Source organism: Micromonospora sp. NPDC007271 (assembly GCF_040634005.1).
Classification (GTDB): domain Bacteria; phylum Actinomycetota; class Actinomycetes; order Mycobacteriales; family Micromonosporaceae; genus Micromonospora.
The window spans coordinates 1-55,588 of the sequence record NZ_JBEYER010000031.1 but is presented as its reverse complement, the minus strand read 5'-3'; the positions used below and the strand labels follow the sequence as shown (position 1 = coordinate 55,588).

The following is a 55,588-nucleotide window of genomic DNA, read 5'->3' as shown; positions in this document are numbered from 1 at the left end:
GCACGAGAGCCGGCGCGGCCCCGCCGTCGGGTGGCACGGCCGGTCGCAGGGGCCGAACCGTCGATCGCTCCTCGCCGTCCACCACCCGTCGAGTATCACCCATGACTGTCGTCGCGTCCGGCCCGGCCGTACCCTGGTGGCATGCCCCGGTACGAGTTCCGCTGCCGCGCCTGCGGCGACACCTTCGAGGTCAACCGGCCGATGGCCGAGGCCGGCCAGCCGGCGTCCTGCCCGCAGGGACACACCGACACGGTGAAGCTGCTGTCGACCGTCGCGGTCACCGGCCGCGGTGGCGCCGGCCCGGCCGGCGGGGCGCCCGCCCCGGCCGGCGGTGGCTGCTGCGGCGGCGCCTGCGGCTGCTGACTCCGCTCGCCGGTCCTGGCGGCCTTGCCGCAGGTGATCACCAGGTGTCGATCGCCATCGATTGATACGCGGTGGCGATCAAGCTCCGGTTTGATGACGTGCCGCCGAACAGTCGGATGCCCCCGGCCGCCGGAGCGGTCGGGGGCATCCCGAGGTGCGTCAGTACACGAAGCGCGCCGGGCTGGCCGGGCTCTCGTTCCAGACCCGGTCGAGGGCGGTCACGTGGTAGGTGTACGCCTTCCCGGCTTCCGCGCCGGTGTCCACCCAGGACTGGACGTCGCCGTCCGTGCCGCGCACGGTGCCGACCAGGTGGGACGCGTCGGCGAAACCGCACGCGTCGACGTGGCCGTCGCCGTCGAACCGGTAGATCGCGTACGAGGTGGCGGTGCCGAACGGACCCTTGCCGTTCGCCGGCTGCCGCCAGGTCAGCCGCACGCCGTCGTCCTGCCGCTCCACGCCGGTCACCACGGGGGCGAGCAGTCGCCGCGACGGGAGCTGGGACATCGCCGGCACCAGTGCCGGGCGGGAGTAGTGCTCGGCGGCGTAGATGTCGGTGGCGCCCATCCGGTTCGCCCGCACCTGCACCGCGGAGAAGTGCACGTTGCCGAGCACCTCGGGGTACGAGCGGTTCAGCGTCAGGTGGTCCGACAGCTCGCGCGGGTTCATCCAGTACGACCCGTACGCCGGGTCACCGCTCTTGTAGTCGGCCTGCCCGATGTAGAGGTGGACGTTGGTGCCGCGCACCTGCTCGGCCCACCACGGCACCAGGCGGGCGTAGTCGGCCGCCGGGTACTGGCCGATGTACCAGTACAGCTGCGGCACCACGTAGTCGATCCACTCCTCCTTGATCCACTTACGGGTGTCGGCGGAGATGATGTCGTACGACTGCGAGCCGGTGGTGTCCGAGCCGGCCGGGTCGGCCGACTTGTTGCGCCAGATGCCGAACGGGCTGACCCCGAACTTCACCCACGGCTTGGCCGCCTTGATCTTGGCGTTCATCTCCTGGACCAGCAGGTTGATGTTGTCCCGCCGCCAGTCGGCCCGATCGGTGAAGCCCCGGTTGTACTGGGCGAAGGTGGCGTCGTCCGGCACCTGGTAGGTGCCGCTCGGGTACGGGTAGAAGTAGTCGTCGAAGTGCACGCCGTCGATGTCGTACCGGTTGACCGCGTCCATCATCGCGGTCTCGACGAACTCGCGGACCTCCGGAATGCCGGGGTTGTAGTAGAGCCGGCTGCCGGCGACGCCGGCCGGCGGGTACGCGAACACCCAGTCCGGGTGCTGCCGGGCCGGGTGGTTGGGCGCGAGCTTCGACAGGTCCGCGCCGGCGCCCGGGGCGGGCATCGAGACCCGGTACGGGTTCATCCAGGCGTGGAACTCCAGGTTCCGCTTGTGTGACTCCTCGACGAGGAAGGCCAGCGGGTCCCAGCCCGGGTCCTTGCCGCGTACCCCGGTCAGGTACTCCGACCACGGCTCGTACGGCGACGGCCAGAACGCGTCGGCGGTGGGGCGGACCTGCACCACGACGGCGTTGTGGTTGAGCTGCTGGGCCAGGTCCAGCCAGCCCAGGTACTCCGCCTTCTGCTTGGCGACCTGGTCCGGCGCGGTCTGGGACGCCTTGCTGGGCCAGTCGATGTTGGTCACCGACGCGATCCACAAGGCCCGGAACTGCCGCTTCGGGGTGGCCGGGTCGGTGGCGCAGGTGGTCGAGGGTGTGGTGGTGGCGTCGGTGTCCGCGGCGCGCGCGGGGGTGCCGGCGGCGAGTGCGCCGAGCAGCGCCACGGCCAGCCCGGCGGCGCTGAGCCGAGTTGCCTTCATGCGGTGCGGTCCCTTCGTTGGGCTCCCGGAGGTGTCGGGTGGCGGCGGACACCCCGGCGTATCCGGAAAGATTCGCCGTCGAACATCCGCCGTAGGTAGGAAACTTTCATCAATCCCCGAGGTATGCAAGACCTCTGGGCGGATCGATGCCCAGGCGGGACCGAATGTCCGAGGGCGGGCCGGTGCCCCCGGCGCTGTGTGATCTCGCCCACACGCCGGGTGAGCGATTAGTGGGGCCGGTGCCTGGGTAGCTTGCCCGGTCACCGACCGCCGCCGTGGTGGTCGTACGGCGGGAGGTGATTGGCGTGTCCGTCCTGCGAACCAAACCGATCCGGGACGTGCTGGCCCAGGGTGGCGACGACGGCGGCGGGCCAGGGAGCCGCCTGCGCCGCCGGCTCGGCGCGCTCGACCTCATGGGCTTCGGCATCGGCATCGTGATCGGCACCGGCATCTTCACGCTGACCGGCATCGAGGCGAAGAACCACGCGGGCCCCGGCGTGGTCCTCTCGTTCGCCATCGGCGGCGTGGTCGCCCTGCTCGCCGCCCTCTGCTACGCCGAGCTGGCGTCCAGCGTGCCGACCGCCGGCAGCGCCTACACCTACGCGTACGCGACGATGGGCGAGATCGTCGCCTGGATCATCGGCTGGGACCTGCTGCTGGAGTTCGCGCTCGGCTCGGCGGTGGTGGCCCGCGGCTGGTCCGGCTACCTCGCCGACCTCTTCGGCCTGCCCAGCGCCTGGTTCGCCGAGGAGGGCAGCGTGGTCAACCTCGGCGCGATCGCCGTCGTGCTGATCCTCGGCCTCGTGGCCACCGTCGGCATCCGCGAGTCCGCCCGGGTCACCAACCTGCTGGTCCTGGTCAAGGTCGCCATCTGCGTCTTCATCGTGGTCGCCGGGCTGTTCCTCGTGAAGGCCGCCAACCTCAGCCCGTTCATCCCGGCGGCCGAGCCGGCGGGCGCTGGCGAGGACGGCGTGCGGCAGCCGGTCACCCAGGCCATCTTCGGGCTGGAGCCCTCCGTCTTCGGGTTCGCCGGGGTGCTCACCGCCGCCGCGGTGGTGTTCTTCGCGTACACCGGGTTCGAGGCGGTGGCGAACCTCGGCGAGGAGACCCGGAAGCCGCGCCGGGACCTGCCGCTCGGCCTGCTCGGCACGCTGTTGATCTCCACCGTGTTGTACATCGGCGTCTCGCTGGTCGTGGTCGGCATGGTCCGCTACACCGACATCGACGAGGGCGCACCGATCGCCTCGGCCTTCAAGGCCGCCGGCGCCGGGTGGGCCGCCGTGCTGGTCTCCATCGCCGCCATCGCCGGCCTGACCAGCGTGATCCTGGTCGAGCTGGTGGCCATGGGCCGGATCGGCTTCGCCATCGCCCGGGACGGGCTGATTCCGCCGGCGATCGCCCGGGTGCACCCGCGCTGGGGCACCCCGTACCGGATCTCGGCGATCGTGACGGTCGGCGTCGCGCTGCTCGCCGGCTTCCTGCCGCTCACCGCGCTCGCCGACCTGGTCAGCATCGGCGCGCTCGGCGCGTTCCTGCTGGTCTCGGTCGCGGTGCCGATTCTGCGCCGGCGACGGCCGGGGCTGGAGCGGCCGTTCACCGTGCCGTTCTCCCCGGTGCTGCCGATCGGGTCGGCGCTGGCCTGCTTCTACCTGATGCTCAACCTGTCGGTGGAGACCTGGATCCGGTTCCTCGCCTGGATGCTGCTCGGGGCCGCCATCTACTTCGGCTACGGCCACCGGCGCAACCGGCTCGCCCGCCGCGAGGCCGGCGCGCCGGCCGCCGTCCCCGGCGGCCGGGATCCGGTCGACCAGTTCGGGCGAGGGTGAGCACCACGGACGGCCGATCAGCCCTTGAGGCCGCTGCGGGAGACACCCTGGATGACGTGGCGCTGGGCGAGCACGAAGAGGACCAGCACCGGCACGCTGGCCAGCACGGCACCCGCCATGATCACCGGGTAGTCGGTGTTGTACGCCCCCTGCAACAGCCCCAGGCCGGCCGGCAGGGTCAGCCGCTCCGGGCTGAACAGCACGTAGATCGGCCAGAGGAAGTCGTTCCAGTTGGTGAGGAAGGACAGCACCGCGAGCGTGGCCAGCGCCGGCCTCGACAGCGGCAGCAGCACCCGGGTGAAGACCTGCCAGTGGTTCGCCCCGTCCAGCACCGCGGCCTCCTCCAGCTCCCGGGGGATGGAGAGGAAGAACTGCCGCAGGAAGAACACCCCGAAGGCACTCGCCGCCCCCGGCACCACCACCACGGTGAGGGTGTCGATCCAGCCCAGCCGGTCGGCGATGACGAAGTTCGGGATGATCAGGGAGGTGGGCGGGATGAACAGCGTGCCCACGATCAGCGCGAAGCTCAGCGACCGGCCGCGGAAGCGCAGTCGGGCCAGCGCGTACGCGGCCATCGAGGCGGTCGCCAGCACCAGCAGCGCGTGCAGGGCGGCGGCCAGCATGCTGTTGAGGAACCAGCGCAGCACCGGGTTGGCGTCGTTGTGCAGGATCCCCTCGAAGCCGTACGTGGCGAACGGGCGCGGCAGCCAGCTGGGCGGGATGCGTTGCGCGTCGCCGTAGGTCTTGAGCGAGGTGAGCAGCATCCAGACCAGTGGGGTGACGAACACCAGGGCGAGCAGCACCAGGACGGCGTAGCGCCCGGCGCGACGGAGCGTCGGCATGGCTGTCTCCTCAGTCTTCCCGGTACCGGAAGAACCGGAAGTTGACGATGCTGATCACCGCGAGCGCCAGCGCGAAGAGGATGCTCATCGCCGCCGCCTTCCCGGCGTCGTTGTCCCGCAGACCCTCGTCCACGATCCGCCAGACCACGGTCCGGGTCTGCTGCCCCGGCGCGCCCTGGGTGATCAGGTACGCCTGGCCGAAGACGTTCGCCGAGGCCAGGATCGTGGTGGTGAGCACGAACAGCAGCACCGGCCGCAGCCCGGGCAGGGTGACGTTGCGGAACCGGTCCCAGCTGCCGGCGCCGTCGACCTTCGCCGCCTCGTACAGCTCCGCCGGGATGTCCTGCAAGCCGGCCAGGTAGATCACCGCGTTGAACCCGGAGGTCCACCAGACCGTCACCCCGACCAGCGACACCCAGGCCCACGGCACGTCGGTCACCCACGGGGTGTCCGACGGTAGCCCCACCGCGGCGAGCAGGTGGTTGACCAGGCCCAGGTTGGCGTCGAGCAGGAAGCGCCAGAGCAGGCCGATCACGGCCACCCCGAGGACGTACGGGGCGAAGTAGACGGCCCGGAAGAACGTCCGCCCGGGGAACGAGCGGTTGAGCAGCAGGGCCAGCCCGAGGGGGACCACCACCAGCAGCGGCACCGAGAGCACGGTGAAGGTGGCGGTGGCGCGGACGCTGGCCCACCAGTCCGCGTAGTCGGCCGACTCGCGGTCGAAGAGGTCCCGGTAGTTGTCCAGTCCGACGAAGGGGCGGTGCGGCAGTTGCAGATCCCACTGGTGCACGCTGAGCCAGAGTCCGAAGAAGATCGGCAGCAGGCCGAAGCCGAGGAAGAGCACCAGGTACGGCGCGAGGAAGAGGTACGGGGTGGCCCGGTTGCCCCGGCGCGAGGCTCCCCGCCGGGCCGTCCGCCCCGCCGGGGGCGGCGCGTCCCGGCGCGCCGCCCCGGCCTCGATGACGTCGGCCACCGGCCTCAGCTCCCGTACTTCTTGCGGTTGTCCTCGAGCTGCTTGTCGGCCTTGGCCACGCCGTCGTCCAGGGCCTGCTTCGGCGACTTCTTGCCGAGCGCCGCCTCGTTGAACGCGGTGTAGAAGGTGGTGATCACCTCGCCGAGCCCGGGAGCGGCCGGCGGGAACGCGGCGTACTCCAGCTCGGGCGCGAGGGAGCTGATCTCCGGCAGGGCCTTGAACTCGGCGCTCTCCCGGACGGCCTTGCGGGCCGGCACCTGGCCGCCCGTGGCCCAGTCCAGTGAGTGCTGGCTCAGCCAGTTGATGAAGACCTTGGCCCCGGCGATCTTGTTGTTGTCGGCGCTGCGCTGCTTGACGATGGTGAAGTTGTGCGAGTTGGCCCAGGCCGCCTGCTGGCTGCCGATCTGCGGCAACGGCGCGACGCCCCACTGCACGTCCGCGCTCTTCTTCAGGTCGTTGACCTGCCAGATGCCGTTCCAGTTGAAGGCGTTCTTCCCGCTCTTGAGCGCCAGGTAGTCGGCGTCCTGCCCGACGTTGGCCGGCGAGTGGCCCTGCTTGATCAGGTCGACCAGCCAGGTGCACGCCTCGACCGCCTGGTCGGAGTTGAAGGTCGCCTTCGCCACGTCGGCGTCGAAGAGGGTGCCACCCCACTGGTGCAGCAGGCTGTAGAAGGTCATCCCGCCGGTGAACTGGAACGGGCTCACCCAGAAGCCCTGCACGCCGGACTTCTTCAGCTCGGTCAGCGCCGCCTCGTACTCCGCGCGGTTGGTCGGCGGCTTCTCCGGGTCCAGGCCGGCCTTCTGCATGACCGCCTTGTTGTAGTAGAAGCCGAGCGGGTGCATGTCCAGCGGGATGCCGTACCGCTTGTCGTGGTAGAGGCCGCCCTTCCAGACCGTCGGCGCGAAGTCCGCCTCGCTGAGTTCCAGCGCCTTCGCCACGTCGTCCAGCTCGGTGATCACCCCGCGGGCGGCGAAGGTGGCGAGCTGGTCCATGTGCATGACCGCGATGTCCGGCCCGACCCCGCTGGAGGCCGCGCTCGGCAGCTTGGCGTAGTAGTCCTCCCAGCGGTACGTGTTGACCGCGATGGCGATGTTCTGGTGCTCGGCGTTGAACTGCTCGACGAGCTTCTTGAAGATGTCGCCGTCGCCGCCGGTGAAGCCGTTCCACAGCTTCAGGTCGACCTTGGGGCCGGTGTAGTCCTTGCCGCCGTTGCCGGCGGCGCCGGACCGGTCGGAGCTGCTGCCACCGCCGCAGCCGGTCAGGGTCAGCGTGGCCGCGGCGCCGAGTCCGACGCCGAGGCCGAGCAGGCGTCGCCGGCTCATCTCGTTCTGGATCATGGCTTCTCCTTGGGGGACGGGATCAGGATTCCTGGTTACGGCTGGGCGCCCTTCATTCGGTCCGGAGTGCCGCCTCGCGGCGCGGAGGCCGAATCATGGGTGGAGAAGCGCAGCAGGTTCCAGGAGCAGGCGGGCAGCGCCACGGAGCACCGGCCGCCGTCGAGGGTGGGGGTGGGGAGCCGGCGGGGCGTCACCCGCTCCGGCTCGGCCTCGGTGTTCGTGGCCGCCGGATCGGCGCCGGCGGCGAGGGTGTGGTGTTCCCGGGCGCGCAGGCCGGGCAGCCCGCGCAGGTCCAGGTCGAGGGGAAGGTCGGCCGAGCCGCGGTTGACCGCGAACACCGACAGCTCACCGGTCTCCTCGTCGCGTACGGCGACGGTGTCCAGCACCGGCACGTCGCCGTACTTCCTCGTGGGGTACGTGGGGGAGACCGGCTCGGTGCGCAGCACGGTGCCGCGGGCGTACCGGGCGGTGAGGGCGAACGGGTGGAAGATGCTCTGCCGCCAGGCCGGCCCGCCGGTGCGGGTACGGATCGGGGCGATCACGTTGGCGAGTTGCGCCTGACAGGCCACCCCGACCCGGTCGGCGTGCCGGAGCAGGGTGATCAGCAGATCGCCGACCACCACCGCGTCGACCGCGGTGAAGTCGTCCTCGATCAGCGCCGGCGCCTCGACCCAGCCGCGGCGGTCCAGGTCGGCCTGGAGGCGCGACTGGTACCAGACGTTCCACTCGTCGAAGGAGATCTTCAGCTTCCGCCGCTGCCGCAGCTTGGCGGCCACGTGGTCGGCGGTGGCCACCACCTCGCGGATGAAGTTGTCCATGTCCACCGCCGAGGCGAGGAGGCTGGCCCGGTCGCCGTCGGACGGGTCGTAGTAGGTGTGGGCGGAGATGTAGTCGACGTGTTCGTAGGTGTGCGTCAGGACGGTCGCCTCCCAGGAGGCGAAGGTGGGCATCCCCCGGTTGGAGCTGCCGCAGGCGACCAGGCTGATCGACGGGTCGATCAGCTTCATCGCCCGGGCGGTCTCGGCGGCGAGCCGGCCGTACTCGTCGGCGGTCTTGTGGCCCACCTGCCAGGGCCCGTCCAGCTCGTTGCCGAGGCACCAGAGCCGCACCCCGTACGGCTCCTCGGCACCGTGCTCGCGGCGCAGGTCGGACAGTCGGGTGCCGCCCGGGTGGTTGGCGTACTCCAGCAGGTCGCAGGCCTCCTGCACGCCCCGGGTGCCCAGGTTGACCGCCATCATCGGCTCGACGCCGGCCGCGGTCGCCCAGGCCATGAACTCGCCCAGCCCGAACGCGTTGGTCTCGATGGTCTTCCAGGCCAGGTCGAGCCGGCGCGGGCGGTCGCCGACCGGGCCGACACCGTCCTCCCAGCGGTAGCCGGAGACGAAGTTGCCGCCGGGGTAGCGGACCACGGAGACGCCCAGCTCCCGGGTCAGCTCGAGCACGTCCCGGCGGAAGCCGCGGGCGTCCGCGGCGGGGTGGCCGGGTTCGTGGATCCCGCCGTAGACGCAGCGCCCCATGTGTTCGACGAAGGAACCGAAGAGGCGGCGGTCGGCCGCTCCGATGGTGAACGCCGGGTCGATCGTCAGCTGGGCGTTGCGCACGGATCACCTTCCCTCGTACGGGTGCCGGGTGACTTCGGTCACCCCGTATGACTGGTTTCTACAACGTTGTAACCAACGTTGTAAAGGGATCAACCCGCCGGGGTACAGTGCCGGCAGCACCGACAGGGGAGGACGGGCCAGTGCGACACAGGCTCAAGGACGTCGCGGAACGGGCCGGCGTGTCGGTGAAGACCGTGTCCAACGTGGTGAACGGCTACCAGCACGTCCGCCCGGACACCCGGGCCCGGGTCGAGCGGGCCATCGCCGAGCTCAACTACCGGCCCAACCTGTCGGCACGCAGCCTGCGCAAGGGGCGGACGGGAATCATCGCGCTGGCCGTGCCGGAGCTGGACATCCCGTACTTCGCCGAGCTGGCCCGGCACGTGGTCACCGCCGCCGCCGAGCACGGCTGGACGGTGCTGATCGACCAGACCGGCGGCGGCCACGAGCAGGAACGGAGGGCCGCCAGCGGGATCGGCGACCACCTGATCGACGGGCTGATCCTCAGCCCGCTCGCGCTCACCGCCGACGACCTCGCCAGCCTCGACGGCCTGCCGATGGTGCTGCTCGGCGAGCGGGTCGACCACGGGCCGGCCGACCACGTGGTGGTCGACAACGTGGCCGCCGCGCGGGAGATCACCGCCCACCTGGTCGGGCTCGGCCGCCGGCGGATCGCCGCGATCGGCTTCCAGCGCACCCCCGAGGGCGCCAGCGCCCGGCTCCGCCTGGCCGGCTACGCCGCCGCGCTGGCCGACGCCGGCCTCGGGTACGACGAGCGCCTCGTGGCGTCCGCGACGGCCTGGCACCGGGCGGACGGCGCGGCCGCCATGCGGGCCCTGCTCGACTCGGGCGTACGCCCCGACGCGGTCTTCTGCTTCAACGACACGCTCGCCCTGGGCGCCCTGCGCGCGCTGCACGAGGCCGGGCTGCGGGTGCCCGAGGACGTGGCGGTGGCCGGGTTCGACGACATCGAGGACGGCCGCTTCTCCATCCCCACCCTGACCACGGTCGCCCCCGACAAGGAACGGATCGGCCGCCTCGCCGTCGAACTGCTCGCCGGCCGCCTCACCGCCGACCGGGACGCCCCGCCCCGCGAGCTGGTGGCACCCCACCGCCTCGCCCTCCGCGAGAGCGCCCCCGACCACCCCTGACCGGGCCGGTCGGCGTCAGTCGAAGAAGCGGGCCAGGTGGGACGGGGGCGGGGGCGGTGCGTCGGGGGCGACCGGGGTGAGGTCGGCGAAGATCGAGGCGCCGTCGCAGCCGACGTGCAGCGGGTACCAGCGCGGGGTGCCGGGCGGGCGCTGACCGCAGATGCCCTTGACGGTCTGCACGTCCAGCAGCCGTACGTGGGTCGGGTCGGCCACCGCGTTCACGTGCCGCCACCAGGGGCTCATCACGTGCAGCACGCCATCCGGCCGGAGCACCCGGTGGCATTCGTCGAGCAGCGGCAGGAAGTCGATCAGGTGCTCCAGGATGTGCACCGCGAAGAACACGTCCACCGAGTCGTCGGCGAGCGGCAGCGAGCCGGACAGGTCGGCGACCGCGTCCACCCCGGGCGCCGGGTAGAGGTCCAGCCCCAGGTTGCCCGGCCACTGCTTGGTCGCCCCGCAGCCCAGGTCCACCACCACCGGCGTCCGGCCGGCGACGGCCACCCCGCACCAGACGCCGAGCACCCCGGCGAGGCGGCCCACCAGGTCCCGGACCAGCCGCAGCTCGGCCGGGTCGGCCACCTCGCCGCTCAGGTGGGCCACGCCCCGGTCGAAGCGGACCTCGACGGCCAGCGGGCGCAGCCGCTCGTCGTTCCGGGCCAGGTCGGCCCATGCCTCGGCGAGGAACCCGTCGACCGTCCGGAGCCGCTCCGCCGAGGGTGGGGACTGCGCCATCGTGACCATGCGCCACCTCCGGGCGGCCCGATACCCACATCGCCGCCCGGTATGCCTCGAGCCCCTCCGTCCGCCCGCCGTGAGGCGCCGGTGCTGCTGCGCCACCGACGTGCGGGAGCCCGCTCGGGGGACGTGACGTCAGCCGGCGATCGTGCGGCGGGTGGCCCGGCCGGCACGCATCCGCTGGCGCGGCGGGGCGGGTGCCTTGGGCCGCTTGAGGTGGTACCGGTGCAGCTCGTTGTTGCCCGGCAGCGAGGGGTCCTCGCTCATCGCGACCAGTTCCCAGCCCTGGTCACCGGCCCGGTTCAGGTGGGCCAGCGCGGTGTCACCGTACGGGGTGACGTCGACCATCGAGCCGTCCGGGCCGTACCAGATGAAGACGATCTCCCACCCGACGTCGGTGGTGGCGGCCTGGCGGCGGCGGACCAGCAGCGCGTACTCCCACTTGAGCATGGGGTCATTGTCACCCGGTGCGACCGGGTCGGCACGGATCAGTCTTCGACGATCCGGCCGGCGTCCACCCGCAGCCGCCGGTTGACGCTCACCGCTGCCAGCATCCGCCGGTCGTGGGTGACCAGCAGCAGGGTGCCCGGGTAGTTGGCCAGGGCGGACTCCAGCTGCTCGATCGCCGGCAGGTCCAGGTGGTTGGTCGGCTCGTCCAGCACCAGCAGGTTCACCCCGCGCCCCTGCAGCAGGGCCAACGCGGCCCGGGTCCGCTCGCCGGGGGAGAGGGTCGCCGCCGGCCGCAGCACGTGCTCCGCGCGCAGGCCGAACTTGGCCAGCAGCGTCCGCACGTCCGCCGGGCTCAGCTCCGGTACGGCGGCGCCGAAGGCGTCCACCAGAGGCTCGTCGCCGAGGAAGAGCCCCCGGGCCTGGTCGACCTCGCCCACCACCACGCCCGGCCCGAGCGCGGCGTGGCCCTCGTCCAGCGGAAGCCGGCCCAGCAGCGTGCGGAGCAGGGTGCTCTTGCCGGAGCCGTTCGCCCCGGTGATGGCCACCCGGTCCGCCCAGTCGATCTGGAGATCCACCGGGCCGAGGGTGAAGTCGCCCCGGCGTACGACGGCGCCCCGGAGCGAGGCCACCACGGCGCCGGCGCGGGGCGCGACCGCGATCTCCATCCGCAGTTCCCACTCCTTGCGGGGCTCCTCCACCGCCTCCAGCCGCTCGATCAGCCGCGCCGTCTGTTTGGCCTTCGCCGCCTGCTTCTCGGTGGACTCGGTGCGGAACTTGCGGCCGATCTTGTCGTTGTCGGTGGCCTTGCGCCGGGCGTTCTTCACGCCCTTCTCCATCCAGGCCCGTTGCATCCGGGCCCGGGCCTCCAACTCGGCCCGGGTGCCGGCGTACTCCTCGTACTCCTCCTGGGCGTGTCGGCGGGCCACCTCCCGCTCCTCCAGGTAGGCCGTGTAGCCGCCGCCGTAGTGCCGGACCTGCCGCTGGTGCAGGTCCAGCTCCAGCACCCGGGTCACCGTCCGGGTGAGGAACTCCCGGTCGTGGCTGACCAGCAGCGTCCCGGCCCGCAGCCCGGTGACGAACCGCTCCAGCCGGTCCAGCCCGGCCAGGTCCAGGTCGTTGGTGGGCTCGTCGAGCAGGAAGACGTCGTACCGGCTGAGCAGCAGCGAGGCCAGCCCGGCCCGGGCCGCCTGGCCGCCGGAGAGGCCGGTCATCGGGTGCTCCAGGTCGACGCCCAGGCCCAGTTCGGCGGCCACCTGCTCGGCGCGCTCGTCCAGGTCCGCGCCGCCGAGGTCGAGCCAGCGCTCCAAGGCGACGGCGTACGCGTCGTCGGCGCCCTCGGCCCCGGCGGTGAGCGCCTCGGTGGCCGCGTCCAGCGCGTCCTGCGCCACCGCCACCCCGGTACGCCGGGCCAGGAAGTCCCGGACCGTCTCGCCCGGCCGGCGCTCCGGCTCCTGCGGCAGGTAGCCGACGGTGGCGGTGGGCGGGTTCAACGCCACCGAGCCCTGCTCCCGCGGCTGCAGCCCGGCGAGCGTACGCAGCAGCGTCGACTTGCCGGCGCCGTTGACCCCGACCAGCCCGATCACGTCGCCGGGGGCGACGACCAGGTCGAGGTCGGCGAAGAGCAGCCGGTCGGCGTGGCCGGCGGTGAGGTCCTTGGCGATCAACGTGGCGCTCATGAGGTGATCGAGCCTACCGCCGAGCCGGTCGGGCACCGATCGGATCACCGGTGCGTGGGCGGGCCGATGCTGAGGGAGACTCACTGCCGTGGTGACCACTCTGGCGATCGACTGTGGCGGCGGCGGGATCAAGGCCTCGGTGCTGGACGCCGCGGGGACCATGCGGGCCCGGCCGCTGCGCGTCCCCACGCCGTACCCGCTGCCCCCCGGCCTCTTCGTGAAGACGCTGCTGGGCCTGGCCGGCCGGCTGCCGGCGGCGGACCGGCTCACGGTCGGGATGCCGGGCATGATCCGGCACGGGGTCGTGGTGGCCACCCCGCACTACGTGACCCGGTCGGGGCCGCGCAGCCGGATCGACCCGAACCTGGTCGCCGAGTGGTCCGGGTACGACGCGCGCACTGCCCTGGCCGAGGCGTTCGGCATCCCCGCGCTGGTGCTCAACGACGCCGAGGTGCACGGTGCCGGCGTGGTCGCCGGGACCGGCTGCGAGCTGGTGCTGACCCTCGGCACCGGGCTGGGCAACGCGCTCTTCGACGGCGGGGTGCTCGCCCCGCACCTGGAGTTGTCGCACGCGCCGGTGCGCTGGAACACCACCTACGACACCTACGTCGGGGAGCCGGAGCGCCGCCGCCTCGGCGACGCGTTCTGGTCCCGGCGGGTCCGCCAGGTGGTGGAGGGGCTGCGGCCGGTCTTCCGCTGGGACCGGCTCTACCTGGGCGGGGGCAACTCCCGGCTGATCCGGCCGGAACAACTGGTCCGGATGGGCGACGACGTGGTGGTGGTCCCCAACACGGCCGGGATCGTGGGCGGGGTCCGGGCCTGGGATCTGGTGGGCGACCGGTACGACCCGACCTCCTGAGGCACAACTTCCACACCGGGAACACTCGCGGTCCGGCCGGTGTTGTGCCAGCGTCGAACAAAGGGCGGCGCGGCATGGGGAGGTGGGTCGAGTGGATCTTCTGGCGGAGTACCGGCGGGCGACCATGTTCTTCGAAGCGGGTGACCCGACCGGAGCGGCCCGGCTGCTCGAGCCGATCGTCGAGGCGGAGCCCGGCAACTCCTCGGTGCGGCAGCTGCTGGCCCGGGCGTACTTCCAGTCGGCCCAGCTGAACCGGGCCGAGGAGCAGCTGCGGGAGCTGGTCGACCGGGACCCGAGCGACCACTACGCGCACCACGTGCTGGGCCGGACGCTGGAGCGGCTGAACCGGCCCGTGGACGCGCTGCGGCACCTGCGCATCGCCGCGGCCATGTACTCGACCAACGCCGACTACACGGCGGCGTTGCGCCGGGTGGAGGCCAAGGTCAACGGACGCTGACCGGCCCGGACGGCGACGGGGCGGCCCCGATGGGCTGCCCCTCGCCGTCTCCGGGTCCGGCCGCCCGATGTGCCTACCATGGGCTGGTGAAGCTCAAGCTCGATCTCCACGACATCTACAACAAGGGCCACGAGATCGACCGCGCCCTGCGCGACATCATGGACGAGGCGGTGGCGAAGAAGGCCACCGTGGTGGAGATCATCCCTGGGAAGGGCTCCGGCCAGCTCAAGAAGAAGGTCCTCCGCTTCCTCGACCAGAAAGACGTCAAACAGCTCTACCACCGCGTCGAGAAGGACTCGAAGAACTTCGGCCGCCTCTTCATCCACTTCCGCTGGAAGTAAGAGCCCTAGTCTCCCGACCTCCCACCCGGTCCCTGACACGGCTTCTGACCTGCTGAAACGCCTTCCATCCGTTTTCGGCGTCTTCCGTGGTTACTCGCGCTCGGTTGTGCCGGATCTGTGCTCGCACCCTGAACGTTGGCCACTCGGCGTACCGTGACGCCATGGCCGTCGCCGCATTGATCACGTCGATCGTTGCTGTGCTAGTTGCTGGCACCAGCGCCGCGTTCACCTTCTGGAATGCTCGCGTCAATGCTGCTCGGTGGCGCAAAGATCGAACGCCCCGCTTCGACGCAGACATCGAGGACCGCCGCAGCTGGTACCGGCTACGGCTGAAGCTGACAAGCGCGGAATCGGTCTCCAGCGTCACTGTGACCCTCATGGAGGGCCACGGAGTCTCCTTCACTACCTCGCAGAAGGGGGTCGATCCCATGTCCACGCTGCCGGTCCGGACCGCTACACACGGCGCTTTGCAAACCGGAGAGGTTGCGACGTGGCGTGTCGACCTAGACGAAGACAGGGCCAACAAGGTGACCGTAAGGATTGCTAGCCAGGGGACGAACAGACGCGACAGGTGGACCCAGCTGGTCGAGCTGGATGTGCCCGTAAACGTGCTTAAGACGGTCTTGTAGGCCTCGCAAGGGCTGCAGGCTGCAGTTCACCAACTACAGGTAAGGGGACCTTGGGCGGCCTGGTCATCGGGCCGACCACGCATTGTCAGCTGGGCAGACGTCGTCACCAGTGGTCGTCGTTGGTCGCTCACGATCGGCCTCCGACGGCCTGGTGGCGGCCTGGGCGTCCTGCTTACGGCCGAACTCCGGCTAAGGTGTGGGCCTCGATGGGTAGCCGGCATGAACTACGGTGCGGCCCGTGAAGGCATTCGAGATCATCGCAACTCTTGTGGCGGCGCTCGCGTGGCCAATCGTCGTCCTTGTCGTGATCTTCGTCTTCCGGCAGCCCATCCGACAGCTCGCCGCCCACGATCCTCGACGTCGCCCGCTCAGGAGAGCCAAGGTCGGCCCCGTGGAGATGGAGTGGGACTCTCTGGATGAGGCCAGAACTGAGGCCGCAGCAGACCAGGACAGCCGTCTCGGCAACGGATCACGGGTCAGCGAGGCGTTTGAGGACCTGCTGCCTCTTGCCGGATCTCACCCCACCGCAGCCGTCATGCTGGCTGCGCAGCGGGTAGAAGCAGCGCTCGCGAAGGCGTTGAAGGTCAACGGCATAGATCCCCTCAAGTACTCTTTCGGACACATGGTCAACGCAGCCATGAGGCATGGGCTGATCACTGTTGGGACCGAGAGAGTCCTTCACAACCTGCGTGTTCTTCGTAATCAGGTTGCCCACTCGCACGAGCCAGAGGCGGCCGGCGTAACGCCTGCGCGAGCAACCGACTACGTCACGACCGCCGCCTCAATGGCAGACGTTCTAGCCTCAACCATCCTGCCCCCGGACTTACCCCGCAGTCGTCAAGACCCGCTTGACCCCCGGAGCGGCGCACTTGACCCTGATCCGACCTAGTGATCTTCACCAGCGGGCTACGCCTCCATGGCCACGGCTCGATGGCTGTCGCCTCGCGAGTGCCGTCACTCCTCGCGCCACAAAACTCGGGTCATCGACGACAAGCTTGTCGTACCCTCATGGGATCCTCTGTGCTGTTAGTGCTGTCCTAGCGACAACAATTGAGGTTGGGCATGACTGATCGAGAACACCAGAGAGCCACGGCCTTAGATCTCGCAGGAGCGGCACCCAAATATGCTGACCTTAGCCCGGAAAAGGCACTAACAGATGCCGAAGAGCTATTCACTCTTTGGAACTGGGTTATCCAGCGAGATACACCAAGAGTAGGCGAATTTCTGCCGCACCTTGACACCGAATCTGGCGCGGAGGAATGGCGCAAAGCGAGCCTCCGGATCGGAGTCAGGTTCGTCCTGGCCTTGGACCGCGCTGAATCGTTGATTGAGTCGCCAGGCTACAGAGGCTGGACACCCTATCTGAGCAGCAATTTCCATGACACTTCCCATGCTGCGGGTAACGTAGATTCGGCCGTGGAGCGTCGACTCCTCAGCGAATATCTCAATGGGCGATGGAACTGTCGGATGATAGAGGTATTGGGATCGGCAGGTGCCGGCATCGCTGAAGATAGTTACGACCTCTTCATATACTGGTCGATACAACACATCGCAGAAGTGTCTACCGCCACGAACCAGATAGAACACCTAAGGCTGGGGGCGGTGATGAATGCCCATCTCGGACGTCGCGCTCGTCACTCTTCGGACAAGCGTGATAAAAAGAACTTTGAATTGCGGGACGCCTTCTTCGGCTCGGTGGTGCATACTCGCGACCTGCACCGACTCGCCTCTCGATCCGATGCTGTCGTTGCTCGGTATGGCGAGAAGCAAGTGGAAGTCCGTCTAGAGCAGCAACTAAGCCTTCTTTTTCAATCTTTGGGCTTCTATGTCGCTGGCACCAGTCGAGCCGAGAGACGGGTTGATCTTATCTGTATCGCACCAGCTCACGGCGGCGCACCCTTCTCGATGCTAGTCGAGGCCAAAAGCTCTAAGGGGAAGTACGCTCTCCCAACCAAGGATTCTAGGGCGCTTGCGGAGTACGTTGATCACGCATCTGCTTTGACCACCGTCCCGCCCCTGAAAGTCGTTCTCATAGTGGGGCCAGAACCATCCGGGACGATCGAAGAGAAGCTTAGGATGCTTGAAGGCGGCATCTCTATTCCTGTTCGCTACTGCGAAGCAGGCTTGCTTGGAAGCCTCCGAGACGCGCTTACTGGACCTGTCCAGCCAAGCCTTTTCCTAAAACATATCCTTGGATCAAGTCCCGTTGTGGACCGTAGTGCAATTCTGCAAATTTGCAGTGCGGACAGTAACCAACGTAAGCTACATACAGATTTCGTTCGAGGACTCCTCGGTGTAATCACGCAGGCTCCTCCATCACCACGATCGCCAGGAGCAGCCTCCAGTTAAGCCAAAAGCCATCCCGATACTCCTATGGATGTCAAGCTCCGTCGACTGCCGTCTCACTGGCGGAGTTTGACTCCTTCGTCCCGAACGAATGATCGGCCGTCGATGAACTGGGCGAGTAGTCCGGGCGAGATGCCGGAGCAGTCCAGCACCGTCCGAGGGCGTCCGGCGTCGGCCGCCCCGGTCGTCACCCAGTTGGTCACCCAGTCTGAGGTTCGTGGTCTACTGACCTGGCATGGATCTGGCGTGCTGCTCCCTCGTGAGCGTGGCTGGCCGGCCACGCCGATGCCGGCAGGAGTCACCAGCAGATCGGGGCCGTTAGCCGGGCCGACTATCAGATGTGCGGTTGCTGGTGAGAGTCCCATCAAGATCTGAAGCCCTCAGCGCTGCTTGCGCGGATTCCCTCATTGCCTCGTCCGCTGAATCTCTGGGGGCTGGCAGTCGCTCGACAATATCTGCCATCGTGCGTAGGTCAGAAATTGAGAGGCGCGCGATATCAACCACACCTTCCTCTTGTGTAACTATCCGCCTTGCCATTTCTTTCCAAACGGTAAGCGCAAGCGTTACGCGTTCTTGCAACTTCTCTTCATCAGTGCGAGAGTCTTCATCCGCCTGTTTCTGCTTGTAAGTCTCGTAGTAAATCTCGCTAATGAGGCTCTGGGCCACTTCAACGAAATCGGCGCTCGGATTGTAGCTGCTTAGCACCCGACGCAAATCATCCTCGTCGTAGAAACCCCACTCGTCGCGACGTACGACAACGTCCGAGAGATGCTTAGAAATCGCAAGACGAACGGATGACTTGTCGTCCATCGGGACATCGGAATGGACTTGCATGATTCCATACGTGCCCTCCGACTGGAGCAATCCCTTCCAGCGTTCAAGGCGTCTGATCCACCTCGGGCGTTGCAGGTTCTCGGTCAGGAGGATGCCCTCAACAAGGACGGGATCAGCTCCCGCCCGAGTGGCTTCATCTCGGGCGAACTTGATTAGGTCTTCGCCTAACTCTTGCCTTGATCTTTTGACTAGAGTATCCGCCGAGCTCGTGTCCCGAGAAATCCGGAGGGCCGCCACAGCCAGCAACGCCACAAATATGGTGGTCCAAAGGGATTTAAAGAATTCATCGATGGGTGGCACAACGGCAGTGAAGGGGCCGGGCCCCAATCCCCCCAGGGCAGCCGATCCAAGCGTTCCAAGCATCGCCGCGATAACCACTAGCGTAGATGGGAGCCGCGTGTGATTCTCAATCCGCACGACGGTCTTGAAGTAGTGAACGACTTGAGTCCGCGCAAGATGAAGCGCCGCACCACCGAGGGCGCAGGCCATCGCCGTCCCGCCAAACGAGCTTACCGTCGTTGAAACCAGCAATGTGACGACGTATGTGGGAACGAACATGAAGGCTAGATATCGGCAGATGTTCCGATTGACGATTAGCCCAACGTCTGCGGAAGCTGAAACGTAGCTTGTTGGCCATTCCGTCCGAACGGCCGCATAAAAGATGAAGAGCAAAGCGGAAATAGCAAGCACACCCGCAGCCGTAACCAACGGATCCCTCACGTTGTCCCCGTCCACCGAGAGCCGACCTAGAACAGCCCTCACATTCTTCCACGCGGATGCAAGTGCCATCCCGTCTGCCATCGACCCGCCCTGCTGGGGAGCGGGCCGCCGCCCGGCCCGCCATGTCAAGCGGACCTTGACGACCGTACGGACGCTGGCGGGTCGGGCGGTGGTCTGCTCGGCTCGCCCCGGGTCGATGGCAGACGGGATGGCCTGCCGCAACCACCCACGGACCGTGACCCGCCGACGGTGCCCCGGCCATCCTGGAGCCGGAGCGCCCCCGCCGGAGGCGCACTAGCCGCAATCCCGCGACCGCCGCCAGCTCGCCGACGCGGCCGGCGTCCGCTCCCCTACGCCGCGCGGGCTCGTGGCCGCGCGGCCTGGCCGGCTGCCGGCCCACCACCACCCGGTCAACGATCCTGTCGTTCTGCGGCGGCCCTCCGGGCTTCCCGCTTTCCGCGCCAGCCGCCGGGCATCAGGCGTGACGGCCGCAGAGCGACAGCGGCAGCGGCCGGCGCGCGCCCAGGCGGCGGCGCGTGCGGCCCGTTCAGGGCCGCCTTGAAGACGTACAGAAACTTTGAACCACTTCGCCGGCAGCCGGCCGCAGTGCCGTCCGGTTGTGCAGTTCTGAGGGGCGAGTGGCGGCGTTATGGTCTAAGCATGTCGCTGGTCTCGTGGGCCTATGAGGTCTCCCGCCAAAACCTGTCGGGCACCTTGCCTCGTCGCTGGGCTCACGTGCAGGGCGTTGCTGCGAAAGCGCGCACCCTCGCCGCGGCTGTTGGTGATGATGCTCCTCTGCTAGAAGCCGCCGCGATCCTTCATGACGTCGGCTACGCGCCTCACCTGGTCAAGACAGGATTCCATCCGCTTGATGGCGCTCTCTATCTGAAGGGTGTAGAAGCGCCCGATCGCCTCGTCCATCTCGTCGCGCATCACTCATGCGCGGTCAGGGAGGCCCGTCTTCGCGGTCTAGAGAGGCAGCTGGCCGACTTTCGGGACGAAGAGGGACCGGTGAGAGATGCCTTGTGGATGTGTGACCTCACCACGACGCCGGACGGAGAGCCCACGGATTTTGCGAGTAGGGTTGCCGAGATCAAGGAACGGTACGGCCCGGATGACCTGGTTACCGTCTTCATTGACAGCGCCCAGCAGGATCTGGCGGATGCCATAGCCAGGACCACAAGCCGACTTCGTGAGTTCGCCGGCTAACCCAGGTAAGGCGTGTCGTTCTCGAAACCGTGCTTGATTCGCAGACGCATGGAGGGGTGGATCGGAAGGGCCTGGATGCTCTCTGGTTCGGCCCATTTCACCTCTGATGATTCGCTGCTAGTTCGCATCACGCCGCCGACCACGCGGGCGCGCAAACAGATCGAGAACTCCTGTCGTACCTCGCCGTTGTCGTAGGCGATCACGTGAGCAGGATCCGAGTAGATGCCAGAGATCCCGGTTATCTCGACGTGAAGCCCGGTCTCCTCCTCGACCTCTCGCACGGCCGCTTGGGCGGTGGACTCCCCAACGTCCTGGGCACCTCCGGGCAAGGCCCATAGGCTGTTATCGGATCGCTTGATGAGCAGGACGCGCCCCCTCTCGTCCTGGACGAAGGCCGTGACAGCTACAACGAGAGAGTTGGCCTGAGGTGCGCGCGGATCGTTCAGATAGTCAGTCTTGGGCACCTATTACCTCCTGCTTTCATCTGGCTTTGTCGATCCCCAGACTGCCTCAAAGCTGTCCGAGTACGTGTCGAAGAGGCCGTAAGTCGAGGTTTTGCGAAGATGCATGGCGGGCGCCATGGGTGCTGTCTTGCCATAGACGTGCGGGTTCACGATCATGTCGTTGTCGAAGCGATAGATCGAGTTGTAAAGCACCGTCGAATGGCTGCGCACCTCAATGCTCGGCACATCGCTTAGTGAGGCGAAGAAGGCATTGGCCTGATCGATTTTCGCCGAGATCGTCTCCCGTCCGATCCCCTCATCGACACTCCGCTGCTTGACCGCACTGCTCTCACGGTCACCCAGCAGTATGCGAATCCTCGCGCCAGATTCGGCCTTCTCGCGCAAGCGGTCCAGGAGGTCCGGCTTCTCTGTCAAGAACATCCCGACGTACACGAGGATGCCGACTTCTGCTATCGCTCCGTCGAGTAGCCGATCCCAAAGGTTCGGTGGTACCGCTCCTCGCCTCGGATAGAAGTGCACCATCCCGGCGGAGTCTGATGCCTCGGCTACAGCTCGTCGGGCTCCGGGCCACAGGTAGTCTTCGTCTTCCTTCAGCCGCTTCGCGATCTTAAAGCGAGTCCGGGGATGCGGGACCCTGCCGGCCAGCCAACGGCTCACGGTTTTGACGTCGCACTCCGTAAGAAGCGCAAGTTCGGCCGGCGATACCCGGGACCGCTCAAGCGCATCTCGCAAGCGATCGTTAGCCATCGTCGCTCCTCCCGAGGGACGTTTTCATCACTATAAACGTCCCAAGCGTCCGTGCAAAGCCGTTCCGACGTCACCTGAGTCGATGTCTCCTTGAAGTGCGAGCGACAAGCCGCACAAGAGCAGTCGTCCACAGGGGACGCGCTCAGAAACAGGAGGTCTGTTGTGAAGCTGTACGTGGACACCAAGGCGAAGCAGGTGACGGTGTCGAAGGACCCGGAGCCGAAGAACGACCAGAACGGCAACCAGCGGTCGGAGAAGGGAACGGGCCGGCTCATGTGGTCGACCCAGGTCTTCGTTCTCGACGAGACGGGCGGTGAGGTCATCACCATCACCACGGCGGGTGAGAAGCCGGGCGTGATGGTGGGGCAGCTCATCGAGGTCGAGCAGTTGGAGGCCATTCCGTGGGCGACCAACGGGCGCAACGGCGTCGCGTTCCGTGCGATCTCGCTGAAGCCGAAGGCTGGTTCGGCGGCCAAGTAGTCCTTCGCACAGTGTGCTGTGTGAAGCCTCGTGGTGTCTCGCCTGAAGCGGCCTACGGTCCGCTGACTGATCAACCTGAGTCCGGGGATGGCTCTGGCTCCCAACGTTCCCGGCCTCGCGGTCACGTCCGGTGACCGCAACCCCGTAGCTGGCGCGGGGTCGGTACTGGCTCCCAAACCTGCCGACCCCGTGCCCTCCAACTCATCCACCCTCACAAGGGAGGACTCATCGTGTCCAAGTCTAGCCCTCGCCGCCCCTTCGGCGGGAAGTCCAGCGGAACGGTGACGGTCATCGAGGCCCAAGTCCACCGTTCCTCCGCACGGAACGCCCGACTGGCGTTCATCCTCACGGCGGTCATCATCGGCCTGCTCTCGGCCGTGGTGGCCGCTTCCTACATGCACCCGATCCTCGCCCTGTTCGTGGGCGCTCTCATCGGCGTTCCCCTCGGTGGGCTCGTCTGGGTGCTGGTCCGAATCTGGCCGGTCCTGCGGCTGCTGTGGTGGTGGACCCCCGAAATCGGGATCACCACCTTCCTCGGCGCTGGCTGGGTCCAGCTGGCCAACCACACCGCCGCCCCGGTGACCGCCGTGGTGGTCGCCCTGGTCGTCGGCGTCCCGGCCGCTGTGCCGGCCCTCCGCCGCACGGTGTTCGGCTGGGCGTTGTGCCTGTTCGTGCGGCACCGGCTGCGTGTGTGTTTCGCGCAGTTCATCATCGCCAACCGCTCCGGCTCGCTGCCGCTGATCCTGTGGGCCAAGCCCACCCCTGTCGGCGAGCGGGTCTGGGTCTACCTGCGCCCCGGCCTGTCCCTGGCCGACCTGGAAACCCGGCTCGACCGCATCGCGGTCGCCTGCAACGCCTCCTCGGCCCTGATCGAGCGGGCCTCGGACGGCAACGCCGCATACCTGCGGTTCGACATCAAACGCCGCGAGGTACTCACCGCCACCGTGGGTTCCCCGCTCGTCGACGTCATCGACCCCGACAGCACTCCGGCAACCGAGCGGACCACCGGCACCGTGCCGACCGCCCTGGACCTGCCCGACGTCGACGTCCCCACCGTCACCATCCCGGCCCAGCCCAAGAAGCCGGCCACCACCGCCAACGGCACCAAGCCCGCGGCCTCCTCCTCAGCTCCCGAGGACGACGTTTCGGACTGGATCTGACTATGACCCAGATCGAGTACGACGAGGCCACCGACGGCTTCTACTTCCACTGCTACGCCTGCGGCCGTGACGGCCGCTCGTGGGACTACCGCCGTGACGCCGAGCTCGACGCCGACCGGCACGACGAGCAACACGACGACGGCCTGATCTGACCGCCTACCCAACCCCGGATGCGAGGAGCCCCAGCGGGCTCGTTCGTGTGGCTCCTCGCGCCCACCAACGCCCAAGGAGGGCAACCATGACCACCACGACACCCGCCCCGACCGCCGGGATACCGGTGGGGCCTGGCCTGTCGATGTTCGACCCCATCTTCGTCGGCATCGACGAGTTCGGTCAGCACGTGAACATCACCCTCGCCTACCGCAACCTCCTCGCCGGCGGCGAACCCGGCGGCGGCAAGAGCGGCCTCCTCAACACGATCGCCGCCCACGCCGCTCTCTCCGTGGACTCCCGGCTCGTGCTGCTCGACGGCAAGCTCGTCGAGCTGGGCCAGTGGGAGGACTGCGCCGATGCGTTCATCGGCCCCGACATCACCGCCGCCTTGACCGTACTGAAGCGGCTGCAGGTCGTGATGAACAACCGCTACGCCTGGCTCCGCGCCCACGGGCGCCGCAAAGTCACCGCCGTCGACGGCCTCTCGGTCATCACCGTCCTCGTCGACGAAATCGCCTTCTACAGCGCGACGGTCGGCACCAAGCAGGAGCAGGAAGAGTTCGTCGCTCTCCTGCGTGACCTGGTCGCCCGGGGCCGCGCCGCCGGCATCCCAGTCGTGGCCGCCACCCAGCGGCCGTCCTTCGACATCATCCCCACCAGCCTGCGGGACCTGTTCGGCTACCGGGCCGCGTTCCGCTGCACCACCCCCAACTCGTCGAACATCGTGCTCGGGCACGGGTGGGCCGAGCAGGGGTACACCGCCACCGACATCCAGCCCACCAACCAGGGCGCGGCCTACCTCATCGCCGAGGGCGGCGTCCCCCGCCGCATCAAGGTCGCCTACCTGTCCGACGCGCAGATCGCGGCGATCGCTGACTACGCCGCCTGGATCCGCCGACCCAACCGCTTATCGACCCCGGACGGGTCGCGTCTGGATCTGGGGTTGGCGGCATGACCACCCGCGAACGTGCCTACGCCAAGGCCAGCAACCAGCGGGCCGCGCAGTACACCGAGATGTGGATCGTCGGCACCCCGGAGGACCTGGCCGTGATGATCCACGCCGCCACCAAGACCGGGCGGCTCGTCTTCGTCTCCGCCCCGCACCAGATGGGCGGGGATGACACCCGTCACCGCCGCTACCTGCGGCTCCGCTCCTCCTGATCGGCCGACAGGACCAGTCCTTCCGCCTGCCAGCAGAGCTGGTCCTGCCGACCTCCCACCAAGCCCTTCTGAAAGGACGTGGCTGCCATGAAGGCTACCCACAACCCACCCACCGAAGTCCAGGTCACACCCGCTGACCACCTTCGGATGGCTGCCCTCTACCTGCGCCGGCACGGCTGGCACCAGGGCACCTACTACGCCACTACCGACACCCCGACCCCGCCGGCCTGCGCCGCCGGGGCCATCGCCATGGCCGTTGCCGGCCGCCGCGCCGACCAGTTCCACGGCCTGGGCTTCGACACCGAGGCCACCTTCCGCCAGACGGTCCGTGTCTTCACCGCCTACCTCGACGACCACGAGCCCATCCGCGCCGTCGACGAGGACGGCTTCCTCGTCGACGAGCACACCTACCCCTTCTCGTGGAACGACGACCCCGGCCGCACCGCCGAGCAGGTCATCACCGCCCTCGACGCGGCTGCTGACGAGTGGGACCGCCTCCACCCCCAGGGAGGCGAGAACCGATGAGCACCGTCAAGCCGACCTTGACGCCCTGCGTCCCCCGTCGCAAGCGGCGGGATGTCGTCGAGAACGACGAATTCGCGGCCTTCGCCCGGCGCATCATCCGCGCCCACGGCCGCCGCGTCGCCACCGGAGACGTCGAAGCACTCCGCGACCTGGTCGCCCTGTCGGCCAACCTCGACGACGCCATCGGTGAAGCCGTCCTCGGGCTACGGGCCTTCGGCTACTCCTGGGCCGAAATCGGTGCCCGGCTCGGCATCTCCCGCCAGGCCGCCCAGCAGCGCTGGGGAGGCCAACCATGACCACCACCTACGACCCGGCCGGCACCGTGACCGGCTTCCCCACCTATCCCTACCTCACCGCCCCCGCCGGCCTCGCCACGCGTCGGCAACTGCGTGCCGCCGGCCTCCGACCCGGAGGGCACGACCCGGTCGCCCAGATCCTCTGGCGGCGCGGCAAGCGCGTCGCCTACCTCTACCGCCTCGACCTCGCCGCACCCAAACGGACCGCCACCCCCGCCCAGCGGGAGGCCATCAACAAGGCCCTACGCGCCCGACGCACCTGCCGCCACTGCCAGCAGGTGAAGCCCTACTACATGCCCCGCCGTACCGGCTCCTGCCTCGACTGCACCCCGGGAGGTGCCCGATGACCACCGCCACCGTGAACCTCGCCGCTCAGGAGCGGATGACCCCGGACGACTACGTCGTGACCGCCCTCGCCGCCGACTTCGCCGCACGCGGTGAGCTGTCCTTCGAGCGGTTCCTGTCCGGCTACTACGCCGAGAGCCTGCGCATCGTCCAGGAAGCCCACCTCGCCGACTGCGCCGTCCCCGACGGCCACGGCTGCAACACCTGCGCCGGTATCCGCGTCGGCCTCGCCGGCCTGGCCGCCGAACAACGTGCCGTCACCTCCGGGGAGGTGACCACCCATGGCCGCTGACCGGGCTACCACCGGCACCCGCGTCGAGGGTGTCGTCCTGGTCCTCATCCTCCTCACCGTCGCCGGCTTCGCCGGTGCCGCCTCCTTCACCCACGTCAAGGACTGGACCCTCGCCAACTCCCCCACCGGGACCGGGGAATGGTTCGGCTGGGCCAACGCCGTCATCTCCGAACTCGTCCCCATCGCCTCCCTCCTGACCATCCGCCGACGCCGCCGTGCCGGCGCTCCGATCGGCTACCCGCTGTTCCTACTCATCGCCGCCGCCGGCCTCTCCCTCGCCGCCCAGTTGGCGGTCGCCAAACCCGGCCCCTCCGGCTGGCTCCTCTCGGCCGTGCCGGCCCTCGCCTTCATGGCCCTGGTCAAACTCGTCCTCGCCCCCGCCCCCATGCGGGAGCACACCACCCCGCCGGCTGAGCCGGCCGCTCCGATTCGCGTCCAGGTGGCCGAGCAGGTCACCGAGCCGGCACCGCCGGCCGCCATCACCCACGCACCCGAACCGACCCCAGCCACCGAGCCGGCCACCACGCCGGTTGCCGATCCGGAGCCCGTCACCGTGCCGGCCCCGGAGCCGGTCGACGTCCCTACCCACCTGCTGCCCATGGCCCGCTTCGCCGCCGTGCAGCACGAACAATCCACCGGCAACCCGATCACCCCGGCCGAGCTGGCCGACCGCCTGGACGTCGCCCCGGCTGTTGCCGGGCAGCTCCTCACCACCCTGACTGGTGGTGCCCGATGACCATCTACCTCGTCGACGTCGAGCAGGTCATCCACACCTGCCCCGCCCACACCAACCCGCACCCGTACGACATCCGCCGGACCGTCGTCGACGTCATCCCCGGCGGACCCTGCCGGGCACCGGTCACCATCCGCTGCGGCGAGGTGACCACCACCATTCCCTGCTATCGGCACGAGCCGGCCAAGCGCCAATGCGGCGCCTGCCGGGTCATCGTCACCGAACGCACCATCACCAACCACCACGCTGCCGGGGTGGCGGCTTGATGGCCTCGACGCTGGACCTCACCCCCCGCGCTTCGGCCCGGGGGGTGGGCTCGAACGCCGACACCATCGTCTACGGCTACACCGCTGCCGGCTCCGCGTTCGAACGCGCCACCCGACCCGACTACTTCGGCTGGATCGAACACGTCCGGGCCGCCGCCGGCTGCACCCGACCCATCCGGCTCGCCGGCCAGCTCCTCACCGTCGACCCGACCACCGGCCGCGTCCTCGACCAGCGGCACACCGACCGCATGCCCGACTCGGTCATCTACACCGCCTGCGGCAACCGCCGCGCCACCGTCTGCCCCTCCTGCGCCCAGACCTACCAACGCGACGCCTTCCAACTCCTACGCGCCGGCCTAGTCGGCGGCAAAGGCGTCCCGGAAACCGTCGCCTCCCATCCGGCCGTGTTCCCCACGTTCACCGCCCCGTCCTTCGGGCCGGTTCACACCCGGGTGGTCAAGCGGCACACCTGCGGCAACCGGAAGCGCTGCGACTGCCGGCCCGAGCCGTGCCACGCCCGCCGCGCCACCGACCCGACCGCCGGCCTCTGCCCCCACGGCCGCCCCGCCGTCTGCTGGGCCAGACACGAGACGGGTGACGCGGTGCTCGGGCAGCCGTTGTGCCTGGACTGCTACGACCACGACCACCAGGTCGTGTGGAACCTGTTCTCGGGCGAGCTCTGGCACCGCACCAAGCAAGCCGCGGAACGCTGGCTGGCCAAACTCGCCCGACGCCGCGGCATCCCCCGCGTCGAGATCACCACCGCCTCCGGCAAGACACGGAAGGTCCCCCCGGTGCGGCTCTCGCCCGGAAAGGTCGCCGAACTTCAGGCGCGGGGAGCGGTGCACTTCCACGCCATCGCCCGCCTCGACGGCGTCAACCCCGACGACCCCGACGCGATCGTCCCGCCTCCCGCCGGGTTCACCGTCGACGACCTCGTCGACGCGCTCCGGCACGCCGCCGAACAGATCGCTTTCCACACCCCGCCGCACCCCGACCGGCCTGAGGGGTGGCTCATCGGCTGGGGCGAGCAGCTCGAGATCCGGCCGATCGCCACCACGGGAACAGGTGAGGTCACCGATGGGATGGTCGCGGGCTACCTTGCCAAGTACGCCACCAAGAGCACCGAGGCCACCGGGCACACCTCCACCCGCCTCGACGCCGAATCGATCGGGGACTACGCCGACCCCGACGGCGACCACACCGCCCGCCTCATCGACGCCTGCTGGCGCATCGGCCGACCCACCGCAACCCCGGTTCCCCTGTCCGAGCGGCCCCGCGAGCAGCGCCCCCGGCCCGGCTTCGTCCAGCGTTGGGAGTGCCCCGACTGCGGCACCCACACCCGCTACGCCGCCTGCCCCGTCTGCGTCGCCGCCCGTCAAGCCGCCCTTGACACCGAACCGACGAAACCCGCCAGCGCCAACCCTTACGCCCGGCTGCGGCGGTGGGCGCACATGCTCGGCTACGGCGGCCACTTCCTCACCAAGGGCCGGCGCTTCTCCGTGACGTTCCAGCTCCTGCGCGACACGCGCGTGAACTTCCGGCGGCATGAGGACCAGGACCAGGAGCACGCCACCGCCAGCGGCCCACCCACCGACCACGCCGACGACGACACGCCCCTCATCGTCGGCACCCTCACCTTCGCCGGCGTCGGCTGGCACACCACCGGAGACGCCCTCCTCGCCAACACCGCCGCCGCCCTCGCCCGCGAACGACGAACCACCGGCCGCGAAGAACTCGCCCACGAACTCAGCACCAACCCGGCCGGCACCGTGCCGGCAGCCGCGTAACAACACAGACGATCAGTGAGGAGTACAAAACCAATGGTTAGGCCCGCCATCGAACCGCTTTGGACCGTCGAGGAGGTCTCCGCCTACCTTGGCGTGCCCGTCGCCACGCTGTATCAGTGGCGCCACCGTCGCGTCGGCCCGCGCGCGTCTCGCGTCGGTCGGCATCTGCGCTACGACCCGGCCGACGTCCGCGCCTGGCTCGTTGAGAGGCAGGCGGCCTGAAATGCCCGTCGATGATCTGTGGTATCTGGGCAAGCGCGGTTCGGACGGCAAGCGGCTACCCTCCAAGCGACACGGCCGGGGGAAGCGCTGGCGGGTCCGGTACGTCGACGACACCGGCCAGCCCAAGCAGAAGCTGTTCGAGCGCAGGGCCGACGCGGACCGGTTCGACGTGCACACGCGGGCCGATGTCTCCAGGGGCCAGTACGTCGACCCGGCCGCCGGCAAGGTCACCGTGACGGCCTACGGCGAGGAATGGCGCAAGCACCAGTTGCACCGTGATGCGACTGCGGCGCGCATCGAGATGACTTTGCGCGTGCACGTTGAGCCGATCCTTGGCCGGATGCAGCTCGCGCAAGTCCGCCCGTCGCACGTTCAGGCGTGGGTGAAGGACCGGGCAAAGGTGCTCGCGCCGTCCTCGCTGCGAGTCGTGTACCACGTGCTGGTCGGCATGTTCGACGCGGCGACACGTGACCGGGTGATTGGGCGTAGCCCGTGCGTCGGAATTCGGCTACCGGAGATCGAGCGGGCGGAGAGGTTCATTCCCACGCCCGACCAGGTGCATGCACTCGCCGACGCGTTCAGCGTCAAGCCGAAACCGGGTAAGCCGAGCCGGGAGCGGTACCGGGCGCTGGTGTACCTGGCTGCAGGCGCTGGCCTGCGTCAGGGCGAAGCTTGGGGCCTGGAGCTGGAGCACGTCGACTTCCTGCGCCGGGAGATCCGCATTGTTCAGCAGGTTGTTACCCCGCCGGGCAAGTCGCCGCGGCTTGCGCCACCGAAGACTGCGACCAGTCGGCGGACCGTGGAGATGGGCCAGGTGGTCGCCGATGCGCTGGCCCAGCACATCGAGATCTTCCCGCCGGTCGACGTGGAGATTCTCGATGAGACGAACCCGCGCAAGCCGGTGACTCGCAAGGCGAAGTTGCTGTTCACGAGCGGCCGGGGCAACCCGATCCAGCGGACCGGGTGGGCGTACCCGTGGAAGAAGGCCGTGGAAGCGGTCGACGGGGTACCGGAGAGCTTCGGCTATCACGGGCTGCGCCACTACTTCGCGACGTTGTTGATCCACGGCGGGGCGAGCGTGAAGACGGTTCAGATGGCGCTGGGGCATGCGACGCCGATGATCACCCTGAATACGTACGCGGGGGAGTGGCCAGAGGCGATCGATCGGACGCGGAATCTGGTCGACGCGGCCCTATCTGGCGCTCGGCTGGCGGTGGCCAGGTGATGGACCGAGCTGTGCCCGATCTGTCCCCGCGATCCTGGGTTGGCGTTGCGCCGCAGGTCAACGCGCTGATCTGGTCCGGTTCACACACTTCCGCTGGAAGTAGTGACGACCTGGCCCCTGACCGGGCCGACGGGATGGCTGAGGAGCAGCCGAGGGTGGGGCAGGTCGAATGAGCGACGAAGCTTCGTCCTGTCGATCTTCGGCAGCTGGCCCTAGCGTGATCGCATGGATCTTGTAGAGGTACCGGTGGAGGCGACCTTCGGGCTGCGGCGCGGCGTGCTGGGTTGGGAGGTGCCGTCGGCTACGCGCATCCAGGGCGACCGGGCAGCCCACCTGGCGCTGCTGCACGAGGATGCGGTTGCCGCCGTGGTTTCCCATGCCACCTGGCCCTGCCCGGACGAGCCTGCGGTGCCGGCCCGGTACTTCTTCGGGATGGCGGTGGACGCCAGCTACCAGGGCCGGGGGTGTGGTCGCCGGCTGCTGGCTGCGGTTGCGGAGCGGGCGCGCGCGGTTGGCGAGTCTGTCATGTGGGCGGAAGCGCGAGAGTCTGCCGTCGCCTTCTACGTGGCCTGCGGTGCCCGTGCCACCGCGCCCTACGTCGAGGACGTAGCCGGCCTGGCCGTCCGCCGCGTGGTGTTCACGCTTTAGTCGAAGCTGCCAGCCTCAAGATCATGCCGTTTGTGGGCCCTTCAGTCGATCATCCGTCGGACGGGTCCAAACCGGACAGACTCCCTGCCTGTGCCCTCCGAACGGGGTGCCATCGGCCGTTCGTTGCCCGAGGAAGATCGTTGTCTCGGGGCGAGTGCCGGGTTAGTTGATCTTCAAATTGCCTGCGCTGTGGCACTGTCTGCCCGGTCGCTTCCCCATGGGGGCGGCGCCGTGAGCTGAACAGAGAGGCACAGTTACATGTCGCAACAGGCCCCGACCCCTCCGCCGGGGTACGCCGCCGCACCCCCGCCGAAGAAGGGGATGTCGACGGGGTTGAAGATCTTCCTGATCATTGTCGGTCTGGCCGTCCTGCTCTGCGGTGGCGGCTTCGTGGCGTGCACCGCCCTGGTGGGCAAGGCGGCCGACGACATCAGCAAGAGCCAGGAAGCCAAGGCCGGGCACGTCGAACTGAAGTCGTGCGAGGCGGAGTCGACCGGTGACCTCCTGGCGAACGTGAAGTTCGAGGTCGAGGTCAACAACACCAGCAAGGACCAGAACACCTACCTCGTCGACGTGTTCATCCTCGACGACAAGGGCACCCGGGTAGGCAACACCACCAGCATCGTCTCCGACGTGCGGCCTGGCCAGAAGGCCGTCGAAGAGGGCGTGGTCCTGCTGAGCCAGAAGGTGTCCGGCGAGGTCACCTGCAAGATCGACAAGGTTTCCTGAACGGCGACGGCCGAGGCGCGTCACGCGCCTCGGCCGTCGGCAGCAGATACCGACTAGATCGGGTACGTGCGGGCCACCGCCAGCAGGTCGGAGGTGTGGGAGCCGGCCACGCCGACGGCGGCCGGCCGGGGACGGAAACCGGGGATGCCGTCCAGGCCGTCGCTGGCGTCCATGGCGCGCAGCGAGACCCGCTCCGCGCGCGGCACCACGGTCAGCGTGATCTCGATCCCCTCCGGCGGTGGGGCGTGGAAGACGATTCCCAGACCCCACCGGTGAGACAGGGCCTCGTCGGCCGTGGGCTGCTTGCCCACCGGCACCGCCCGGCCGGCCACCTCGGCCCGCTTCACCTCGGCCGTGGCCGCGTCCACGTGCAGCGAGACCAGGCGTACGGACCGCTGCGGGACGAGGCGCACCCGGAGCGTCCGTTCCCCGGCGGCGGTGGTGTCCGAGAGCACTTCGACCGCTGGCGCCGGCAGGTCGGCCGCCGGCGCCGGGGCGGTCCACACCGATTCGTCTGCGCCGCCCACGGCGGGGAAGAACCACCACACCGACTCGGGCGAGTGCCCGAAGGCGTATCCGGCCGTCCAGGGCTGCGGGTGATCCTCGTGGCTGATCCACTCGGCCTCGCCGGTGTCGGTGTCCAGGGCGTACATCAAGTGGCTGGGCACGGGGTGGGCGGCGTCGAAGCGGTCCACGGCCAGGCCGACCCCGGCGAGCACCACGGCGGCGAGCGCGGTGGCGGTGGCCGGCAGCGCGCCGAGCCGGCGGGCCCGGAGCGCCACCAGGCCCCGCTGGCCGCCGGCCTGCGGGTGCAGCAGGTCGACCACCGGCAGCGCGGCCAGCCCGAGCAGCACCGCGAAGAGGGCGGCCACCCCGCCCATCGCCATGCCGAGCGCCGGGAAGAGCAGCACCACGCTGGGCAGCAGGACCACCACGGCCACCGCGCCGGCCAGGGTCACCGCGACCACCGGCCACGGGCCGTCCAGCCGGGTGGCCAGCGCCGCCAGCCCGGCGAGCGCGCCGGCCAGCGCGGGCAGGGTGGCAAGGTACGCCCCGCCTGGCACCTCGGCGGCGAGCAGCACGCCGAGCAGGGCCAGCCAGGCCAGCCCGCCGAACGCGAGGGCGGCCGGGCCGACCCGGCGGCGGGCCAGCGCGTACCAGGTGAGGAGGACCGCGGCGGCGAGCGCCAGCACGGCGAGCCGGTACCAGACCGGCCGGTACGGGTCCAGCAGCCCGGCGTAACCGGGACGGATCGCGGTGATCGCGGCCCAGAGCAGCCACGCGCCCAACGGGGCGACCACGATCGGCACCAGGGACAGCCCGAAACCGGCGGCGAGCCGGCCGGCGGTGGCCCGGCCGCGCCGGACCAGCAGCCAGCCGAGCGCCCCGACGGCCAGCAGGGCGGCCAGCGCCAGCGGCAGGGTGAGCCAACCGGGATAACGGATCAGGCCACCCGGCACCGGGAAGTAGGTGGCGTCGTGGCCGGACCGCAGGTCGCTCAGGTCGGTGCGGCCGAACTCCCGGGCCAGGCCGAGCGCGTTGTCCCCGTGCATCTGGAGGCTGCCCCGGTCCAGCGCGGCCGGGGTGTCCAGCGGGGTGTGATAGACCGCGGCGCCGTCGATGTACGCCGAGTTCAGCCCGACGAAGTCGTGGTCCAGGAAGGCGGTGAAGTCGGTGTCGTTCGGTAGCGCCCGGTAGATCTCCACGGCGAACGAGGTGCCCACGGGGTGCGGCGCGGCCCGGCCGAAGACGTCCACCAGTTTCGCGTTGTTCCGGGACGTCTCGAACATGATCACCGGGCCGGTGCTGCCGCGCGCCTCCAGGTTGAGCACCACCCCGCCACCGGCGGCCAGCGGGTGGCCGGCGGCGAACGCCGACGCGCCGCAGAGGCAGGCCTCCTCGGCGTCGGTGAGCACGAAGACGATGTCGTTGCGGGGGCGGGGGCCGGCGGCGAGTGCCCGGGCCACCTCCAGGATGCTGGCGGTACCGGCCCCGTCGTCGTTGCCGCCCGGCCCGGACTGCACCGAGTCGTAGTGGGCCACCAGGAAGACCCGTCCGGTCGAGGCGGTGCCGGGCAGCCGGGCCACCACGTTGCGCACCCGCGCCAGGGTCGCCCCGCCGGCGGCCCCGCTCAGCTGCCCGGCCTCCGGGGCGACGGTGTCCTGCACCTCGGTCTCCAGGCCGAGCCCGCGCAGCACGCCCACCAGATGCTCCCGGACCTGGTCGTTGGCGGCGCTGCCGGCCACGTGCGGCCGGGCGGCGATGACCTTGACGTGCCGGTAGGCCCGCTCGGCGCTGAACCGGTCCGCCGGCGCGTCGGCGGGGCGCGGCGCGGGGGTGGCCAGGCCCACCAGGACACCCGCACCGACCGCGAGCAGCGCGGCGAGCGCGGCGACCGCGGCGGGCAGCCGGCGGCGCGGCCGGGCCAGCGCCCGGTCGGCGGGGCGGGTCAGGGGTACGCCCACGGCAACTCCTCGGGGTGGTCGGGGTGGGCATCATCCTGCCCCTCCGGTGCCCGTCGTGACACTGCCCGCTCAGCCCGTCGCCGGCCGACGCGCTCCGTGTCCGACCGTGGTCGGGGCGTAACATCGGTGACCTGTCCTGCGGTCGTCCGCGGCGTGGGCCGGGCCCCGCCCGCGCGGCCTCTGGTCGTGTTGTGTGCGACCGTTGTCTGATACAGGATCAACAGGGCACTCGGAAGGAGCCCGACATCACCAGCGAACTCCCGCGTCTCGCGGCGGTGGCCCGGCCGCACCGGGGGCCCGGCATGGCCGGTCCGCCCGTCGTGCCCCGGGCCGTCGCGCCGGGCGGGCACGTCACCAACCTGCCGCCCGGCGAGCGGCTGCGGGTGCTGCTGGTGGAGGACGACGAGGGCGACGCCTTCCTGGTCGGCGAGCTGCTCGCCGAGACCAACTCGATGATCGATCTGCTGGTCGCCACCAGCCTCAGCGAGGCCCGGCAGCGGGTGGCGGGCGTCGACTGCGTCCTGCTCGACCTGGGCCTGCCCGACGCCCAGGGCCTGGACGGGCTGCGCCGGGTGCTGGAGCTGGCCGGCGGGGCCGCGGTGTGCGTGCTCACCGGCCGCTCCGACGAGCACCTGGGCATCGTCGCGGTTGCCGAGGGCGCCCAGGACTACCTGGTCAAGGGGCAGGTCGACGGCGTCCTGCTGACCCGCGCGCTGCGCTACGCCGTGGAACGCAAGCGGGCCGACGAGAACGCCCGCCGGCTGCGCGAGGTGGAGCTGCGCCAGGCCGAGTCCGCCCGCCTGGAGCGGGGACTGCTGCCGCAGCCGCTGATGACCACCGACCAGGTGTCGGTGCACACCTTCTACCGCCCCGGCCGGCACGCCGCGCTGATCGGCGGCGACTTCTACGACGTGGTGCAGACCCGGCCGGACCGGATCGACCTGATCGTCGGCGACGTCTGCGGCCACGGTGTGGACGAGGCCGCCCTCGGCGTCGAACTGCGGGTCGCCTGGCGGGCGCTGATCCTGGCCGGGGTGCCGGACGAGGAGGTGCTGCCCGCCCTGGAACAGGTGCTGATGAGCGAGCGCCGGCTTCAGGAGATCTTCGCCACGGTGGCGACCACCCGCCTCGACCTGGCGGACCGGCGGGCCATCGTACGACTCGCCGGGCATCCGCCGCCGCTGCTGCTCAGCGGCGGCAAGGTCGCCCCGGTGCCGGCCCCGGGCGGCCTGCTGCTCGGCGTACGACCGCGCCGTCCCGTTGCCTTCGACCTGGAGTTCGACGCCGATGACTGGTCTCTGCTGATGTACACCGACGGCCTGATCGAGGGCCGGGTGGGCACCGGTGACGACCGGCTGGACGTACCCGGCCTCACCGAACTGCTCGGCGACCCGGCCAGCCGGGGGGTGCCGCTGGCCGAGCTGCCGGCCTGGCTGGTCGGCCGGGCCGAGCAGATGAACGGTGGCCCGCTCGCCGACGACGTCGCGATGCTGCTGGTCAGCCGGGGTGCTGGCCGGTGAAGGCGGACCAGGAGGGCTGGACCCTGCGGCGCCGGGTCGGCGCGCTGCTCAGCGTGGTCCTGGTGCTGCTGCTCGGGCTGGCCGCGGCCGAGGCGCTGGTCGCCGAGAAGAACCGGCAGAACATCGACGCGGTCCTGGTCAGGACCGCTCCGCTCCAATTGCAGAGCCAGGAGCTGATGAGCGCCCTGCTCGACCAGGAGGCCGCCGTCCGCGGGTACGCGGTGAACGGCGACCGCAAGGACCTCGCCCCGTACGACGCGGGCCTGCGCCGGGAGCGCGACACGGTTGCCTCGATGGAGAAGCTGGCCACCGACTACCCGGACGTGCGGCGCGAGCTGGCGGTGGTGGAGCAGCGGGCGGCGCGGTGGCGCACCGACGTCGCCGAGCCGGTGATCAGCACGATCGAGCGGAGCGGCCCGGAGGCGGGGCAGGCGCTGATCACCGACCAGACCCGGCAGCAGTTCGACGCCGTCCGGGCCTCGGTCGACACGCTCCAGGACGAGATCCTCGTCGTCCGGCAGCGGACCGCCGACGAGGTCAACCGGACCGGCAACCTGCTGGTGGTGCTGCTGATCGCCGCCGCCCTGGTGGTGGCGGTGGCCGGGGCGCTGCTGCTGCTCTCGCTGGACCGGATCCTGATCCGGCCACTGGCCGCCCTGGCGGGCCAGGTACGCGAGGTCGCCGACGGCGACTACCGGCACCACATCGAGGGTTCCGGGCCGCCGGAGTTCCGCCGCCTCGCCGAGGACGTCGACGGCATGCGGAAGAAGATCGCCCGGGAGCTGGACGAGGTACGCGAGGCCCGCGAGCGCATCGAGTGGGTCAACAACCAGCTCCAGAAGCAGGCCGAGGAGCTCACCCGCTCCAACCGCGACCTGGAGCAGTTCGCCTACGTCGCCTCCCACGACCTGCAGGAGCCGCTGCGCAAGGTGGCCAGCTTCTGCCAGCTCCTCCAGCGGCGGTACGCGGGCCAGCTCGACGAGCGCGCCGACCAGTACATCGCGTTCGCCGTGGACGGCGCGCAGCGGATGCAGCGGCTGATCAACGACCTGCTCGCGTTCTCCCGGATCGGCCGACTCACCACCGGCTTCACCGAGGTCGACCTGAACAAGGTGATCGGCGACGTGGCCGCCCAGACCGAGGCCGCCCGCCAGTACGCCGACGCCGAGCTGACCTGGGACGAGCTGCCGGTGATCCGCGGCGAGGAGCCACTGCTGACCAACCTGCTGGCCAACCTGGTCAGTAACTCGATCAAGTTCCGCCGGCCCAACGTGCCGCCAAGGGTTCACGTGTCGGCCCGGATGCTCGACGACGAGTGGGAGATCACCTGCCGGGACAACGGCATCGGGATCGAGCCGGAGTTCGCCGACAAGATCTTCGTCATCTTCCAGCGGCTGCACTCCAAGGACGCGTATCCCGGCACCGGCATCGGCCTGGCCATCGTCAAGAAGATCGCGGAGTACCACGGCGGCCGGGTCTGGGTGGACACCGGCGGCGAGGAGGGTACGACGGTCCGGTTCACCCTGCCCGCGCTGCCCGCGGCTGGTGCGGAGTCGACCGGGGACCCGGCGTCGGCGGAGGACGGGGCTGTGGCCACGGTCGGCCGGCAGCCGGAGGCGGGGCGGGGGGAGACGTCCGAGGAGACGGCCGGGGACGCGGCAACGGGTGACATGAAGGAGGCGGTGGGATGACCGCGCCGGCAGACGGCAACAGCCCGATCGAGGTCCTGCTGGTCGAGGACGACCCGGGCGACGTGCTGATGACCCGGGAGGCGTTCGAGGAGCACAAGCTCCGCAACCGCCTCACCGTCGTCTCCGACGGCACCGAGGCGCTCGCCTACCTGCGCCACGAGGGCCGGTACGCGGACGCGGTGACCCCCGATCTGATCCTGCTCGACCTGAACCTGCCGCGGATGGACGGCCGGGAGGTGCTTGAGGCGATCAAGAAGGACGAGCAGCTCTGCCGGATCCCGGTCGTGGTGCTCACCACCTCGCAGGCCGACGAGGACATCCTGCGCAGCTACCAGCTGCACGCCAACGCCTACGTGACCAAGCCGGTGGACTTCGAGCGCTTCATCTCGGTGGTCCGCCAGATCGACGAGTTCTTCGTCAGCGTGGTCAAGCTGCCGCCACGTGGCTGACCGGCTGCTGGAGGAGGTCGGCGCGCTGCTGCGGGAGGCCGCGTCGGACGTGGTGGTGCCGATGTTCCGGCGGCTCGACGACGCCGACATCAGCGAGAAGGCACCCGGCGAGGTGGTCACCGTCGCCGATCGGCGGGCGGAGGAGCTGATCTCCGCCCGGCTGCGGCGGCTGCGCCCCGGCTCGGTGGTGGTCGGCGAGGAGGCGGTCGCCGGGGACCCGGACCTGCTCCGGCACCTGCGGGGTGACGGGGACGTCTGGTTGGTCGACCCGGTGGACGGCACCTCCAACTTCGCCGCCGGCCGCCGTCCGTTCGCCCTGATGGTGGCGCTGTTGACCGGGGGCGAGCCGGCGGCCTCCTGGGTGTACGACCCCCTGGACGGCATCATGGCGGTGTGCCGCGCCGGTGTGGGTACCTGGCTGGACGGGACGCCGGCACGCACCAGCGGGCCGGCCCCGGCGGTGGACGCGCTGCGCGGCACCGCGACGACCCGGTTCCTGCCGCCGGCCGTGCGGCGGACCGTGGCCGCCGGCGGCGGGCGGATCGGTGAGCTGCTGCCCGGTCAGCACTGCGCCGGCCGGGAGTACCTGGACATGCTGACCGGGGCCCAGCAGTTCGTCCTCTTCTGGCGCACCCTGCCCTGGGACCACGCGCCCGGCACCCTGCTCGTCCGGGAGGCGGGCGGGGTGGCCCGCCGGTTCGACGGGACGGACTACCACCCGGCCGACGGCGACCACGGCCTGCTGGTCGCGTCCAGCCCGGAGATCTGGGACGAGGTCCGGGCGGCGCTGCTGGACGGCTGACCACACCGGCCGCCGGCCGCTGGCCCACGTGGGCCGCGGGCAACGGGCCGGCTCAGCGCACCCTCGGGCAACGGACCGCTCAGGGTCCTCGGACAACGGGCCGGCTCGGCCGTGCTCGGCACGTCGTCGTGACCGGGCCGGCACCCTGCGTCGATGCTCGGTGCGGTCGGTGGCCGCGGGCCTGGCGTGGCCCGCGTGGTCCGGTATGGTGACCGGCGGTCGACGGAAGGACCCTTTCGTGCCCAGGACCAGGCTCATCCGGCGGCGCGTCCGCCGACCGTTGCTCACCCTGCTCGCCGTGGTGGCCCTGCTGCTCGGCGCCGGCCTCGCTCCGGCCGGGCCGGCCGTCGCCGCGCCCACCCCGAACGCCCCGAACGAGGGCGGCACCAAGCAGCTCCGGGAGGCCCTCGAGGCGGCGGCGAAGGGCCACATCGAGGCCAAGGCCCGGCTCGACAACTCCAAACGCCGACAGACCGAGCTGACCGGGCAGCTCAAGCAGCTCGAGGTGCGGCTGGTGGAGTTGACCTCGCAGGTGGGCGAGGTGGCCGCCCAGTCGTACCGGCTGGGCCGGCTGACTCCGGTGTCGGCACTCCTGGCCAGCTCCGACCCGAGCTCGTTCCTCCAGCGCGCCAGCGAGCTGGACGTGATGGCCCAGCGGGACAGCAGGCGGCTGCGTGACCTGAACGAGGCGAAGACCGAGGCGGCCCGGGCCAAGACGGCCATCGACGCGGAGGTCCGCGAGCAGCGGAAGCAGCTCGCCATCCTGGCGAAGAAGAAGCGCGACGCCGAGGTCGCGCTGGCGAAGGTCAGCTCGGGCAGCAGCGCCGGCTTCAGCGGCGGCTCCACGTCGGCCAAGCCGGCCCCGCGCAACCCCGACGGCTCGTGGCCGTCCGAATCCTGCTCGGTGAAGGATCCGACCACCGGGAGCTGCATCACTCCGCGTACCCTGCACATGCTCCGGCAGGCCCAGGCGGCCGGCTACAAGCGGCACGTATCCTGCTTCCGCAGCGGCGGCGGCGGCGAGCACCCGAAGGGGCGGGCCTGCGACTTCTCCGCCGCCACCGGCGGCTTCGAGGATCGCTCGGCCACCGGCGGCGACAAGGCGTACGGGGACAGCCTCGCCAGCTACCTCAAGAACAACGCGAGCAAGCTCGGCGTCATGTACGTGATCTGGTACCGGCAGATCTGGATGCCGAACACCGGCTGGCGGTCGTACAGCGGGGGTGGCAGTCCCGCCGCCGACCACACAAACCATGTTCACGTCTCCATGTATTGATCCCTGCGCCGTCCCGGTTGCGTAGCATCGCGACGGTGAGCAGCACATCGTCCGACGTCGTGGTGGACCCGGCACCGAGCGCGCCGGCCCCGCGGGCCCTGCCGAACGGGCTCGCCGCGTTCCTGGTCTTCCTCTCCAGCGGGGCCGTCCTGGTGCTGGAGACCGTCTCGCTCCGGCTGGTCGGCCCGTACGTCGGGGTGACTCTCCAGGTGACCAGCTCGGTCATCGGCATGGCGCTGGGCGCCATCGCGTACGGGGCGTGGATGGGCGGGTGGCTGGCCGACCGGCGGGATCCGCGCGGCCTGCTCGCCCCGGCCCTGGTGCTGGCCGGCATCGCCACCGCGATCACCCTTCCCATCGTCCGGTACGCCGGCGAGGCGCTGCGCGGCGGCGCGGCCAGTGCGGTGCTGCTGCTGACCGCGCTGGCGGTCCTGGTGCCGGCGGGGCTGCTCGCCGCGGTCACCCCGCTGGTGGTCAAGCTTCAGCTCGCCGACCTGCGCCGCACCGGGCAGGTGGTCGGCCGGCTCTCCGGCATCGGCACGCTCGGCGGCATCACCGCCACCCTGGTCACCGGCTTCGTGCTGGTGGCGGCGCTGCCCAGCACGGTGATCGTGCTCGGGCTGGCGGCGGTGCTGGGGGCGACCGGGCTGGCGCTCGGGGCGTACCTGCGGCGGCGGGCGGGGGCGTTGCCCGGCCCGGCCCGGGGGAAGGCCGCCCTGGCAGTGGTCGGCCTGGCCGCGGCGGGGCTCGCGGCGGTCGCCCCGAACCCGTGCGACGTGGAGACGGCGTACCACTGCGCGAAGGTGCAGGTGGACCCCCGGTGGTCGGAGGGGCGCTACCTGTACCTGAACTCGGCGCAGCACTCGTACGTCAACCTGGCCGACCCGACCCACCTGGAGTACGCGTACACCCAGTGGATCGGCCTGGTGGCGGACGTGGCGACGCCGACGGGGCAGCGGCTGGACGCCCTGCACCTGGGCGGCGGTGGCTTCACCGTTCCGCGCTACCTCGCCGCCACCCGGCCCGACACCGACAACCTGGTCTTCGAGATCGACGGCGGGCTGGTCGACCTGGACCGGCGGGAGCTGGGCGTGCGCACCGGGCCGCGGCTGCGCGCCACGGTCGGCGACGCCCGGGTGCTGCTCGGCGCCGAGCCGACCGACAGTCGGGACTTCATCGTCGGCGACGCCTTCGGCCACCTGGTCGTGCCCTGGCACCTGGCCACCCGGGAGATGGCCGCGGAGATCCGCCGGGTGCTCCGGCCGAACGGGATCTACGTGCAGAACGTCATCGACATGCCGCCGGGCCGCTTCATCCGGGCCGAGCTGGCCACGGTGGCCGCCGAGTTCCGGTACGTCGCGGCGATCGCCCCGCCCGGCGCGTTCGCCGGACGGCAGGGCGCGAACTTCCTGATCGTCGCCGCGGACACGCCGCTGCCGCTGGCCGCGATCCAGGCCCGGCTGCCCACCCTGCCCGACGAGGCCGGCCTGATGCACGACGCCGAGCTGGCCGCATTCGTCAAGGGCGCGCTGGTGCTCACCGACGACTACGCCCCGGTCGACCAGCTGCTGGCGACCGCCTGAACGGGTGACTTTCCTGACCGATTCCGACCCGGCAGGTGTACGACGGCCGGCCGCGGGCAACAGGACCGACCATGGGTGGACCGGTCAGGGACGGCGCACGGCTGTTGGGTGAGCGGTACCGGCTGATCGAGCAGCTCGGTGCGGGCGGCATGTCGGTGGTCTGGCGCGGCTACGACGAGGTGCTCGGCCGCCAGGTGGCGGTCAAGGTGCTCGCCTCCCGGCTCGCCAGCGACAAGGCGTTCCGGCACCGGATCCGGATCGAGGCGCAGGCCGCCGCCCGGCTCTGCCATCACAACATCACCAACGTGTACGACTACGGCGAGTCCGAGCAGGACGGGCTGACCGTGCCGTACGTCGTGATGGAACTGGTCGACGGCGGCCCGCTGAGCAGCCGGCTCGGCCGCGGCGGGCAGCTGCCCTGGCGGGAGGCGGTGACCATCGGCGCGGAGGTGGCGTCGGCGCTGGCCACCGCGCACGCCCGGGGCGTGGTGCACCGGGACGTCACCCCGGGCAACGTCATGCTCACCCCGACCGGGGTGAAGGTCGTCGACTTCGGTATCTCGGCGCTGGTGGGGGAGAGCGACAAGGGCCCCGACGGCGCCCTGCTCGGCACCCCCGCGTACCTGGCGCCGGAGCGGCTGGACAACGGCCAGGTCTCCCCGGCCACCGACGTGTACGCCGTCGGCCTGCTGCTGTACCGGATGCTCACCGGCCGGCTGCCCTGGCAGGCCAGTACCACCACCCAGATGCTCCGGGCGCACATGTACCACGACCCGGACCCGATGCCGCCGGTGGTCGGGCTCCCCGAGGCGATCGAGGAGCTGGTCCGGCGCTGCCTCGCGAAGCGCCCGGAGGACCGCCCGGCGACCGCCGAGGTGGCCCGTACGCTCGCCGACGCGGCGGGGATCGCCGCGATCATGCCGGTCTCCCCGGCCCTCGGCCGGTTCGACCAGACGCTGGTGGAGAACGCCGGGACCACCATCCTGCCCTGGTCGACGGAGACCGACGCGCTGCCCTTCTCCGCCCTGCGTACCCGTACCCGGCGGGCCGCCGCACGGCGACGCCGGCTGGGGGCCGGGGTGGCCGCCGCCGGACTGGTCGCGGTCACCGCCGCGATGTGGGGGGTGACCTCGAAGAGCCCGGCCAGCGGCGGCGCCGAGCCGGCCGAGGCCCGGATGAGGATGCCGCAGCAGCCCCCCTGCGCGGTGGACTACGTGCTGCGTCGCGACTCCGGCGAGGACTTCGCCGCCGACCTCACCCTCACCAACACGGGCGGCCGGGAGCTGCGCGACTGGACGATGAGCTTCACCTTCCCCGGCCGGCAGACCGTCACCACGGCCCAGCCGGCCGTACGCCAGCAGGGGCGGACCGTGCTGCTCCAGGCGCCGGCCACGGACGGCGTGCTGGCTCCGGGCGCGTCGAAGAAGGTCTCGCTGACCGGCCGCTACACGGGTGGCAACCCGCTGCCGGTCGAGTTCAAGGTCGGCGAGAGCACCTGCGGCGTGCAGGTGTCCGGGGTGGCCGGTTCGACGCCGTCCACCGCCCCGGCGACCAGGGCCCCGACCAAGGCACCGGTGAAGACCACCACGGCGAAGAGCGGTGGCGGCCAGGTCAAGCCGGCGAAGCCGAAGAAGGCGGAGAAGGCGGGGAAGGCGGAGAAGCCCCGCAAGGGCAAGGAGGACAAGAAGGGAAAAGGAAGGTGACGCTCAGCCCAGCGCGGCGAAGCGCTGCACCTGGGCGATGCTGCCCTCCACGATGAGCACGCTCTCGGGTTGCAGCACCGTGTCCGGGCCGGCGTAGCGGAACCGCTCGCCCGGAAGCTTCGCCCCGACCACCATCACCCCGTACCGGTCCGCGGGGCTCAGCTCGCGCAGCGGCCGCCCCACCAGGCTCGGCGGCACGCGTACCTTGGCGATCGCGAAGTCGTCGCCGAACTCGATGAAGTCCAGCATCTTGCTGACGATCAGGTGCGCGACCCGCTCGCCGGTCTCCGCCTCCGGGAAGATCACGTGGTGCGCGCCCACCGAGTCGAGGATCTTCGCGTGCTTCTCGGAGGTGGCCCGGGCCCAGATCTGCGGGATGCCCAGTTCGGTGAGGGCCAGCACGGTGAGCACGCTCGCCTCGACCGAGGCGCCGATGGCCACCACCACCCGCCGGAAGTCCGCCACCCCGAGCTGGCGCAGCACGCCCTCCTCCGTGGAGTCCGCCTGCACCACCCGGTCGAACCGCGCGGACCAGCGCTGGACCTGGTCCGGGTTGCGATCCAGGGCCATCACGTCGTGGTCGAGCTGTGCCAGCGAGTTGGCCAGGTGCGAGCCGAACCGGCCCAGACCGACCACCACGATGCCGCTGTCGTCCGTTCTTCTAGCCGACAATGGGTTGCTCCTCGGGATAGCGGTACCGGCGTCGCCGGGTGTTCAACGCGATCGCGGACCCGAGGGTGAGCGGGCCGACCCGGCCGATGTACATGAGCCCGGTCAACAGGTACTGGCCGGGTGGCTTCAGTTCCGCGGCGAGCCCGGTGCTCAGGCCGGTGGTGCTGAACGCGGACGTGACCTCGAAGAGCGCCTTGTAGTAGCGGATGTTCTCGGTCAGCACGATCACCGTGACCGTGCCGGCGACGACCACCGCGACGCTGAGCAGCGCCACGGTCAGCGCCTGCCGCTGGCTGGCGGTGGCCACCCGCCGGCCGCCCACCGTCACGTCCGGTTCGCCGCGCAGCTCGGCCCAGATGACGAAGGCGAGCAGGAAGAAGGTGGACACCTTGATCCCGCCGGCGGTGCTGGCGCTGCCACCGCCGATGAACATCAACACGATCAGCAGGGGGTAGCTCTCCTCGGTGAGTCGGTCGACGTGGATCACGTCGAAGCCGCCGGTGCGGCTCAGCGCGATCTGGGTGAACGAGGCCAGCACCTTCCCGCCGATGCCGAAGCCGCCGATGGTGTTCGGGTTGCGCCACTCGTTGACCAGCAGGGCGGCGAAGCCGAGCAGGATCAGCGCGCCGCTGCCCCAGATGGTCAGCTTGGTGGCGATCGCCCAGTGGCCCGGCCGCCGCCAGGCCCGTACCGCCTCGAAGAGCGCCGGGAAGCCCAGCCCGCCGATGATCGCGCCCAGCCCCAGCGGCAGACCCACGAGTGGATCGCGCGAGAACCCGACCAGGCCGTCCGAGTAGAGACTGAAGCCGCCGTTGTTGAACGCCTGGATCGAGTCGAAGGCGGCGAACCAGAGGGCCCGGCCCGGCGGGTAGCCGTAGGTCAGCCAGAGCCGTCCGCCGATCACCGCCGTCATCACCGCCTCGGTGACGAAGACCGTCGCCGCGATCCGGACGAGCAGCTGGCGGACGTCGCCGACGCCGAATTCCGCGGTCTCGGCCTGCACCAGCAGCCGGTTGCGCAGGCCGAGCTGCCGGGAGACCACCAGGATCACCAGCGCCGCGCCGGTCAGGATGCCGAGGCCACCGAGCTGGGTGAGTACGGTGATCATCGCCAGCCCGAAGTTGGTCCAGTAGTTCGGGGTGTCGTTGACCGCCATGCCGGTGACCGAGACGGCCGAGGTGGCGGTGAAGAGCGCCGTGACGAACGGGGTGTACCGGTGGTGGCTGGTGGCCCAGGGCAGCATCAGCAGGCCGGTGCCGAACAGGATCACCGCCAGGAACCCGAACGGCACCAGCCGTACGGGGTGACGGAGCAGCCGGCGCACCAGGTCATCTTCCGTCCGGAGATTCACCGGCAGGACAGGAACCGACCAACTGGCGGTCAACCACGACCGGTCTGCTGGGCGTACCCATCGACGACAGGAGACGGCGTTGCGACGTACCCTTTCTGCCCTCGGCGTGGCCGGCGCGCTGCTCGCGGCGGCCGTGGTGGTGCCGGCCGTGGCCGCCCAGGCCGAGCCGGAGCCCCGCGCCGAGCAGTCCCGCGCGACCCAGCGGCCCATCGTGAACGGCCACCGGGGGGCCAGCGGCTACCGCCCGGAGCACACGCTGGAGGCCTATCGGCTGGCGATCCGGATGGGCGCCGACTACATCGAGCCGGACCTGGTCTCGACGAAGGACGGCGTGTTGGTCGCCCGGCACGAGAACGAGATCTCCGGTACGACCGACGTGGCCGCCCACCCTGAGTTCGCCGACCGGAAGGCGACCAGAACCATCGACGGGGTGAAGGTGACCGGCTGGTTCACCGAGGACTTCACCCTCGCCGAGCTGAAGACGCTGCGGGCCAAGGAGCGGCTGCCGCAGGTGCGGGTGGCCAACACCGCGTTCGACGGCAGGTTCGAGGTGCCGACCTTCCAGGAGGTCATCGACCTGGCCCGGACCGAGTCCACGGCCCGGGGCCGGACCATCGGCGTCTACCCGGAGACCAAGCACCCCAGCTACTTCGCCTCGATCGGGCTGCCGCTGGAGGAGCCCCTGGTCGCGGTGCTCAAGGCCAACAAGTTGACCCACCGCAACGACCCGGTCTTCATCCAGAGCTTCGAGACGGCCAACCTGCGCAAGCTCGACCGCATGATCGACGTACGGCTGATCCAGCTGATGGACGCCGCCGGCCGCCCGTACGACTTCGCCGTCGCCGGCGACCAGCGCACCTACGCCGACCTGACCTCGCCCGAGGGCCTCGCCTGGGTGGCTGGTTACGCCGACGGGGTCGGCCTGCACAAGAACCTCATCGTGCCCCGGAACGCGGCCGGCAAGCTGCTCGCGCCGACCTCGGTGATCCGCGACGCGCACCGGGTGAAGCTGCTCGTGCACGCCTGGACGTTCCGCGCCGAGAACCAGTTCCTCGCGGTCGACCACCGCATCGGCACCGACCCGAACGCCCGCGGCGACATCACCGCCGAGTACGAGCTCTTCTTCGGCCTCGGCCTGGACGGCGCCTTCGCCGACCAGCCGGACACGGCCGTGGCGGCCCGCACGGGCCTCTGATCGGCGTCCGCGCCGGGGCTGCTCGGGGCCCCGGCGCGGGCGCTCATTGGGACGTGGGGTGCCCGAACCGGGACGGGTTGGCGAGGCCGATGCGCCAGTCATTGCTGCGCATCAGGGAGCCGCTGCCCTGCGGGTACGCGAAATCGCAGGGGCCGAGGAGAGTGAAGCCAAGGCGACGGCAGAGAGCGTTCGAGGGGGCGTTGTCCACCGCGGGGAACGCGTGCAGGCTGCCGGGGGCGTCGGGGTGACGGGCAGCCTCGCGGACGATGGCGATCAGGGCGGTGCCGGCTGCGGTGGCAATGCCGTGGCCTTGGAAGGGCGGTAGGACGTTCCAGCCGGTCTCGTAGATCTGCTCGCCCTGCCAGTCACGCTGGTGGTAGGCGATGCTGCCGACCATCTCGTCGCCCAGCAGTACGGCGAACATGCAGCCGCGGCCAGTTGCCGGCATGGCGAGGTAGCGGCGGTGCCGGGCGAGCAGCTTTTCCTCCGCCTCGGGACCGCCGACGTGTCGGCGCATCTGTGGAGTGTTGATCCGACGCAGGAGGTCGAGCGCGGGCTCCGACCAAGGCTCCAGACGAACGTCCATGCCGCGCAGCCTGACAGGCTTCGGGATGACGAGGCACCTTGTTTCTGCCGTGGTCAGGGTGCTTCCGTGCGGCACTACGAACTTGATGACGTGAATGGATCGGTCCCGGTGGAGGTTGTCTGTGCCGCTTCCTTTCGAGCTGATGGCGTAAGCGACTCAGCCCAGTCAGGGCAACTGGGCGTGAATCGTTTATGCCATCAGGTCTGTAGGGAGTGAGGACTTACTGCCCGGGGCGCTCGGCGACGTAGGTGCCGCGCCCCGGCTGGCCGATGATCAGTTCTCGATCATGCAGTAGGGAGAGAGCGCGGTAAACGGTGCCGGTGCTGACGTCGTAGATCTTGGCAAGCTCGCTGGTCGAGGGCAGCTTGTCGCCAGGCTTCAGCTCGCCGCTCCTGATCTTCTCGGCGATCTCGTTAACGATGCGTCGGAACGATGGCTGTGCTGTGGGCATGGTGAGGACTCCGGTTGGTTCGGCACGTCCGATCATGCCCGACTTGCTAGAGCTACTGCAATAAGTGGGCGTGGTGTGACCCTTCGGGGTCGACCTGCTGTAGCTGTTGTAGTAGGTTGCTCTGTGTCCGGCTCCGGTTGGTTCGGCAAACCCCTGGGGTTCGGACTCAGAGGTGGGCTCCGGGGTCGTACTGCCGGCTTGGGCTGCGGTCGCGGAAGCCGGCGGGTCGGCCCCGTCCCCTGTCCGTGGGCCGGCCCGCCTTCCACGACCTGAGATGGCGAGGAGGGTGGTCATGCGGAACGTGCTGAACCTGTTCCGGCCGGCGAGGAAGCGCGCGGGCCGGCCGCCGAGCGGTGGCTGGTATCGCTCGGAATCGTGCCGGCCGCTGACCGTCGGGCAGATCCGCGAGCGGCAGTTCCGCAACGTGCGGCGGGGGCTCGACCCGGCCGAGGTGCACGCGTTTCTGCACCGGGTCGCCGGCGACCTTGCCGCCGCCCGTCGGGAACTGGCCCTGACCAACGAGGAGAACGTGCGGATCAAGCGGGCGCTGCGGAGCTGGCAGTCGCGCTTCGCACCGGGGGCGCGCCGGTGAGCCGCGAGCGTTTTGTCGTACACCTGCCGGTGCTCGCCACCGATCTCGACGGGGCGCGGCGGTTCGCCCGGGCCATCTGCCGGGCGCTCGGCTTCCTGGCCGACGTGGACCGGAACGGGACCACGGTGTCGACCGAGGACGCGCAGTGCGTACGCCACTGGGTTTACTGCGACCGGTTGCTGGACGGCGGCCGGCGCTGCCCGCGCCCGGCCGACCACGACGGCGAGTGCGGCCAGGGTGGATAGCGGGGGCGATGGCGGGGCGCGACACACGGCCAGGCCCATCGATGGCGGACCGGGCCACCCGGATTCCGCCGGGTTACGCGGAGACGCCAAGAGTTGTTACGTGGGGCCATCCCATCGCGATGACTTGTGTGCATCGGCCACATAGCTCGTGGGTGACGTCACTTCTAGCGTGAGCCGACAACCGCGTTCCCCTGTCCTCACCTGGAGTCGCAATGACGATCCGGCACACGCGACGGGTGTTCCTCTCCGCCGCCACGATGATGGCGGCCGCGATGGCCGCCACCGCCTGTGGCAGCCCGCAGGACACCGCGTCCGGCGGCGGTGACGCCGCACCGGTCAAGGTCGGTCTGGTGTATTCCCAGTCCGGGCCGCTGGCCAGCTACGGCAAGCAGTACATCGAGGGCTTCAAGGCCGGCCTCGACTACGCCACCAAGGGCACCGGCAAGGTCGGTGACCGGAAGATCGAGCTCACCGAGGTCGACGACGCGGGGGACCCGGCCAAGGCGGTCTCCGCGGCCAAGGACCTGATCGGCAAGGGCACGAAGGTCATCGCCGGCTCCACCGCCTCGGGCGTGGCCCTCCAGGTCGCCCCGATCGCCGCGCAGAACAAGGTGCTGTTCATCTCCGGGCCGGCCGCCACCGACGCGGTGACCGGGGCGAACAAGTACACGTTCCGCTCGGGTCGGCAGTCGTACCAGGACGTGGTGACCGCCAAGTCCTTCATCGGCGACGCCGCCGGCAAGAAGGTCGTCGTGTTCGCCCAGGACGGCGCGTTCGGTGACGCCAACGAGGCCGCCGTCAAGGCCGTGATCGGCGGTGCCGGCGCGACCGTGAGCAGCGTCCGGGCCCCGGCCAGCGCCACCGAGTTCACCCCGTTCGCCAGCCAGATCAAGGCGGCCAAGCCGGACCTGCTCTTCGTCGCCTGGGCCGGCACCACCGCCCCGGCCATGTGGCAGACCCTCGACCAGCAGGGCGTGCTCGCCTCCACCACGGTCGTCACCGGCCTGGACATCCGCGCCTCCTGGCCCACCTTCGGTGCGGCCGGCAGCAAGATCTCCTTCCTGTCGCACTACTTCGACGGGGCCAGCGACACCGAGGCCGCCAAGGCGCTGAAGGCCAAGGTCGGCACCATCGACCTGTTCCACCCGGACGGCTTCGCCGCCGCCCAGATGGTCGTCCGCGCCGCGCAGGAGGGCGGCGACGACGTCGACAAGATGATCAAGGCGCTCGAGGGCTGGCAGTTCGACAGCGTCAAGGGCCAGATGACCATCCGGCCCGAGGACCACGCGCTGCTCCAGCCGATGTACCAGGCCAAGCTCTCGGGCAGCGGCACCGAGTTCACGGCGACCGCGCAGAAGACCCTGACCGGTGACGAGACCGCGCCGCCGGCCACCCAGATGAAGGGCTGACCCGTGCTCGCCACCCGCGGTCTGACCTGGCGGATCGGTGAGGTCGCCATCGTCGACGGCGTCCATCTCGACCTGGCGCCCGGCGAGTTCCTCGGCGTGATCGGGCCGAACGGCGCTGGCAAGACCTCCCTGTTCAACCTGATCACCGGCCTGCGCCGACCCACCGAGGGGAAGATCCTGCTGGACGGGAAGGACATCACCGTCCTCCCGCCGCACCGGCGGGCGCGTCTCGGGCTGGGGCGTACCTTCCAGGCGTCCTCGGTGTTCGGCTCGCTGACGGTGCGGGAGAACGTCCGACTCGCCGTACAGGCGCACCGGGGTGGCTCGATGAAGCTGTGGCGGCGGGCGGCGGCCGACCGGGGGGTGGCCGCCGCCGCCGACGCGGCGCTCGACCGGGTCGGCCTCGCCCACCGGGGTACGGCGCTCGCCGGCACCCTGGCCCACGGCGAGAAGCGCAAGCTGGAGATCGCCCTGCTGCTCGCCGGGGAGCCCCGGGTGATGCTGCTGGACGAACCGATGGCCGGGGTGAGCGCCGAGGACGTGCCCGAGCTGGTCAGCGTCATCAAGTCGTTGACCGGCGACAGCGGCCGGTCGGTGCTCATGGTGGAGCACCACATGGACGTGATCCTGGAGCTGGCCGACCGGATCGCCGTGATGCACCACGGCGCCCTGCTGGCCTGCGACACCCCGGACACGGTGATGGCCAACGCCACCGTCCAGGAGGCGTACCTGGGGGAGGCGCTATGAGTGAACCGGTCCTCAGCGTCGAGGACCTGTCGGTGCGGATCGCCGGGCTGCACATCCTTCAAGGGGTGTCGTTCGAGGTCGCGCCGACCGGGGTGACCGTGCTGCTCGGCCGCAACGGCGTCGGCAAGACCACCACCCTGCGGGCGATCGTCGGCCTGACGCCCCGCAACGGCGAGGTGCGCGGCATCGTCCGGATGGGGGCGCGGAGCCTGCTCGCCCGCCCCACCCACCGGCTGGTCCGCGACGGCCTCGGCTACGTGCCGGAGGACCGGTGCGTCTTCGCCGGCCTCACCGTCGCGGAGAACCTGCGGCTCGCCGAACGGCGGGGCACCGCTCCGGCGTACGACAAGGTCTACGCCCTCTTCCCCGAGCTGGACCGGCGCGGACGGCAGCGGGCCGGCTCGCTTTCCGGCGGGCAGCAGCAGATGCTCGCGATCGGCCGGGTACTGCTCAACGACAACCGGCTGCTGCTGGTCGACGAGCCGACCAAGGGGTTGGCGCCGAAGGTGGTGACCGAGGTGGCCGAGGTGCTGGAGCGGGTCGCGGAATCCGTGCCGGTGCTGCTGGTCGAGCAGAACCTGGCCGTGGTGCGGCGGCTGGCGCGCGACGCCGTGGTGCTCTCCGCGGGCCAGGTGGCCTGGACCGGAAACGCCCAGGACCTGCTGCTGGAGACCGCGCTGACCAGGTCGCTACTGGGTGTGGGGTCGGAGGTCAAGGCGTGAGCACCGTCGTCCTGCTGGCGCTGACCGGGCTCGGCCTGGCGGCGCTCTACTTCCTGGTCGCCTCGGGCCTGTCCCTGGTCTTCGGTCTCGCCGACGTGCTCAACTTCGCGCACGGCCTGTTCCTCGGCGTCGGGGCGTACGCGACCTGGTGGGCGGCCGGCAACCTGCCCGGCGCCGGCCCCGGCGGGTTCGGCTTCGTGGTGGCGGTCGCCTTCGGCGTGCTCGCCGGGGCCCTCGTCGCGGTGCTGGTCGAGCTGGTGCTGATCCGACCGCTCTACTCCCGCACCATCGAGCAGGTGCTGGTGACCGTGGGCCTGTCGCTGGCCGGGGTGGCGCTGCTCCAGGCCACCTGGGGCGCCGACCCCCGGCCGTTCCCGCGCCCGGCGTGGACCCGCGAGGTGACCTCGATCCTCGGCGCGAACGTACCGAACGCCGGGCTGCTGCTGATCATCGCCGCCGTGCTGGTGCTCGGCGGGCTGCTCGCCTTCCTCCGCTTCACCAGGTACGGCCTGATCATCCGGGCCGGGGTGGAGAACCGGGAGATGGTGACCGCGCTCGGCATCGACGTCCGCAAGGCGTTCACCCTGGTCTTCGCGATCGGCGGGGCGGCCGCCGCGCTGGCCGGGGCGCTGGGCGGGGTCTACTTCGGCACCGTCTCGCCCGGCCAGGGCGGTTCCCTGCTGATCTTCGCGTTCATCGTGGTGGTGATCGGCGGGATGGGCTCGGTGGTCGGGTCCGCGTACGCGGCGGTCGCGGTCGGGCTGCTGCAACAGTTCGTCAACTACTACGGCACATCCGGGCTGGGTGACCTGTGCGTGGTCGGGCTGCTCGCCGTGGTGCTGCTGCTGCGTCCGCAGGGCCTGGCCGGAAAGGTGGCAACGGCATGACCGAGGTGAAGAGCGCCGAGGTTCCGGCGCCGCCCGCGACGGTGCCCGACGAACTGACGCCGGGGCACTCGCGCTGGCGCGGGCTGCGGCCGTACGCGCCGCTGGCGGCCCTGGTGGTGGCAGCGATCGTGCCGTACTCGACGCTGAACCTGCCGGGGATCTTCGAGGGGCCGCTGAACTCGCCGGGCACCCTGCAACTGCTCGCCATCTGCCTGGTGTTCGGCGGCCTCGCGGCCGGGTACGACCTGCTCTTCGGGCGGACCGGGATGCTCTCCTTCGGGCACGCCCTCTACTTCGCCGCCGGCGTGTACGGCACCGACGTCCTGATCACCCGGGCGGGGCTGCCGCTCTGGCAGGCCGCGCTGTTCACCATCGTGGGCGGGACGATCCTGGCGGCGCTGCTCGGCGCGGTCGCGCTGCGTACCGTGGGGATCGCGTTCGCCATGGTGACGCTCGCCTTCGCCCAGGTCGGGGCGATCCTGGTGGCCCGGAACTTCGGCGGGCTCACCGGTGGTGAGGAAGGGCTGCCGCTGGACGTGTCCGGGCTGCCCCCGGCCCTGGTCGGGGTCGCCAACACGGTGAACCTGTACTGGCTGGCGCTGGCGTACCTGGCCCTGGTGGTCTTCGCGGTGCACCGGGTGAGCGGGTCGCCGACCGGGCGGGTGCTGGCCGGGCTGCGCGACGACGAGCGCCGGATCGGGGTGCTGGGGCTCGACCCGTACCGCTTCAAGCTGGTCGCGTTCACCCTGGCCGGCGGGCTGGCGACCACCGGCGGGGTGGTCTACTGCCTGATCGTCGGCGGTGCGAGCCCGCACGTGACCTCGTCGGAGCTGACCCTCTCGCTGCTGGTCATGGTGGTGCTCGGCGGTCCGGGCACCCGGTGGGGCCCGGTGCTCGGCGGCATCCTCTACATGTACCTGGACCACCGGCTGACCGCCTTCGGCACCAGCGACGCGGTGAACAGCCTTCCGGCGTTCCTCAGCCACCCGCTGTCCCAGCCGCTCTTCGTCCTCGGCACGGTCTTCATCCTGGCCGTCTACTTCTTCCCCGGCGGCCTGGCCAGCCTCCGCTCCCGCCTCCACCCCCTCCTGTCCACCCTCCCACCCCGCCGCCCCTAACCCGCCGCCCGCCGAGTTGATCAAGAAGTTTGCGTCAGGATTGCGCCTCAGGATGACGCAAACTTCTTGATCAACTGCACGGAAGGGGAGGCGTCGTGGGGGAGCGGGCGGCGGCCCCCCGTGTGGCCGCCGCCCGCCTTGCTCAGCTGTTCAGCTGTTCAGCAGCTCGTACGCCAGTGCCGGCGCCTTGGTCGCTGTGCCGCCGGTCGGCGCGGTGATCTTCGGAGCGCTGTCGAAGTCGGTGTACGTGACGACGTACTGGTACGCCTTGTGCTTGCCGACCGCGGGCATCTCCAGCACCAGCGAGGACAGGTGCTTGTCCGGCCCGACCAGCGCGGTGAACGGTACGCGCTTGCCCGCCTCACCGAGCGCTGCCGCTTCACCGTCGTCCAGCGCCTTCGCCGCGTTTCCGCTGGTCACGTCGATGAACCCGGTGTACTTGCCGGGCTCCGGCTGCTCGACCGAGGTGGCCGCCTCGATCAGCGGGCCGGCATTGCCCTGGTCCGCCCCGTCGTAGCTCGGCACGCTGCCGGTGTCGGTCAGCTTCGACCGGTCCAGCGCCATCCACTTGTCGGGGAACTTCGGCAGGCCCGGTTGCCCGCTGAACTTCGCCTTCATCCAGAGCTTGTCCTCGATCACCAGGAACGACATCTTCGCGGTGATGCCGTCCTTGTCCGGGGCCATCACGATGGCCATCTCGACGGCCTTCGACGCCGGGTCGATCCGCCCGCTCACGTTGCTGGAGGCGTCCTTGCCGGTGAACCTGAAGGCGCCGTCCGTCTCGTCCGGGACGGCGTCGAGGAGGGCATCCTTGGGGTTGGCGGTCGGGCTGGCGGCCGAGCCGGTCCCCGGTGCGGCGGCCGGGTCGCTCTTCAGCCCGCACCCTCCGAGCAGGGTGGTGGCGGCCAGCGTGGCGGCGACCGTGCCCACCATCCGTCGGATGGTGCTGGCGCTGCCCGTTGCCTGTGTCATCACACTTTCTCTCTCTCGCGGTGGCCTCTGCCGTCGACGATGCTGCGGGCAGCCACGGCGGTCTGGCTGCCGATATGCTGCCGTCCGGCTGCCGGGCACTGCCGTCCGGCGGCGCTGGGGGTGTCAGGAGCGGAAACTCGCATGTCAGGAACGTTGCGCTTCGAGATCCTCGGTCCCCAGCGGGCCTGGTACGCCGACCGCCTACTCGACCTCGGCCCAGGCAAGCAGCGCGCCGTGCTCGCCGTGCTGCTGCTCTCCGCCGGTCGCCCGGTGCCGACCGGGCAGATCGTCGAGGCGGTCTGGCCGGAGGAGCCCCCCGCCAACGGCCCCAACGTCGTGCAGAAGTACGTCGCCGGGCTGCGCCGGGTGCTGGAACCCGACCGGTCCCCGCGTACGCCGGGGCAGGTGCTGACCCTCACCGACGCCGGCTACCGGCTGCGGATCCCGCCGGAGGCGGTGGACGCGATCCGCTTCGAACGCGGGGTGCACCGGGCCCGGCACGAGCACGCCGCCGGGCGTACCGCCGAGGCTCAGGCGGAGCTGGCGGCGGCCCTGGAGCTGTGGCAGGGCGAGCCGTTCACCGGGTTCGCCGGGGCGTACTTCGACACCGCCCGGCACCGCCTGGTGGAGCTGCGGGCCGTCGCGCTGGAGAGCCGCGTCGAGCTGGAACTGGAGAGCGGGCGGCACCGCGAGCTGGTGGGCGAGCTGGTCGAGCTGATAGCCGAGTTCCCGGTCCGGGAACGGCTGCGGCACCAGCTCATGCTGGCGCTGTACCGCAGCGGGCGGCAGGCGGAGGCGCTCGCCGCGTACCGGGAGTTCGCCGACCTGCTCCGCGAGGAGCACGGCATCGAGCCGGGCGAGGTGCTGCAGGAGCTGCACCGGCGCATCCTCCGGTCGGACCCGATTTTGCGACCGACCGAGGTGGACGCACCGCCGGTCGCCCCCGGTCCGGCCGACGCGCCCCGAACGGTCGACGCGCCCCGAACGGCCGATGGGCCCCCGGCCGACCTCGAGCCGCCCGTGCTGGCCGGCTGGCCCCCGGCCGCCGAGCCGCCCGCGCCTGCTGGGTCGCCCCCGGCCGCCGGCTCGCCAGTGTTCCGGCCGGTCCTGCCGGCGTCCCGGCCGGCGAAACCCTCGTTCAAGGCGTTGGACGTTCCGGTCGGTGTCCCGGCCGGTCCACCCCCGGCCGTGCCCCAGGACGCCGGGCTGCTGCCTCAGAACGCCGGGCTGCTGCCCCCGATGCCGGCTCATCCCGGCATGGGTCCCGCGCCGGCCCTGGCCGGCCACCACCCGCCTCCGTCGGCCGCCGCCGAGGTACGGCACGCCGACCCGATGCCGCGCTGGTTGTCGATCCCGATCACGGTTGTCGCCGTGCTCGCTGTGCTGGCCAGCTTCGGCTTCCTCACCTGGCTGGTGGTTCTCGCGCACGCGGCTTGGCGGCGCAGTTGGCGGCTGCTCCTGGCGGCCGGCGGCTACCTGGCGCTCGTCGGAGCCCTGGCCTTCGTCTTCGAGACGAGCCCTGACCCGGACAACGACAACAGCGTGCCGGTGTTCCTCGTCTCCTGCGGGCTGATCTTCGGTTGCTGGCTGGGCGGCGCCGTCCACGTTCTGCTGCTCAACACGCGGGTGCGGCGAGCCGTGACCGGCATCGGACGCCGGCGGGAGCGGGCCGAGGAGACCCGCCGGGTGCGCCGGGAGGAAGCCCGGCAGCTGCTCTACCACTACCCGGCGGCTCGCCGGGAGCTCCGCATC

The 55,588-nt window shown here is 70.4% G+C and carries 60 protein-coding genes (1 of these 60 cut by a window edge); 42 read left to right on the top strand and 18 right to left on the bottom strand.

All coding sequences use genetic code 11. The annotated features are described in order from the left end of the window. Positions 1–85 carry the 5' end (the start) of a lytic murein transglycosylase gene (locus ABZ570_RS14060; RefSeq protein WP_358062059.1) on the bottom strand. Its footprint begins 1,106 nt before the window's first position, so 85 of the gene's 1,191 nt are visible here — the first part of the coding sequence; it begins with the start codon at positions 83–85; its stop codon lies off the left edge, out of view. Positions 86–141: 56 nt separating this feature from the next. Between ABZ570_RS14060 and ABZ570_RS14055 the strand changes: the two genes are divergently transcribed. Next, complete coding sequence (locus ABZ570_RS14055; RefSeq protein WP_358062041.1) at positions 142–363, top strand: zinc ribbon domain-containing protein; 222 nt, start codon at positions 142–144, stop codon at positions 361–363. A gap of 159 nt (positions 364–522) precedes the next feature. Here ABZ570_RS14055 and ABZ570_RS14050 read toward each other — a convergent pair whose 3' ends face one another. After that, positions 523–2,178, bottom strand: coding sequence for a family 10 glycosylhydrolase (locus ABZ570_RS14050; protein WP_358062038.1), 1,656 nt, complete (start codon positions 2,176–2,178; stop codon positions 523–525). Positions 2,179–2,483: 305 nt separating this feature from the next. Here ABZ570_RS14050 and ABZ570_RS14045 point away from each other — a divergent pair, with 305 nt between their 5' ends. Then, positions 2,484–4,004 (top strand): amino acid permease, encoded by a 1,521-nt coding sequence (locus ABZ570_RS14045; RefSeq protein WP_358062035.1) that lies wholly within the window; start codon positions 2,484–2,486, stop codon positions 4,002–4,004. A gap of 17 nt (positions 4,005–4,021) precedes the next feature. Here the strand turns inward: ABZ570_RS14045 and ABZ570_RS14040 are convergent, their stop codons facing one another. The 4 genes from ABZ570_RS14040 to ABZ570_RS14025 are packed head-to-tail and all read right to left on the bottom strand — an operon-like array spanning position 4,022 to position 8,757. Then, positions 4,022–4,846, bottom strand: a complete 825-nt coding sequence (locus tag ABZ570_RS14040) for a carbohydrate ABC transporter permease (protein ID WP_358062032.1) — start codon at positions 4,844–4,846, stop codon at positions 4,022–4,024. Between the two features lie 10 nt (positions 4,847–4,856). After that, a complete protein-coding gene (locus ABZ570_RS14035) occupies positions 4,857–5,819 on the bottom strand; it encodes a sugar ABC transporter permease (protein ID WP_358062029.1) in 963 nt (320 codons plus the stop codon). A gap of 5 nt (positions 5,820–5,824) precedes the next feature. Then, positions 5,825–7,156, bottom strand: coding sequence for an ABC transporter substrate-binding protein (locus tag ABZ570_RS14030; RefSeq protein WP_358062026.1), 1,332 nt, complete (start codon positions 7,154–7,156; stop codon positions 5,825–5,827). Positions 7,157–7,191: 35 nt separating this feature from the next. Continuing rightward, complete coding sequence (locus tag ABZ570_RS14025) at positions 7,192–8,757, bottom strand: alpha-N-arabinofuranosidase (protein ID WP_358062023.1); 1,566 nt, start codon at positions 8,755–8,757, stop codon at positions 7,192–7,194. Between the two features lie 140 nt (positions 8,758–8,897). Here ABZ570_RS14025 and ABZ570_RS14020 point away from each other — a divergent pair, with 140 nt between their 5' ends. Continuing rightward, positions 8,898–9,908, top strand: a complete 1,011-nt coding sequence (locus ABZ570_RS14020) for a LacI family DNA-binding transcriptional regulator (protein ID WP_358062020.1) — start codon at positions 8,898–8,900, stop codon at positions 9,906–9,908. A 15-nt stretch (positions 9,909–9,923) separates the two neighbouring features. Here ABZ570_RS14020 and ABZ570_RS14015 read toward each other — a convergent pair whose 3' ends face one another. The 3 genes from ABZ570_RS14015 to ABZ570_RS14005 form a co-directional block, all read right to left on the bottom strand. Beyond that, positions 9,924–10,649, bottom strand: a complete 726-nt coding sequence (locus ABZ570_RS14015; protein ID WP_358062017.1) for a methyltransferase domain-containing protein — start codon at positions 10,647–10,649, stop codon at positions 9,924–9,926. Between the two features lie 129 nt (positions 10,650–10,778). Next, positions 10,779–11,093, bottom strand: a complete 315-nt coding sequence (locus ABZ570_RS14010) for a hypothetical protein (protein ID WP_358062014.1) — start codon at positions 11,091–11,093, stop codon at positions 10,779–10,781. 38 nt (positions 11,094–11,131) lie between these two features. Then, the gene (locus ABZ570_RS14005; RefSeq protein ID WP_358062011.1) at positions 11,132–12,769 is read right to left on the bottom strand and encodes an ABC-F family ATP-binding cassette domain-containing protein; all 1,638 of its coding nucleotides are present in this window, start codon (positions 12,767–12,769) and stop codon (positions 11,132–11,134) included. 88 nt (positions 12,770–12,857) lie between these two features. On the opposite strand from ABZ570_RS14005, the gene ABZ570_RS14000 reads away from it, so the two are divergent. The 6 genes from ABZ570_RS14000 (at position 12,858) to ABZ570_RS13975 (ending at position 17,404) form a co-directional block, all read left to right on the top strand. Beyond that, positions 12,858–13,628, top strand: coding sequence for an ROK family protein (locus ABZ570_RS14000; RefSeq protein WP_358062008.1), 771 nt, complete (start codon positions 12,858–12,860; stop codon positions 13,626–13,628). A 91-nt stretch (positions 13,629–13,719) separates the two neighbouring features. Next, positions 13,720–14,085, top strand: a complete 366-nt coding sequence (locus ABZ570_RS13995; protein ID WP_358062005.1) for a tetratricopeptide repeat protein — start codon at positions 13,720–13,722, stop codon at positions 14,083–14,085. An 86-nt stretch (positions 14,086–14,171) separates the two neighbouring features. After that, complete coding sequence (locus tag ABZ570_RS13990) at positions 14,172–14,426, top strand: Smr/MutS family protein (RefSeq protein WP_358062002.1); 255 nt, start codon at positions 14,172–14,174, stop codon at positions 14,424–14,426. A 161-nt stretch (positions 14,427–14,587) separates the two neighbouring features. Beyond that, complete coding sequence (locus tag ABZ570_RS13985; protein WP_358061999.1) at positions 14,588–15,055, top strand: hypothetical protein; 468 nt, start codon at positions 14,588–14,590, stop codon at positions 15,053–15,055. A 238-nt stretch (positions 15,056–15,293) separates the two neighbouring features. Continuing rightward, complete coding sequence (locus ABZ570_RS13980) at positions 15,294–15,944, top strand: DUF4145 domain-containing protein (protein WP_358061996.1); 651 nt, start codon at positions 15,294–15,296, stop codon at positions 15,942–15,944. 173 nt (positions 15,945–16,117) lie between these two features. Next, the gene (locus ABZ570_RS13975) at positions 16,118–17,404 is read left to right on the top strand and encodes a hypothetical protein (RefSeq protein WP_358061993.1); all 1,287 of its coding nucleotides are present in this window, start codon (positions 16,118–16,120) and stop codon (positions 17,402–17,404) included. Between the two features lie 315 nt (positions 17,405–17,719). Here the strand turns inward: ABZ570_RS13975 and ABZ570_RS13970 are convergent, their stop codons facing one another. Beyond that, complete coding sequence (locus tag ABZ570_RS13970) at positions 17,720–19,036, bottom strand: hypothetical protein (protein ID WP_358061990.1); 1,317 nt, start codon at positions 19,034–19,036, stop codon at positions 17,720–17,722. A gap of 579 nt (positions 19,037–19,615) precedes the next feature. On the opposite strand from ABZ570_RS13970, the gene ABZ570_RS13965 reads away from it, so the two are divergent. Then, positions 19,616–20,164 carry an HD domain-containing protein gene (locus ABZ570_RS13965; RefSeq protein ID WP_358061987.1) on the top strand — a complete coding sequence of 183 codons (549 nt, stop codon included), beginning with the start codon at positions 19,616–19,618 and terminating at the stop codon, positions 20,162–20,164. On the opposite strand, the gene ABZ570_RS13960 is transcribed toward ABZ570_RS13965, so the two are convergent. Both ABZ570_RS13960 and ABZ570_RS13955 read right to left on the bottom strand, forming a co-directional pair. Further along, positions 20,161–20,628: an NUDIX domain-containing protein gene (locus ABZ570_RS13960; protein WP_358061984.1), complete on the bottom strand. Its 468-nt coding sequence runs from the start codon at positions 20,626–20,628 to the stop codon at positions 20,161–20,163. The two genes, ABZ570_RS13965 and ABZ570_RS13960, sit on opposite strands and share 4 nt — an antisense overlap. Before the next feature lie 3 nt (positions 20,629–20,631). Continuing rightward, positions 20,632–21,375 carry a DUF5919 domain-containing protein gene (locus ABZ570_RS13955; protein WP_358061981.1) on the bottom strand — a complete coding sequence of 248 codons (744 nt, stop codon included), beginning with the start codon at positions 21,373–21,375 and terminating at the stop codon, positions 20,632–20,634. 162 nt (positions 21,376–21,537) lie between these two features. On the opposite strand from ABZ570_RS13955, the gene ABZ570_RS13950 reads away from it, so the two are divergent. The 16 genes from ABZ570_RS13950 to ABZ570_RS13875 all read left to right on the top strand — a co-directional run bounded on the left by ABZ570_RS13950 (position 21,538) and on the right by ABZ570_RS13875 (position 31,400). Then, on the top strand, positions 21,538–21,855 hold the full coding sequence (locus tag ABZ570_RS13950; protein ID WP_200208933.1) for a hypothetical protein: 318 nt from the start codon (positions 21,538–21,540) through the stop codon (positions 21,853–21,855). A gap of 230 nt (positions 21,856–22,085) precedes the next feature. Next, on the top strand, positions 22,086–23,015 hold the full coding sequence (locus ABZ570_RS13945; RefSeq protein ID WP_358061977.1) for a hypothetical protein: 930 nt from the start codon (positions 22,086–22,088) through the stop codon (positions 23,013–23,015). Between the two features lie 2 nt (positions 23,016–23,017). Continuing rightward, positions 23,018–23,167 (top strand): hypothetical protein, encoded by a 150-nt coding sequence (locus ABZ570_RS13940; protein WP_358061974.1) that lies wholly within the window; start codon positions 23,018–23,020, stop codon positions 23,165–23,167. 86 nt (positions 23,168–23,253) lie between these two features. Then, positions 23,254–24,123 carry an FtsK/SpoIIIE domain-containing protein gene (locus tag ABZ570_RS13935; protein ID WP_358061971.1) on the top strand — a complete coding sequence of 290 codons (870 nt, stop codon included), beginning with the start codon at positions 23,254–23,256 and terminating at the stop codon, positions 24,121–24,123. Beyond that, entirely contained in the window at positions 24,120–24,329 is a 210-nt protein-coding gene (locus tag ABZ570_RS13930; RefSeq protein ID WP_358061968.1) for a hypothetical protein, read from the top strand. The genes ABZ570_RS13935 and ABZ570_RS13930 overlap by 4 nt, the downstream gene beginning before the upstream one ends. Before the next feature lie 87 nt (positions 24,330–24,416). Then, positions 24,417–24,854, top strand: a complete 438-nt coding sequence (locus ABZ570_RS13925; RefSeq protein WP_358061965.1) for a hypothetical protein — start codon at positions 24,417–24,419, stop codon at positions 24,852–24,854. Further along, positions 24,851–25,150 carry a hypothetical protein gene (locus tag ABZ570_RS13920; protein WP_358061962.1) on the top strand — a complete coding sequence of 100 codons (300 nt, stop codon included), beginning with the start codon at positions 24,851–24,853 and terminating at the stop codon, positions 25,148–25,150. Before ABZ570_RS13925 ends, ABZ570_RS13920 begins: the two co-directional genes overlap by 4 nt. Beyond that, the gene (locus ABZ570_RS13915) at positions 25,147–25,497 is read left to right on the top strand and encodes an RRQRL motif-containing zinc-binding protein (protein ID WP_358061959.1); all 351 of its coding nucleotides are present in this window, start codon (positions 25,147–25,149) and stop codon (positions 25,495–25,497) included. The genes ABZ570_RS13920 and ABZ570_RS13915 overlap by 4 nt, the downstream gene beginning before the upstream one ends. After that, positions 25,494–25,787 (top strand): hypothetical protein, encoded by a 294-nt coding sequence (locus ABZ570_RS13910; RefSeq protein ID WP_358061956.1) that lies wholly within the window; start codon positions 25,494–25,496, stop codon positions 25,785–25,787. Before ABZ570_RS13915 ends, ABZ570_RS13910 begins: the two co-directional genes overlap by 4 nt. Then, complete coding sequence (locus ABZ570_RS13905; RefSeq protein ID WP_358061953.1) at positions 25,777–26,523, top strand: hypothetical protein; 747 nt, start codon at positions 25,777–25,779, stop codon at positions 26,521–26,523. Before ABZ570_RS13910 ends, ABZ570_RS13905 begins: the two co-directional genes overlap by 11 nt. Next, positions 26,520–26,786, top strand: a complete 267-nt coding sequence (locus ABZ570_RS13900; protein WP_358061949.1) for a hypothetical protein — start codon at positions 26,520–26,522, stop codon at positions 26,784–26,786. Before ABZ570_RS13905 ends, ABZ570_RS13900 begins: the two co-directional genes overlap by 4 nt. Beyond that, complete coding sequence (locus ABZ570_RS13895) at positions 26,786–28,576, top strand: replication initiator (RefSeq protein ID WP_358061946.1); 1,791 nt, start codon at positions 26,786–26,788, stop codon at positions 28,574–28,576. Before ABZ570_RS13900 ends, ABZ570_RS13895 begins: the two co-directional genes overlap by 1 nt. Before the next feature lie 33 nt (positions 28,577–28,609). Then, the gene (locus ABZ570_RS13890; protein ID WP_358061944.1) at positions 28,610–28,798 is read left to right on the top strand and encodes a helix-turn-helix domain-containing protein; all 189 of its coding nucleotides are present in this window, start codon (positions 28,610–28,612) and stop codon (positions 28,796–28,798) included. Position 28,799: 1 nt separating this feature from the next. Beyond that, on the top strand, positions 28,800–30,023 hold the full coding sequence (locus ABZ570_RS13885) for a tyrosine-type recombinase/integrase (protein WP_358061941.1): 1,224 nt from the start codon (positions 28,800–28,802) through the stop codon (positions 30,021–30,023). Positions 30,024–30,248: 225 nt separating this feature from the next. Continuing rightward, positions 30,249–30,671: a GNAT family N-acetyltransferase gene (locus ABZ570_RS13880; protein WP_358061938.1), complete on the top strand. Its 423-nt coding sequence runs from the start codon at positions 30,249–30,251 to the stop codon at positions 30,669–30,671. 258 nt (positions 30,672–30,929) lie between these two features. Continuing rightward, a complete protein-coding gene (locus ABZ570_RS13875) occupies positions 30,930–31,400 on the top strand; it encodes a hypothetical protein (RefSeq protein ID WP_358061936.1) in 471 nt (156 codons plus the stop codon). A gap of 53 nt (positions 31,401–31,453) precedes the next feature. On the opposite strand, the gene ABZ570_RS13870 is transcribed toward ABZ570_RS13875, so the two are convergent. Beyond that, positions 31,454–33,865: a M28 family peptidase gene (locus ABZ570_RS13870; RefSeq protein ID WP_358061933.1), complete on the bottom strand. Its 2,412-nt coding sequence runs from the start codon at positions 33,863–33,865 to the stop codon at positions 31,454–31,456. Positions 33,866–34,167: 302 nt separating this feature from the next. Here ABZ570_RS13870 and ABZ570_RS13865 point away from each other — a divergent pair, with 302 nt between their 5' ends. The 7 genes from ABZ570_RS13865 (at position 34,168) to ABZ570_RS13835 (ending at position 42,889) form a co-directional block, all read left to right on the top strand. Continuing rightward, positions 34,168–35,385, top strand: coding sequence for a fused response regulator/phosphatase (locus ABZ570_RS13865; protein WP_358061930.1), 1,218 nt, complete (start codon positions 34,168–34,170; stop codon positions 35,383–35,385). After that, positions 35,382–37,076: an ATP-binding protein gene (locus ABZ570_RS13860; protein WP_358061927.1), complete on the top strand. Its 1,695-nt coding sequence runs from the start codon at positions 35,382–35,384 to the stop codon at positions 37,074–37,076. Before ABZ570_RS13865 ends, ABZ570_RS13860 begins: the two co-directional genes overlap by 4 nt. Continuing rightward, a complete protein-coding gene (locus ABZ570_RS13855; RefSeq protein WP_358061925.1) occupies positions 37,073–37,525 on the top strand; it encodes a response regulator in 453 nt (150 codons plus the stop codon). Before ABZ570_RS13860 ends, ABZ570_RS13855 begins: the two co-directional genes overlap by 4 nt. Continuing rightward, a complete protein-coding gene (locus ABZ570_RS13850) occupies positions 37,518–38,327 on the top strand; it encodes an inositol monophosphatase family protein (RefSeq protein WP_358061922.1) in 810 nt (269 codons plus the stop codon). Before ABZ570_RS13855 ends, ABZ570_RS13850 begins: the two co-directional genes overlap by 8 nt. A gap of 238 nt (positions 38,328–38,565) precedes the next feature. After that, entirely contained in the window at positions 38,566–39,603 is a 1,038-nt protein-coding gene (locus ABZ570_RS13845) for a hypothetical protein (RefSeq protein ID WP_358061919.1), read from the top strand. 35 nt (positions 39,604–39,638) lie between these two features. Then, positions 39,639–41,186: a fused MFS/spermidine synthase gene (locus ABZ570_RS13840; RefSeq protein ID WP_358061916.1), complete on the top strand. Its 1,548-nt coding sequence runs from the start codon at positions 39,639–39,641 to the stop codon at positions 41,184–41,186. Positions 41,187–41,257: 71 nt separating this feature from the next. Beyond that, entirely contained in the window at positions 41,258–42,889 is a 1,632-nt protein-coding gene (locus ABZ570_RS13835) for a serine/threonine-protein kinase (protein WP_358061913.1), read from the top strand. A gap of 3 nt (positions 42,890–42,892) precedes the next feature. Here the strand turns inward: ABZ570_RS13835 and ABZ570_RS13830 are convergent, their stop codons facing one another. Continuing rightward, complete coding sequence (locus ABZ570_RS13830; RefSeq protein WP_358061910.1) at positions 42,893–43,561, bottom strand: TrkA family potassium uptake protein; 669 nt, start codon at positions 43,559–43,561, stop codon at positions 42,893–42,895. Next, on the bottom strand, positions 43,551–44,885 hold the full coding sequence (locus ABZ570_RS13825; protein ID WP_358062056.1) for a potassium transporter TrkG: 1,335 nt from the start codon (positions 44,883–44,885) through the stop codon (positions 43,551–43,553). The genes ABZ570_RS13830 and ABZ570_RS13825 overlap by 11 nt, the downstream gene beginning before the upstream one ends. A 106-nt stretch (positions 44,886–44,991) precedes the next feature. Here ABZ570_RS13825 and ABZ570_RS13820 point away from each other — a divergent pair, with 106 nt between their 5' ends. After that, a complete protein-coding gene (locus ABZ570_RS13820; RefSeq protein ID WP_358061907.1) occupies positions 44,992–46,107 on the top strand; it encodes a glycerophosphodiester phosphodiesterase in 1,116 nt (371 codons plus the stop codon). Positions 46,108–46,150: 43 nt separating this feature from the next. Here the strand turns inward: ABZ570_RS13820 and ABZ570_RS13815 are convergent, their stop codons facing one another. Next, a complete protein-coding gene (locus tag ABZ570_RS13815) occupies positions 46,151–46,693 on the bottom strand; it encodes a GNAT family N-acetyltransferase (RefSeq protein WP_358061904.1) in 543 nt (180 codons plus the stop codon). A 220-nt stretch (positions 46,694–46,913) separates the two neighbouring features. After that, positions 46,914–47,180, bottom strand: a complete 267-nt coding sequence (locus ABZ570_RS13810; RefSeq protein ID WP_358061901.1) for a GntR family transcriptional regulator — start codon at positions 47,178–47,180, stop codon at positions 46,914–46,916. A gap of 256 nt (positions 47,181–47,436) precedes the next feature. On the opposite strand from ABZ570_RS13810, the gene ABZ570_RS13805 reads away from it, so the two are divergent. The 7 genes from ABZ570_RS13805 (at position 47,437) to ABZ570_RS13775 (ending at position 52,864) form a co-directional block, all read left to right on the top strand. Further along, positions 47,437–47,736 (top strand): DivIVA domain-containing protein, encoded by a 300-nt coding sequence (locus tag ABZ570_RS13805; RefSeq protein ID WP_358061898.1) that lies wholly within the window; start codon positions 47,437–47,439, stop codon positions 47,734–47,736. Beyond that, complete coding sequence (locus ABZ570_RS13800) at positions 47,733–47,981, top strand: hypothetical protein (RefSeq protein ID WP_358061895.1); 249 nt, start codon at positions 47,733–47,735, stop codon at positions 47,979–47,981. The genes ABZ570_RS13805 and ABZ570_RS13800 overlap by 4 nt, the downstream gene beginning before the upstream one ends. Positions 47,982–48,193: 212 nt before the next feature. Beyond that, positions 48,194–49,390 (top strand): substrate-binding domain-containing protein, encoded by a 1,197-nt coding sequence (locus ABZ570_RS13795; RefSeq protein ID WP_358061892.1) that lies wholly within the window; start codon positions 48,194–48,196, stop codon positions 49,388–49,390. Between the two features lie 3 nt (positions 49,391–49,393). Further along, complete coding sequence (locus ABZ570_RS13790; protein ID WP_358061889.1) at positions 49,394–50,137, top strand: ABC transporter ATP-binding protein; 744 nt, start codon at positions 49,394–49,396, stop codon at positions 50,135–50,137. Next, a complete protein-coding gene (locus ABZ570_RS13785; protein WP_358061886.1) occupies positions 50,134–50,859 on the top strand; it encodes an ABC transporter ATP-binding protein in 726 nt (241 codons plus the stop codon). Before ABZ570_RS13790 ends, ABZ570_RS13785 begins: the two co-directional genes overlap by 4 nt. Then, positions 50,856–51,746, top strand: coding sequence for a branched-chain amino acid ABC transporter permease (locus ABZ570_RS13780; RefSeq protein ID WP_358061883.1), 891 nt, complete (start codon positions 50,856–50,858; stop codon positions 51,744–51,746). Before ABZ570_RS13785 ends, ABZ570_RS13780 begins: the two co-directional genes overlap by 4 nt. Continuing rightward, the gene (locus ABZ570_RS13775; protein WP_358061880.1) at positions 51,743–52,864 is read left to right on the top strand and encodes a branched-chain amino acid ABC transporter permease; all 1,122 of its coding nucleotides are present in this window, start codon (positions 51,743–51,745) and stop codon (positions 52,862–52,864) included. Before ABZ570_RS13780 ends, ABZ570_RS13775 begins: the two co-directional genes overlap by 4 nt. A 150-nt stretch (positions 52,865–53,014) precedes the next feature. Here the strand turns inward: ABZ570_RS13775 and ABZ570_RS13770 are convergent, their stop codons facing one another. Beyond that, entirely contained in the window at positions 53,015–53,836 is an 822-nt protein-coding gene (locus tag ABZ570_RS13770) for a hypothetical protein (protein ID WP_358061877.1), read from the bottom strand. 141 nt (positions 53,837–53,977) lie between these two features. On the opposite strand from ABZ570_RS13770, the gene ABZ570_RS13765 reads away from it, so the two are divergent. After that, positions 53,978–55,588: AfsR/SARP family transcriptional regulator (locus tag ABZ570_RS13765; protein ID WP_358061874.1), on the top strand; the 1,611-nt coding region annotated here is incomplete at its 3' end.

Bases quoted from the DNA above. Each gene is read 5' to 3' on its own strand.
- ABZ570_RS14050 (WP_358062038.1), bottom strand. From the start codon at position 2,178: ATGAAGGCAACTCGGCTCAGCGCCGCCGGGCTGGCCGTGGCGCTGCTC.
- ABZ570_RS13905 (WP_358061953.1), top strand. From the start codon at position 25,777: ATGGCCGCTGACCGGGCTACCACCGGCACCCGCGTCGAGGGTGTCGTC.
- ABZ570_RS13970 (WP_358061990.1), bottom strand. From the start codon at position 19,036: ATGGCAGACGGGATGGCACTTGCATCCGCGTGGAAGAATGTGAGGGCT.
- ABZ570_RS13875 (WP_358061936.1), top strand. From the start codon at position 30,930: ATGTCGCAACAGGCCCCGACCCCTCCGCCGGGGTACGCCGCCGCACCC.
- ABZ570_RS14040 (WP_358062032.1), bottom strand. From the start codon at position 4,846: ATGCCGACGCTCCGTCGCGCCGGGCGCTACGCCGTCCTGGTGCTGCTC.
- ABZ570_RS13935 (WP_358061971.1), top strand. From the start codon at position 23,254: ATGACCACCACGACACCCGCCCCGACCGCCGGGATACCGGTGGGGCCT.
- ABZ570_RS13885 (WP_358061941.1), top strand. From the start codon at position 28,800: ATGCCCGTCGATGATCTGTGGTATCTGGGCAAGCGCGGTTCGGACGGC.
- ABZ570_RS13810 (WP_358061901.1), bottom strand. From the start codon at position 47,180: ATGATCGGACGTGCCGAACCAACCGGAGTCCTCACCATGCCCACAGCA.
- ABZ570_RS13770 (WP_358061877.1), bottom strand. From the start codon at position 53,836: ATGACACAGGCAACGGGCAGCGCCAGCACCATCCGACGGATGGTGGGC.
- ABZ570_RS13940 (WP_358061974.1), top strand. From the start codon at position 23,018: ATGACCCAGATCGAGTACGACGAGGCCACCGACGGCTTCTACTTCCAC.
- ABZ570_RS14010 (WP_358062014.1), bottom strand. From the start codon at position 11,093: ATGCTCAAGTGGGAGTACGCGCTGCTGGTCCGCCGCCGCCAGGCCGCC.
- ABZ570_RS13915 (WP_358061959.1), top strand. From the start codon at position 25,147: ATGACCACCACCTACGACCCGGCCGGCACCGTGACCGGCTTCCCCACC.
- ABZ570_RS14015 (WP_358062017.1), bottom strand. From the start codon at position 10,649: ATGGTCACGATGGCGCAGTCCCCACCCTCGGCGGAGCGGCTCCGGACG.
- ABZ570_RS13900 (WP_358061949.1), top strand. From the start codon at position 26,520: ATGACCATCTACCTCGTCGACGTCGAGCAGGTCATCCACACCTGCCCC.
- ABZ570_RS13985 (WP_358061999.1), top strand. From the start codon at position 14,588: ATGGCCGTCGCCGCATTGATCACGTCGATCGTTGCTGTGCTAGTTGCT.
- ABZ570_RS13815 (WP_358061904.1), bottom strand. From the start codon at position 46,693: ATGGACGTTCGTCTGGAGCCTTGGTCGGAGCCCGCGCTCGACCTCCTG.
- ABZ570_RS13785 (WP_358061886.1), top strand. From the start codon at position 50,134: ATGAGTGAACCGGTCCTCAGCGTCGAGGACCTGTCGGTGCGGATCGCC.
- ABZ570_RS13775 (WP_358061880.1), top strand. From the start codon at position 51,743: ATGACCGAGGTGAAGAGCGCCGAGGTTCCGGCGCCGCCCGCGACGGTG.
- ABZ570_RS13835 (WP_358061913.1), top strand. From the start codon at position 41,258: ATGGGTGGACCGGTCAGGGACGGCGCACGGCTGTTGGGTGAGCGGTAC.
- ABZ570_RS14055 (WP_358062041.1), top strand. From the start codon at position 142: ATGCCCCGGTACGAGTTCCGCTGCCGCGCCTGCGGCGACACCTTCGAG.
- ABZ570_RS13865 (WP_358061930.1), top strand. From the start codon at position 34,168: ATGGCCGGTCCGCCCGTCGTGCCCCGGGCCGTCGCGCCGGGCGGGCAC.
- ABZ570_RS13975 (WP_358061993.1), top strand. From the start codon at position 16,118: ATGACTGATCGAGAACACCAGAGAGCCACGGCCTTAGATCTCGCAGGA.
- ABZ570_RS13890 (WP_358061944.1), top strand. From the start codon at position 28,610: ATGGTTAGGCCCGCCATCGAACCGCTTTGGACCGTCGAGGAGGTCTCC.
- ABZ570_RS14005 (WP_358062011.1), bottom strand. From the start codon at position 12,769: ATGAGCGCCACGTTGATCGCCAAGGACCTCACCGCCGGCCACGCCGAC.
- ABZ570_RS13795 (WP_358061892.1), top strand. From the start codon at position 48,194: ATGACGATCCGGCACACGCGACGGGTGTTCCTCTCCGCCGCCACGATG.
- ABZ570_RS13925 (WP_358061965.1), top strand. From the start codon at position 24,417: ATGAAGGCTACCCACAACCCACCCACCGAAGTCCAGGTCACACCCGCT.
- ABZ570_RS14030 (WP_358062026.1), bottom strand. From the start codon at position 7,156: ATGATCCAGAACGAGATGAGCCGGCGACGCCTGCTCGGCCTCGGCGTC.
- ABZ570_RS13955 (WP_358061981.1), bottom strand. From the start codon at position 21,375: ATGGCTAACGATCGCTTGCGAGATGCGCTTGAGCGGTCCCGGGTATCG.
- ABZ570_RS13805 (WP_358061898.1), top strand. From the start codon at position 47,437: ATGCGGAACGTGCTGAACCTGTTCCGGCCGGCGAGGAAGCGCGCGGGC.
- ABZ570_RS13920 (WP_358061962.1), top strand. From the start codon at position 24,851: ATGAGCACCGTCAAGCCGACCTTGACGCCCTGCGTCCCCCGTCGCAAG.
- ABZ570_RS13880 (WP_358061938.1), top strand. From the start codon at position 30,249: ATGGATCTTGTAGAGGTACCGGTGGAGGCGACCTTCGGGCTGCGGCGC.
- ABZ570_RS13855 (WP_358061925.1), top strand. From the start codon at position 37,073: ATGACCGCGCCGGCAGACGGCAACAGCCCGATCGAGGTCCTGCTGGTC.
- ABZ570_RS13895 (WP_358061946.1), top strand. From the start codon at position 26,786: ATGGCCTCGACGCTGGACCTCACCCCCCGCGCTTCGGCCCGGGGGGTG.
- ABZ570_RS13965 (WP_358061987.1), top strand. From the start codon at position 19,616: ATGTCGCTGGTCTCGTGGGCCTATGAGGTCTCCCGCCAAAACCTGTCG.
- ABZ570_RS13910 (WP_358061956.1), top strand. From the start codon at position 25,494: ATGACCACCGCCACCGTGAACCTCGCCGCTCAGGAGCGGATGACCCCG.
- ABZ570_RS13930 (WP_358061968.1), top strand. From the start codon at position 24,120: ATGACCACCCGCGAACGTGCCTACGCCAAGGCCAGCAACCAGCGGGCC.